Origin of the sequence: Leptospira mtsangambouensis (genome assembly GCF_004770475.1) — a bacterium.
In the GTDB taxonomy this organism is placed as follows: Bacteria; Spirochaetota; Leptospiria; order Leptospirales; family Leptospiraceae; genus Leptospira_A; species Leptospira_A mtsangambouensis.
The window spans coordinates 1,153,430-1,211,100 of record NZ_RQHK01000017.1 but is presented as its reverse complement, the minus strand read 5'-3'; the positions used below and the strand labels follow the sequence as shown (position 1 = coordinate 1,211,100).

52 protein-coding genes (2 of these 52 running past the window's edge) are annotated in these 57,671 nt (G+C 39.0%); 30 read left to right on the top strand and 22 right to left on the bottom strand.

Translation table 11 applies throughout. From position 1 onward, the window contains the following. Together EHR01_RS18220 and EHR01_RS18215 are read left to right on the top strand one after the other, a co-directional pair. Positions 1-828 carry the final stretch of an ABC-F family ATP-binding cassette domain-containing protein gene (locus EHR01_RS18220; protein ID WP_135697000.1) on the top strand. It extends 1,050 nt beyond the left edge of the window, so only the last 828 of its 1,878 coding nucleotides appear in the window; its start codon lies off the left edge, out of view; the stop codon is at positions 826-828. Next, complete coding sequence (locus tag EHR01_RS18215; RefSeq protein ID WP_135696997.1) at positions 825-2,579, top strand: PP2C family protein-serine/threonine phosphatase; 1,755 nt, start codon at positions 825-827, stop codon at positions 2,577-2,579. The genes EHR01_RS18220 and EHR01_RS18215 overlap by 4 nt, the downstream gene beginning before the upstream one ends. 7 nt (positions 2,580-2,586) lie before the next feature. Here EHR01_RS18215 and EHR01_RS18210 read toward each other — a convergent pair whose 3' ends face one another. Genes EHR01_RS18210 through EHR01_RS18195 form a run of 4 tightly spaced genes read right to left on the bottom strand, consistent with a single transcriptional unit; the run spans position 2,587 to position 4,784 of the window. Further along, on the bottom strand, positions 2,587-3,156 hold the full coding sequence (locus tag EHR01_RS18210) for a hypothetical protein (RefSeq protein ID WP_244310182.1): 570 nt from the start codon (positions 3,154-3,156) through the stop codon (positions 2,587-2,589). Next, positions 3,157-3,846, bottom strand: a complete 690-nt coding sequence (locus EHR01_RS18205; RefSeq protein ID WP_135696995.1) for a hypothetical protein — start codon at positions 3,844-3,846, stop codon at positions 3,157-3,159. Positions 3,847-3,853: 7 nt separating this feature from the next. Further along, positions 3,854-4,333, bottom strand: coding sequence for a hypothetical protein (locus EHR01_RS18200; RefSeq protein WP_135696993.1), 480 nt, complete (start codon positions 4,331-4,333; stop codon positions 3,854-3,856). A gap of 43 nt (positions 4,334-4,376) precedes the next feature. Further along, complete coding sequence (locus EHR01_RS18195; RefSeq protein WP_135696991.1) at positions 4,377-4,784, bottom strand: hypothetical protein; 408 nt, start codon at positions 4,782-4,784, stop codon at positions 4,377-4,379. 241 nt (positions 4,785-5,025) lie between these two features. Between EHR01_RS18195 and ilvC the strand changes: the two genes are divergently transcribed. Further along, positions 5,026-6,027 carry a ketol-acid reductoisomerase gene (ilvC, locus tag EHR01_RS18190; protein ID WP_135636650.1) on the top strand — a complete coding sequence of 334 codons (1,002 nt, stop codon included), beginning with the start codon at positions 5,026-5,028 and terminating at the stop codon, positions 6,025-6,027. Positions 6,028-6,078: 51 nt separating this feature from the next. After that, positions 6,079-7,398, top strand: coding sequence for a thiolase family protein (locus tag EHR01_RS18185; protein ID WP_135696989.1), 1,320 nt, complete (start codon positions 6,079-6,081; stop codon positions 7,396-7,398). A gap of 245 nt (positions 7,399-7,643) precedes the next feature. Here EHR01_RS18185 and EHR01_RS18180 read toward each other — a convergent pair whose 3' ends face one another. Further along, on the bottom strand, positions 7,644-8,510 hold the full coding sequence (locus tag EHR01_RS18180; RefSeq protein WP_135696987.1) for a hypothetical protein: 867 nt from the start codon (positions 8,508-8,510) through the stop codon (positions 7,644-7,646). A gap of 121 nt (positions 8,511-8,631) precedes the next feature. Here EHR01_RS18180 and EHR01_RS18175 point away from each other — a divergent pair, with 121 nt between their 5' ends. Further along, the gene (locus tag EHR01_RS18175) at positions 8,632-9,471 is read left to right on the top strand and encodes an SH3 domain-containing protein (RefSeq protein WP_135696985.1); all 840 of its coding nucleotides are present in this window, start codon (positions 8,632-8,634) and stop codon (positions 9,469-9,471) included. A 7-nt stretch (positions 9,472-9,478) separates the two neighbouring features. Further along, positions 9,479-10,732, top strand: a complete 1,254-nt coding sequence (locus EHR01_RS18170) for a phospholipase C/P1 nuclease family protein (protein ID WP_135696983.1) — start codon at positions 9,479-9,481, stop codon at positions 10,730-10,732. Here the strand turns inward: EHR01_RS18170 and EHR01_RS18165 are convergent. The 3 genes from EHR01_RS18165 to EHR01_RS18155 form a co-directional block, all read right to left on the bottom strand. Continuing rightward, positions 10,729-11,109 (bottom strand): DUF2237 family protein, encoded by a 381-nt coding sequence (locus tag EHR01_RS18165; protein ID WP_135696981.1) that lies wholly within the window; start codon positions 11,107-11,109, stop codon positions 10,729-10,731. The two genes, EHR01_RS18170 and EHR01_RS18165, sit on opposite strands and share 4 nt — an antisense overlap. A 155-nt stretch (positions 11,110-11,264) precedes the next feature. Next, positions 11,265-12,473, bottom strand: coding sequence for a M23 family metallopeptidase (locus tag EHR01_RS18160; RefSeq protein WP_135696979.1), 1,209 nt, complete (start codon positions 12,471-12,473; stop codon positions 11,265-11,267). Then, the gene (locus EHR01_RS18155; RefSeq protein WP_135696977.1) at positions 12,470-13,675 is read right to left on the bottom strand and encodes a M23 family metallopeptidase; all 1,206 of its coding nucleotides are present in this window, start codon (positions 13,673-13,675) and stop codon (positions 12,470-12,472) included. The genes EHR01_RS18160 and EHR01_RS18155 overlap by 4 nt, the downstream gene beginning before the upstream one ends. Positions 13,676-13,776: 101 nt before the next feature. On the opposite strand from EHR01_RS18155, the gene EHR01_RS18150 reads away from it, so the two are divergent. Then, positions 13,777-14,514 carry a glutathione S-transferase N-terminal domain-containing protein gene (locus EHR01_RS18150; protein ID WP_135696975.1) on the top strand — a complete coding sequence of 246 codons (738 nt, stop codon included), beginning with the start codon at positions 13,777-13,779 and terminating at the stop codon, positions 14,512-14,514. Here the strand turns inward: EHR01_RS18150 and cutA are convergent. After that, a complete protein-coding gene (cutA, locus tag EHR01_RS18145) occupies positions 14,484-14,807 on the bottom strand; it encodes a divalent-cation tolerance protein CutA (protein ID WP_135696973.1) in 324 nt (107 codons plus the stop codon). The two genes, EHR01_RS18150 and cutA, sit on opposite strands and share 31 nt — an antisense overlap. A 50-nt stretch (positions 14,808-14,857) precedes the next feature. Here cutA and EHR01_RS18140 point away from each other — a divergent pair, with 50 nt between their 5' ends. After that, positions 14,858-15,646 (top strand): NADase-type glycan-binding domain-containing protein, encoded by a 789-nt coding sequence (locus EHR01_RS18140; RefSeq protein ID WP_135696971.1) that lies wholly within the window; start codon positions 14,858-14,860, stop codon positions 15,644-15,646. 21 nt (positions 15,647-15,667) lie between these two features. Here EHR01_RS18140 and EHR01_RS18135 read toward each other — a convergent pair whose 3' ends face one another. Beyond that, positions 15,668-16,711 (bottom strand): hypothetical protein, encoded by a 1,044-nt coding sequence (locus EHR01_RS18135; RefSeq protein ID WP_135696968.1) that lies wholly within the window; start codon positions 16,709-16,711, stop codon positions 15,668-15,670. A gap of 108 nt (positions 16,712-16,819) precedes the next feature. After that, complete coding sequence (locus tag EHR01_RS18130; RefSeq protein WP_135696966.1) at positions 16,820-17,914, bottom strand: DegT/DnrJ/EryC1/StrS family aminotransferase; 1,095 nt, start codon at positions 17,912-17,914, stop codon at positions 16,820-16,822. Positions 17,915-18,056: 142 nt separating this feature from the next. Here EHR01_RS18130 and EHR01_RS18125 point away from each other — a divergent pair, with 142 nt between their 5' ends. From EHR01_RS18125 to EHR01_RS18115, 3 genes are read left to right on the top strand one after another with little or no spacing between them, the layout of a single operon-like run. Then, the gene (locus EHR01_RS18125; protein ID WP_425269995.1) at positions 18,057-19,322 is read left to right on the top strand and encodes a valine--pyruvate transaminase; all 1,266 of its coding nucleotides are present in this window, start codon (positions 18,057-18,059) and stop codon (positions 19,320-19,322) included. Continuing rightward, positions 19,319-21,637: a hypothetical protein gene (locus EHR01_RS18120; RefSeq protein WP_135696962.1), complete on the top strand. Its 2,319-nt coding sequence runs from the start codon at positions 19,319-19,321 to the stop codon at positions 21,635-21,637. Before EHR01_RS18125 ends, EHR01_RS18120 begins: the two co-directional genes overlap by 4 nt. A gap of 48 nt (positions 21,638-21,685) precedes the next feature. Then, positions 21,686-23,950, top strand: a complete 2,265-nt coding sequence (locus tag EHR01_RS18115) for an arginine/lysine/ornithine decarboxylase (RefSeq protein ID WP_135696960.1) — start codon at positions 21,686-21,688, stop codon at positions 23,948-23,950. 52 nt (positions 23,951-24,002) lie between these two features. Here EHR01_RS18115 and EHR01_RS18110 read toward each other — a convergent pair whose 3' ends face one another. Then, positions 24,003-24,644 carry a hypothetical protein gene (locus EHR01_RS18110; protein ID WP_135696958.1) on the bottom strand — a complete coding sequence of 214 codons (642 nt, stop codon included), beginning with the start codon at positions 24,642-24,644 and terminating at the stop codon, positions 24,003-24,005. On the opposite strand from EHR01_RS18110, the gene EHR01_RS18105 reads away from it, so the two are divergent. Continuing rightward, the gene (locus tag EHR01_RS18105) at positions 24,643-25,677 is read left to right on the top strand and encodes a calcium/sodium antiporter (RefSeq protein ID WP_135696957.1); all 1,035 of its coding nucleotides are present in this window, start codon (positions 24,643-24,645) and stop codon (positions 25,675-25,677) included. The genes EHR01_RS18110 and EHR01_RS18105 overlap by 2 nt on opposite strands. Here EHR01_RS18105 and EHR01_RS18100 read toward each other — a convergent pair. Both EHR01_RS18100 and EHR01_RS18095 read right to left on the bottom strand, forming a co-directional pair. Continuing rightward, complete coding sequence (locus EHR01_RS18100; RefSeq protein WP_135696955.1) at positions 25,667-26,593, bottom strand: DNA-processing protein DprA; 927 nt, start codon at positions 26,591-26,593, stop codon at positions 25,667-25,669. The two genes, EHR01_RS18105 and EHR01_RS18100, sit on opposite strands and share 11 nt — an antisense overlap. A gap of 11 nt (positions 26,594-26,604) precedes the next feature. Beyond that, positions 26,605-27,522 (bottom strand): tetratricopeptide repeat protein, encoded by a 918-nt coding sequence (locus EHR01_RS18095; RefSeq protein WP_135696953.1) that lies wholly within the window; start codon positions 27,520-27,522, stop codon positions 26,605-26,607. A 50-nt stretch (positions 27,523-27,572) separates the two neighbouring features. On the opposite strand from EHR01_RS18095, the gene EHR01_RS18090 reads away from it, so the two are divergent. The 4 genes from EHR01_RS18090 to EHR01_RS18075 are packed head-to-tail and all read left to right on the top strand — an operon-like array spanning position 27,573 to position 30,637. After that, on the top strand, positions 27,573-28,001 hold the full coding sequence (locus EHR01_RS18090) for a GNAT family N-acetyltransferase (RefSeq protein ID WP_135696951.1): 429 nt from the start codon (positions 27,573-27,575) through the stop codon (positions 27,999-28,001). Next, on the top strand, positions 27,998-28,771 hold the full coding sequence (locus tag EHR01_RS18085) for an SDR family NAD(P)-dependent oxidoreductase (protein ID WP_135696949.1): 774 nt from the start codon (positions 27,998-28,000) through the stop codon (positions 28,769-28,771). Before EHR01_RS18090 ends, EHR01_RS18085 begins: the two co-directional genes overlap by 4 nt. 1 nt (position 28,772) lies before the next feature. Continuing rightward, positions 28,773-30,116 carry a DUF445 family protein gene (locus tag EHR01_RS18080; RefSeq protein ID WP_135696946.1) on the top strand — a complete coding sequence of 448 codons (1,344 nt, stop codon included), beginning with the start codon at positions 28,773-28,775 and terminating at the stop codon, positions 30,114-30,116. Next, a complete protein-coding gene (locus tag EHR01_RS18075) occupies positions 30,113-30,637 on the top strand; it encodes a hypothetical protein (protein WP_135696944.1) in 525 nt (174 codons plus the stop codon). The genes EHR01_RS18080 and EHR01_RS18075 overlap by 4 nt, the downstream gene beginning before the upstream one ends. Here the strand turns inward: EHR01_RS18075 and EHR01_RS18070 are convergent. The 7 genes from EHR01_RS18070 to EHR01_RS18040 form a co-directional block, all read right to left on the bottom strand. After that, the gene (locus tag EHR01_RS18070) at positions 30,614-31,456 is read right to left on the bottom strand and encodes an alpha/beta hydrolase (RefSeq protein WP_244310181.1); all 843 of its coding nucleotides are present in this window, start codon (positions 31,454-31,456) and stop codon (positions 30,614-30,616) included. The two genes, EHR01_RS18075 and EHR01_RS18070, sit on opposite strands and share 24 nt — an antisense overlap. Further along, on the bottom strand, positions 31,419-33,404 hold the full coding sequence (locus EHR01_RS18065) for an Lnb N-terminal periplasmic domain-containing protein (RefSeq protein WP_135696942.1): 1,986 nt from the start codon (positions 33,402-33,404) through the stop codon (positions 31,419-31,421). The genes EHR01_RS18070 and EHR01_RS18065 overlap by 38 nt, the downstream gene beginning before the upstream one ends. Before the next feature lie 42 nt (positions 33,405-33,446). After that, the gene (locus EHR01_RS18060) at positions 33,447-33,932 is read right to left on the bottom strand and encodes a DUF3015 family protein (RefSeq protein ID WP_004786909.1); all 486 of its coding nucleotides are present in this window, start codon (positions 33,930-33,932) and stop codon (positions 33,447-33,449) included. A gap of 16 nt (positions 33,933-33,948) precedes the next feature. Continuing rightward, on the bottom strand, positions 33,949-34,452 hold the full coding sequence (locus tag EHR01_RS18055) for a DUF3015 domain-containing protein (RefSeq protein WP_135696941.1): 504 nt from the start codon (positions 34,450-34,452) through the stop codon (positions 33,949-33,951). A 222-nt stretch (positions 34,453-34,674) separates the two neighbouring features. Next, positions 34,675-36,576: a serine hydrolase domain-containing protein gene (locus EHR01_RS18050; protein WP_135696939.1), complete on the bottom strand. Its 1,902-nt coding sequence runs from the start codon at positions 36,574-36,576 to the stop codon at positions 34,675-34,677. 169 nt (positions 36,577-36,745) lie between these two features. After that, on the bottom strand, positions 36,746-38,872 hold the full coding sequence (locus EHR01_RS18045; protein WP_135696937.1) for a toprim domain-containing protein: 2,127 nt from the start codon (positions 38,870-38,872) through the stop codon (positions 36,746-36,748). 6 nt (positions 38,873-38,878) lie between these two features. After that, positions 38,879-40,249 (bottom strand): DNA gyrase subunit A, encoded by a 1,371-nt coding sequence (locus EHR01_RS18040; RefSeq protein ID WP_135696934.1) that lies wholly within the window; start codon positions 40,247-40,249, stop codon positions 38,879-38,881. Positions 40,250-40,488: 239 nt separating this feature from the next. Between EHR01_RS18040 and EHR01_RS18035 the strand changes: the two genes are divergently transcribed. From EHR01_RS18035 to EHR01_RS17980, 12 genes are all read left to right on the top strand, one after another. Next, on the top strand, positions 40,489-41,202 hold the full coding sequence (locus EHR01_RS18035; RefSeq protein WP_135696933.1) for a hypothetical protein: 714 nt from the start codon (positions 40,489-40,491) through the stop codon (positions 41,200-41,202). Then, positions 41,199-42,749: a glutamate--tRNA ligase gene (gltX, locus tag EHR01_RS18030; protein ID WP_135696931.1), complete on the top strand. Its 1,551-nt coding sequence runs from the start codon at positions 41,199-41,201 to the stop codon at positions 42,747-42,749. Before EHR01_RS18035 ends, gltX begins: the two co-directional genes overlap by 4 nt. Positions 42,750-42,907: 158 nt before the next feature. Continuing rightward, positions 42,908-43,450: an ATP-binding protein gene (locus tag EHR01_RS18025; RefSeq protein ID WP_135697449.1), complete on the top strand. Its 543-nt coding sequence runs from the start codon at positions 42,908-42,910 to the stop codon at positions 43,448-43,450. Between the two features lies 1 nt (position 43,451). After that, on the top strand, positions 43,452-44,558 hold the full coding sequence (locus EHR01_RS18020; protein ID WP_135696929.1) for a glycosyltransferase: 1,107 nt from the start codon (positions 43,452-43,454) through the stop codon (positions 44,556-44,558). Then, a complete protein-coding gene (gene polA, locus EHR01_RS18015; RefSeq protein ID WP_135696927.1) occupies positions 44,555-47,374 on the top strand; it encodes a DNA polymerase I in 2,820 nt (939 codons plus the stop codon). Before EHR01_RS18020 ends, polA begins: the two co-directional genes overlap by 4 nt. Continuing rightward, entirely contained in the window at positions 47,361-49,061 is a 1,701-nt protein-coding gene (locus EHR01_RS18010; protein ID WP_135696925.1) for a hypothetical protein, read from the top strand. The genes polA and EHR01_RS18010 overlap by 14 nt, the downstream gene beginning before the upstream one ends. A 169-nt stretch (positions 49,062-49,230) precedes the next feature. Next, positions 49,231-49,884 (top strand): SOS response-associated peptidase family protein, encoded by a 654-nt coding sequence (locus EHR01_RS18005; protein ID WP_135696924.1) that lies wholly within the window; start codon positions 49,231-49,233, stop codon positions 49,882-49,884. A 155-nt stretch (positions 49,885-50,039) separates the two neighbouring features. After that, positions 50,040-50,816 (top strand): GNAT family N-acetyltransferase, encoded by a 777-nt coding sequence (locus EHR01_RS18000; protein WP_135696922.1) that lies wholly within the window; start codon positions 50,040-50,042, stop codon positions 50,814-50,816. Continuing rightward, positions 50,813-51,943, top strand: a complete 1,131-nt coding sequence (locus EHR01_RS17995; RefSeq protein WP_135696920.1) for a hypothetical protein — start codon at positions 50,813-50,815, stop codon at positions 51,941-51,943. The genes EHR01_RS18000 and EHR01_RS17995 overlap by 4 nt, the downstream gene beginning before the upstream one ends. A gap of 79 nt (positions 51,944-52,022) precedes the next feature. Beyond that, positions 52,023-52,703 (top strand): biliverdin-producing heme oxygenase, encoded by a 681-nt coding sequence (locus EHR01_RS17990; RefSeq protein WP_135696918.1) that lies wholly within the window; start codon positions 52,023-52,025, stop codon positions 52,701-52,703. Between the two features lie 3 nt (positions 52,704-52,706). Further along, entirely contained in the window at positions 52,707-53,960 is a 1,254-nt protein-coding gene (locus EHR01_RS17985) for an MFS transporter (protein WP_135696916.1), read from the top strand. Between the two features lie 34 nt (positions 53,961-53,994). Beyond that, positions 53,995-54,357, top strand: a complete 363-nt coding sequence (locus EHR01_RS17980; protein WP_135696914.1) for an LIC13410 family lipoprotein — start codon at positions 53,995-53,997, stop codon at positions 54,355-54,357. A gap of 2 nt (positions 54,358-54,359) precedes the next feature. Here the strand turns inward: EHR01_RS17980 and EHR01_RS17975 are convergent, their stop codons facing one another. After that, positions 54,360-55,124 (bottom strand): LIC13411 family adhesin, encoded by a 765-nt coding sequence (locus EHR01_RS17975; protein ID WP_135696912.1) that lies wholly within the window; start codon positions 55,122-55,124, stop codon positions 54,360-54,362. 63 nt (positions 55,125-55,187) lie between these two features. Here EHR01_RS17975 and EHR01_RS17970 point away from each other — a divergent pair, with 63 nt between their 5' ends. Together EHR01_RS17970 and EHR01_RS17965 are read left to right on the top strand one after the other, a co-directional pair. Next, entirely contained in the window at positions 55,188-56,180 is a 993-nt protein-coding gene (locus tag EHR01_RS17970; protein WP_135696910.1) for a helix-turn-helix transcriptional regulator, read from the top strand. Further along, positions 56,173-57,671, top strand: the 5' portion of a protein-coding gene (locus EHR01_RS17965) for a DUF2779 domain-containing protein (RefSeq protein WP_135696908.1). Its footprint extends 7 nt past the window's final position; only the first 1,499 of its 1,506 coding nucleotides appear in the window; its start codon is at positions 56,173-56,175; its stop codon lies beyond the right edge, outside the window. The genes EHR01_RS17970 and EHR01_RS17965 overlap by 8 nt, the downstream gene beginning before the upstream one ends.

Sequence of the window (57,671 nt, the reverse complement as noted above, 5' to 3'; positions counted from 1 at the left end):
GGGCCAAACGGAATTGGAAAATCTACTCTTCTCAACCTAATGTCTGGCCGCATTACACCCGATAGTGGTTATATCAAACCAGGGATCAATACCAAGGTGGGATACTTTGACCAAACTAGTTCCGAACTTCCACTGGAACGAAATGTGCTCGATTATATCAAAGATGTAGCTGGAGAAATGATCGAAACCGAATCTGGTGAAAAAATTTCAGCAGCAAAGATGTTAGAAAGATTTCTTTTTGATGGGAAATTACAATACACTCCCATCGCCAAACTTTCGGGAGGCGAAAGAAGAAGGCTTTTTCTCGTTCAGATCCTGATGACGGGTCCAAACTTTCTCATCTTAGATGAACCAACTAACGATTTGGACATCCAAACACTTTCTGTTTTAGAATCCTTTTTAGATGAATTTCCAGGAACTGTTGTGATTGTTTCCCATGATCGGTATTTCCTAGACCGCACAGCAGAGAGTCTACTTGTCTTTCGAAAAGAAGGTAAGTTGGATCATTTCATCGGAACATTTTCTTCCTTTTTAGAAAATGATTCTTTAGAATTAGAAACTGAACCCAGTTCCCCAAAACCAAAAGAAGTTTTGCCAACTCCCCTTGGATCGGAGAAACCCTCAAAATCCAAACAAGACCAAAAGAAACTTTCTAAATTAGAATCAGAGATTGCCAAACTTGAGTCATCAAAACAAGAATTAGAAAAGAAATTGAGTACATTCGCAAATGATCATACAGAACTTCAAAAAATATCTGAAGAAATCCAAAAGATAGAAACGGAAATTCTTTACAAAATGGAGGAATGGGAAATGCTTCAATCCGAATGAAGACTGTCCTATATACAAGAATTTTTATTTGGACACCCATCATCTTCATTGGGTACTTCATCTCAGCACAGATTGGATTTAAAATTGCCTTTTTAAATAGCCAAGTTTCCCCTGTTTGGCCCCCGGAAGGAGTGGGTCTTGCATCTCTTCTCCTTCTTGGCCCTGTTGCATTGCCTGGAATTTATTTAGGTGCCACTGTTGCCAATTTTTTTAACAATCCGCATCTACAAACAGCATTCCTTATTGGAATCGGAAACACACTCAGTAGTTACATCAATTATCGAATCATCAAACGAGTCACAGAAAAAAGTGATCCAATTTACTCCACAAAGGATTTAATATATTTCTTAAGCATCGGAACATTTCCCGGATCTTTTGTGAGCACCATTATGGGTGTTACGAGTTTATGGTATTGGGATTTTTTATCGAGTGAACTGTATTTCAATGTATTCTTCACTTGGTTTTCGGGAGAAATGCTTGGTTTTCTCATCGTTGCACCATTGCTTTATGTTTGGTTTCATCCCAAAGCAAAATTAAAATTAGAACTTCGCAAACAAATCGAACTTTTACTTTGGATCATTTTAGTTTATATTTCTGGGTCTATTGCTTTTAGCGATGAATGGCCCTTACTCTTTTTGCCCATCCCCTTTGTGATTGTCACAAGCATTCGGTTTCGTCAATTTGGAGCAACACTCTCCACAGTCGTCCTCGCCTTTACAGCCGTTACACTCACCATCGAAGGCAAAGGTGTTTTTGCAAGAAGAGATGCGAGTGGGCTCTCCATCAACGATTCTCTAATTTTTTTGGATGCGTTTTTGTTTTGTATCAGCGGGATTGCTTACTTCCTTGTCACAGCCACAAGGGAAAGAGAAAGGGCACAACTGGCTTCCTTAAAGTCCTTACAGGTTTTAAATGAACTAAAAGAAAAGGCCAATGAAGAATTAGAACAGAAGGTTCTAGAAAGAACCGCTGTGATTGAAGAACAAAGGACAGAAATTGAAAAACAATTGGATATGGCCAAACGCATCCAAGAGTCCCTTTTTCCTCAAAAAGAAATTTTGCCACAAGGTGTTGATATTCTTTTTAAAAATATCCCTATGATGAAAGTGGGTGGGGATTTGTATGATATCGTTTGGAGACCCGAAAGACAAGAGTTAGGTGTTTTTATCTGTGATGTTTCTGGACATGGAATTCCCGCTGCTTTATTAAGTGCACTTGTCAAAACATCACTGGAAAAATGGAAACAAGACCCAGTTGGTCTAAAAGATAATTTAGAATCCATTCGCCACCAAATCATTCCCAACCTACGGGAACATTTTGTCACAGCAAGCCTACTCCACCTTCATACAGATACGGGTTCTCTCACATTTGCAAGGGCTGGACATTTTCCACTTTTTATCATTCGTAAATCGGGTGCTCTTGTAAGTTTAAAACCAATGGGAAGGATCATTACCCCCATTTTCGAAATCCTTGCGGAAGAAGAGAGATTCCAATTGGAAACGGGGGATTTGATTGTAATGCTCACTGACGGACTCACCGAAGCAAGAGAACCCGAATCATTACAGATGTTTGGTGAGGAGAGACTTCTTCACTTAATTCGCGATATACGAAGCCTTCCTCTCTTTGAAATCCAAGACCAAGTTTTCCAATCAGTCATCCAACTTTCTGGAGGAATTGCCGCCATTCAAGATGATTTGACTCTCGGACTCATACGTTATTCGGGGATTACCGAAGAAACATCCAAAGTTTGATTCTGTTTTAGTTCCTGGTCGGTGGCGGTTCTAAAAATTCTTCAATACAGGGAAGAAGAACTTCTGTTCTTTCTTTTTCACTCATGGGGCCTAAGTCTCCACCTTTATTGAACCGACTGAGTGATTTGGTATAGTCTGAATAGTTGATCATAGATGCCATTTCTACGATTTCAATCGTATTCCCTTTGGTTTGTCTGAGATAAGCACTACAAGAAATATAAGAGCCGAGAAAGGTTTTCTCTTTTCGGAAGAATACTATTTTATAAACAGCAGCATAAGGGGAATCGCTTTGTAAATGATTAGGGAATTGTTTCTTTTTTGTATCCATCCAATCATGGATGTCCATTCCTTTTGGCAAGGAGATAGGGTTCTTGGGATACATTCGTCTCTCAGGTGGAAGTAAACTTGCACAACTGACCAAAAAAAATGTGGAGATACAAATCAAAAGACCAAGAGGACCAATTCTAAATCGACCCAATCTCTGTCTCATTTGTTTTCTTATTTTCAATTGAGCCATTTTAGAATCCATTTCTCCTACTATTCCCCCTACAAATTCGTATTTATGGTTTACTTTCATTTAAGGCACACCCTTCGTCTCTTCTACCAATTCGTCCGGCAGATTTAAATAAATCTCATCAATGGCTTCCTGGAAACCTTGTAAGTACAAAGCAGAAACAAGACTGGGTTCATTTGTTAAATTCCCATTATCCCGCATTTGAAAAAGAAAGGGAAATGGAATATACCAAGGGCTTAAATAACTAGTTCCAGAAACTGAGCTTACTTTTTCCGACAATAAGCTGTTCTTATAAAATAACTTTACCTTAACTTCCTGGATGAATTTTTGTTTGCAAGGGATAATACAATGAGTTATCAATTGAAGTACTTGGCTAAACCGTCCTTCTTCCCAATCACTGCGGGGATGACTTGCGGTGACAAAAAAAACATAGTCCGTTTTTACGTCTGTTAGTTGAAAATTATCATCATCAATGTTATGAATGTAAATTTCCTTCCAATGATAACGAGACTGGCCAATTTCTTTTTGTTTTTTGGGAAAGTATTGGTTGGTTGGCTCACCAAATATTGGACCCATTTCTACCCAACCCTTACGCTGTTTACTATGATACATTCGATTTTGATTTAAGATGGTTACAGAATCAGAGATTTTTGTTTTTGAAGATTCCCTAAGAAAAGGTTTTAGATTTCTATCTAAATTAGCAAAGGAACAATGAAAACATAAGATTAAAAAAATTGAAAAAAAATATTTCACAAATCAATCATTCCTTGGGTTGGGGAGGTTCTAAAAATTCTTCGATGCAAGGAAGAAGGATTTCGGTTCTTTCCTTTTCATTCATGGGACCTAAGTCTCCACCTTTTCTCATAAACTTTGTATAGTCTGCATAGTTGACCATTGAAACTAGATTGTATAACTCCAGTTGTTTTAGAGATGAATTGCGAATCATCGCACTGCATGAAACGTAAGAACCAAAGGAGGTTAAGTTTTTTCGGATATAATTGAATTTGTATTCACTTTCTCCAACTTGATCCGACCAAAATCTTTCCAGGTATTGATTCTTTTTTGTTTCTATCCATTGGTGGATGTCCATTCCTTCGGGCAAAGTGACTGGGTTCTTCGGATACACTCTTCTTTCGGGAGGGAGTAGACTCGCACAACCTACCGAAAGAAAAACGAATAGAAGAAACCAATCGGAAGTGGGAACCCGAATTATTCGGACAGAACGTACGGTATTTGTCATTCCCATCCGAAGAAATCGTATTTAAGTTTAAATTTCCCAAGATCTATAACCTCCATTTCCCGGGACTGCCAACATTATGGTATCTTCCAGCAGGAACATGGAAGGGATTATGACCGCCGCCGTGAGATCTCGGGACTTGGAACTGATTTCCTCCCCCATGATAAGGATACGGAACACCATAACCTCCCCTAGACCCTTGGTAGGGATAAGGATATTGGTAGTAGTTGTGACCATTTTGGCTGGGGTGTCTTGAATAGTACGAGTCATGGACGAGGTCAGGAGAAATACAACCGCCTCCCAAGACCGCAAGACCACTTACAAAAAACAAGGAACAAATAAACCTAACGAGTCTTTGTCGGTTTAAGTTTTCAATGGATTCAAAATTGATTCGGTTCATCATAAGTTCAGTATAGGGTGAAAACTCCCGTGCGCCAATGGAGGGTTTCCGCATTTGCGGATATCACCTATGCCGATCGTTTGGACTGGTAAGAGAATTCCTGGCCAAGGGAAAAAAATATTATGTCACTAAGCGCCCTTGATGCGGAGGAGGCGTTAGCCGTCCGAAGGACCGAAGCGAACGCGAAAGTCCGGAGCGAGCAAGGAAAGGCGCCCTAATTCGTTCTTGTTTCCCTCCTTATAGTTAAAAATGATGGAAAAATAAGTTAAATTTTCCGCAGGAAGTGTGCCCATCCATGGCAAATATCTATTACGACGACAGTTGCGATCTAAATCTCCTTAAAGGTAAAACCATTGCAGTGATTGGCTACGGAAGCCAAGGTCACGCCCAAGCTCAAAACATGAAAGATTCTGGTTTGAAAGTCATTATTGGACTTCGCGATGGATCTAAATCAGTAAAAGAAGCCAAAGAAGCTGGCTTTGAAGTGTACAATGTTGCGGAAGCTGCAAAAAAAGCAGACATCATCCAAATCCTTGCTCCAGACACAATCCAAGCTGACATGTATAAGGCGGATATTGAACCAAACCTTACTGAAGGAAAGGCTCTTGTATTCTCTCATGGATTTAACATCCATTACGATCTCATCACTCCTCCTAAAAACGTAGACGTGTATATGGTAGCACCGAAAGGTCCAGGACACTTAGTTCGCCGTGTTTACACAGAAGGTGGTGGAGTTCCTTGTTTAATTGCAATTTACCAAGATGCAACTGGCCAAGCAAAAGCTCGCGCCCTCGCTCACGCAAGTGGAGTAGGCGGAGGAAGAGCTGGAATTTTAGAAACATCTTTCCGTGAAGAAACAGAAACTGACCTTTTTGGGGAACAAGTAGTTCTTTGTGGTGGTGTTGCGAACCTCATTATGAGTGGATTCGAAACACTAACAGAAGCAGGTTACGATCCAGAAATCGCTTACTTCGAATGTTTACATGAAGTGAAACTCATCACTGATTTGATTTACGAAGGTGGACTTGCTCGTATGCGTTATTCCATCTCTGATACTGCCGAGTATGGAGATTATATCAGCGGACCACGTATCATTGATGCTGGAGTCAAAGCTCGTATGAAAGACGTTCTCACTGATATCCAAAAAGATAAAGGTGCAGCGTTCGCTAAACGTTGGATGGCGGATACAAAAGCTGGATACCCAGAATACAAAAAACTCAAAGAAAAAAATGCAGCCCACCCGATCGAAGCAGTAGGAACAAAACTACGTTCGATGATGAAGTGGCTTGCGAAGTAATTTTTAAGGTAACTAAAGTTTTAGTCTAAAGAAAGGAAGAAGGGATTTTATATGAAAGTAACACAAAAGATAGTACTCGCAGCACCTGCACGAACTCCTTTTGCTCAAATTGGAAAGGCGCTCTCAAATTACGCTGGTCACCACCTTGGTAAACTCGTTGGTGAAGAAGTTATGAAACGCAGTGGTTTGAAACCTACTGATATTGACGGTGTGATCGTTGGAGAAGGTTTTTCTAACGCACCTAACTCGGCACGTGTGATTGCAAACTTGCTTGGACTTCCTATGGAAATTCCATGCCTTACAGTAGCAAACAACTGTGTATCTGGTTTGGAAGCAGTTGCGGAAGCAACTCGTCGTATTTCCCTTGGTGAAGGAAAAGTTTTCCTCGTCATTGGTGAAGAGTCACAAACTTCTATGCCATTTGTTGTAAAAAATGCGCGTCTTAACAAAAAAACAAACAGTTTAGATTCACTTGTAAAACTTCTTCCTAATGACCTTCCTGAAGGAGTAGAACTTCGTGATACACTAGAAGACGGACTTGGTGATGGGGAAACTTCTTTCGGTATGCAAGTAACGGCAGAAATTCTCGCACAAAACTACGCACTTCCACGCGAAACACAAGACAAAGTCGCTTACGAATCTTTCAAACGTGCCTTTGATGCCACTCAAGAAGGTCGTTACAAACCATATATTATGGAAGTGAAAGACGATGAAGGAAACATGTTACAAGCTGACGAAGCAGTTCTTCTTCGTGAAGGTCTTGTGAAAAACCCTACTCGTATGGGTCGCGCGATGTTACTCTTTGACAACCCTCAAATGAAATTTGACCAGTTCAAAGAAAAATACAGCAAATACTTAAAGAAATCTCATGGACCAACTCTTTCTATCTTCAATGCAAGCCCACGTTCTGATGGAGCGGCTGGTATCATTGTAGCATCTGAAGATGCGGCTAAAAAATTAGGTCTTACTGCAAAAGCTTATGTGAATGGTTTTAACATGCGTGGTGTGGATCCAAACCTTATGGGTCTTGGCCAAGCCGAAGCAACGATTGCGCTTCTTGGTGAAACTGGTGATAAAATCGAAAACATCGACATCATCGAAATCCACGAAGCATTTGCTGCGACTGCAGTAGCGGCTCTTGAAGAAATCAAATCTAGAACTGGTCTTGACTGGGAAAAGAAATTTGATGAGAAAAAAATCAACCCGAACGGTGGATCTATCTCCATTGGACACCCGTTTGGTGCTACTGGCGTGAGACTCCTTCACAACGCTATCATGGACTTTGAAGAAAACAAAGACGTGAAAAAAGTGCTAGTGACTGCATGTGCACACGGTGGGATCGCAGGATCAATGATCGTAGAAAGAGCTTAAATATCGAATTTAGAATTCAGATAAGTTTCGTTCGAAAGATCGATGGAAAAGCCAAGGGAAACCTTGGCTTTTTTATTTTTTGGGTAGGATCTTTTTTCAGATACGAACTTTGAAAAGATGAACTTATTGGAAAAGAATTTTTGGTTTTTAGAAAGGGATTTGTAAGAAAGGAAAAGATGTGGTAAGAGGTGTGCATTGGGAGGCGGGTCTAGTTCCCCACCCTAATCAGGGCGGGGATATAAGATTCACACCCCAAACCGCGCAAGCATCGGAACAAGTCCTTCTTTTGTTTGTCCCGCCGTATCGTATCCGGGAAAAATCTTAACCAATTTCAAATAAATATGTTTTTCAATTCGTTTGGTTCCATTTGCCGTTTTTTCAAAAATATCTTTAGTATACAGATGAAACTCAAAATATCCTGTTTTAAACTTACCATCAGCGGAGAGACGATTTCCAATCCTGAATCGTATGGGATTTCTTAGATCCAAAGATTCATAACATCGCTCTTCCCCAAAAGATAGTTCTTTAGATAAATGAATTCTTTCGCGGATTCCCATTTCATGAAAATCTCTATCACCTGGGAATTGTAACAAAACCTTCCCTTCTCTTCGAAATTCTAAACTATAAGATAAAATTTCCAAATTAGATACATCAACAGAGTTTATCTCAATCGTTAGGTGGTGATCCAAAACTTCAGTGGATCTAGTGATCACACTACCTTCCCTTTGTCCAATGGTAATGATTTTACTTACATTTAATGGAACCACATACTTAAATACTAATCCTGGATCCGGTAAATCTTTCCCAAATACGGTCATTTCTGTTTGGATCGGGGTTTGTGTGATCGTATGAATGTCTGCAATATTAAATTCGTCCGAAGCTGATAAGTTGTGATTGGATAACGCTGTGATTTCTTTTAGAGATGGTTTTGATTTAAACCCTTCCAAAGTTTTTAATTTTGCAATCGTCAGCCTTTGCATGACAGTGATTAGGACAAGTACGGCAACAAACAAAACCAAAACAAATACCCATGTTTCATAAGTATTCATCTTTTCTTCTAACGAATGAATTTGCTCTATCGAATATGGTTTTAACACTTGTGCGAGTATCATTCACTATCCTTTGAGAGGAAAAAAACCTACACTACCATTATCGACCTATCTTCTTAAGAAAAAAACCATTCCTCCTGAAAAGAGATCGACTCACGAGACTCTGTTCTCTATTTTTTGCACTATGTCGGGTTACAAATATTTACTCTACACTCTACTCGCACTTTTTGTTTCACCCATCTTTTCTGAAAACCATTGGGATCACTACATTCACGAAAAAACTGCCGGCTCCACCTATTTAACATTTGGCGACAATATCAACTTAAGAGAATCAAACAATATAAATGCGAAAGTTTTAAAGAAACTTTCTATTGGGGATTCCGTCAAAATTATCACAAAAACGAACCAAATCCTAGAACAGAATTCAGTAAAAGAATATTGGTACCAAGTCCAATTGGAAAAAGAAATTGGATATGTTTGGGGAGGGTTACTTGCTGATTATTCTTTTGAATGGAATGATAAAACAATATTAGCACGCAACCTAGGCATCCAGGTAGGAAAACTGGAATTAAAACTAATCCAAAAAAATCAATTGTTGGCACAAGGCACTTGGGATGTTGGACCAATGAGCAACGAAGGTTGGGATCATACGATCTACCAACCTTCTTCTTTTTCTCCTGCCCCTGTTGCAATTTTTGGATTAAAGTATCTCGTATTTTCTGAGATAGAATACGGATACACAAACGAACAAATATTTACATTGGACAAAGACTTAAAATTTATTTCACAGTTTTCTTGGAATCCTGGTGCTTGTGACCCACCTTCTTGTGCTGAATCATGGCTCGTACTTCCGACTGAAACTTTACCAGCAGATAAAAAAATTAACCGTAAAGTCACAAAAGGAAAACCCAATACAATCATCGAACTAACTCATAGTTTCGATATCGATGATGAAAGTTCTCATGAATATTACCAATCCGAATACATTTGGAATGGAACCACTTTTCAAAAAAAGGAAAATTAATTAACCAATGAATCGAATCATTACTTTAGTAACAATTGTTGTTTTCACTTTCCCTGCTTTTGCTTGGAATAATCACGCAGGCATCACATATTTAATTCTCAAAGACCACTGGAAAACCGAGCAAACTCCCAAGGTAAAAGTAGAGTCCTTAAAGTCTTTTTTGACAAAAGAAAAAACAACAATCCAAGAAACTTTAGACAAGTCCGAGGAGTGGGCATTAAAAAGACTCCCTCACCTAACAAAAACTGACGAAAGTTTAAAGTTTTCTAAAACAACAAAAGATAAAGACCTTGTTGTTAGTTTTTACAGAGCGCTCCGAGTCAATCCAAACCATAAAGCAGCCTTATACATACAATCTGTCCCAAAAAGGGGAGGTTCAAAACTACCTCTAGACCAACTAACAACGTTAAATGAAAAAGGGAAATTAGCAAACGAAACCTTTTTGTCGTTACAAGAAGGACAAACAATCGGTGCCGATGAAGTTTTAGTATCCGCCACTGATGAACCCGACTATGATTTAGATTTACATTTATTTGAAGATAACGAACACGAGGTGGGAAAAATTTACGGATTTAGTAGCCAACCTTTTGGAAATCCTGCCGTTGAATATTCATCACAAGCACCATTCCATATGGGATTCTTTTATGAACCTGGAATTATTTTTACTCTCGCTGGCTTTTTAAAACGAACTTATCCCGAATACCGAATTCACCAATTCACAGAACTATCAAATCTGGCATTCCGCACAGGTCACCCTTATTGGGGTTATCGATTTGCTGGTTGGGCTTTGCATTATATCCAAGACCTTACACAACCCTATCATTCCTCTGTATTACCCAGAGTGAGCGCAGCAAAACAAATTGGCGTACAACTTGTATCTATTGTAGGTTACCAAACTCCGAAAGATAATATGATTAGTTTTGTTTCAGGAAGACATACTCTCATTGAAGAATACCAATACTATTTAATCAAAAACCTAATTGAAACAAAGAATTGGAACCATCCTGTTGCCACTTCCATCACAGAATTTTCAAAAGATAACCTAGTAACATGGTCGGGAATGGACTCGATAAGAGAAAATGTTTGTCGCGAAGCATACCTGGCAGGGGAACCGACTGATGAACAATTGGAAAACTTAGAAATTCCTAAATACGAGAGATTGTATGAACCAAATCACCCTATCCATAAAATTCTTGGAACGTTACTCCATAACACATCTAAACACACAAGAGCTTACTTAGATGCGTTAAAGACAAACTAGTCAAAATCATCTGCAGCAAATCTTTCTAGAAGCTCCAAAGGGATGATCTCTAACGCACGTTTGTGGGTAGATTCTAAAAACACCTTAGGAGCTACCCCATTGCGATAAGCTTCCAACCACCTAGAAGCACAAAGACACCAACGTTCCCCAGGTTTTACACCAGGGAAAGCATATTGTGGCCAAGGTGTGATGAGATCATTGCCGCTTTGTTTTTGTGACTCTAAAAATTCTTCCGTAGCAAGAACACAAACTGTATGAGAGCCGATGTCATCGTCGGAAGTATTACAGCATCCATCCCGAAAAAATCCAGTAAGCGGCCTTGTGGAGCAAGGAGCGAGAGGTCCGCCCAGCACATTTATTGATTCATCCATATCCATGAGAATCTCAAACTAGGAAAAATACTCAAATCTGGGAAGATGTTTCTGAAAGGAAGAGGGAAAAAAGATGGGGGTTTGCACCCCCAGTAGATCGACCAAATGGTCTTGGAAAGCCTAAAGACAATCTACTAAACATACATTTACTTGTCAAACGATTATGCATTCACTTCAAAAAAAAGAGTCTTTTTTTCTTCTCCGTTGATCCGCACCCGCATCTTCCACTGACCAATGAATTCTACATTTTTAGGAATTACAAAATAACGGCTGTCTGAATCCAAATAGTTTTGGGTTTTCCACTTGTAGTAAAAAGGTTTTACTGAATTTCCATCCTTTGTGATATGAATTTCAATTTCCTGATTTTTAGGTTTTGTAAATTCAAATTCGATCGCATAGTTTTCGCCCAAACGAAATGAAGTATCCCCACATCGAATTTTTTCTCCACGATCATTGTATTTACACAATCGAATGTCCTCATCCAAAATGTCGGTTCGAAGTGGTAAATCACCATCTTTGGGATGCCAATATAAATAATGCTGAGTTAAGGTTTCTCGTTCTGCATTTTGAGTTTTAAAAACCGTGGGTATAGTCATAACATCCAATTGGCGAGTGGGTTTGTGAACTTCAAAATGTAAATGTGGTCCTTGCGTAAAACCAGTGTTACCTGAATACCCAATCATTTGTCCCGCCTCTACAAAATCACCAACCTTTACCAAAACCCCGTCCTTCATTAAATGTGCATAGTTTCCCAAAGTGCCATCATTATGTAAAATGATGATGTAATTGGCTTTGCTCAGTAAATCTTTGCGAATTCCACCTTCACTAAAATTCGACACGACTGCGACCACTTGCCCTTTCCTGGCAGCAAGAATGGGAGTGCCAACTGGTAAAATAAAATCAACAGAGTATTTTAAATTTCCTATATGAGAAAATTTCCCATTATAAGCTTGAGCCACACGAGATCGTATCCCAGCTGGGAATGGCAATAAATAAGTCACAGAATCATCATGTATACTTTCTCTATCTCCAATCATCACATGAACTGCAAAGGATGTGAATGTAGGTTTAGTAATATCTTCTAAAACAAAACTAGATACAAATGCTGATTCGTTTCCTTTTAAGACTAAGAACTGCGGGAAAGTATGTTCAGATTTAAAATTTTTAACAGTGACGTTGACCATCACTGAATTGGTTGGATAAATTATTGGATTTCTATTTTTGATGTATAAGTCAAAACCATTCTCAATATCTTTCACAACAAAACAGACATATTCCGAAATACAATTTTCGGTTTCTGCTGTTTCAGCAAATAAATCAAATCTGAAAAATGAAACGAATAGAATAAAAACAAAAAAAAGATTCTTCACATTACACTCATTATCTGGAACTGCATTTCCTTTTGTATCACACCGTCAATTGAGATCACCGCTGTCCACTCACCTTCTAAAGATTCGGAAGGGTCTTCCAGTTGAACATCTAAAAAAGTATCCCACCATTCAGGATTTGTCTCCCAATTATACAATTTAGAAATAGTCGTGCCATTTTTACGAACGGAAATTTGTATCTTATAACGAGATGGTTTCAAAAGAGGAATATAAAAGTAAAGAGGGGAACTTTTGGAAAATGTTGTGGAATGACAGCCCAATTTTTCTAAACTTTGAACCGATTCGCAAATTTGGATTTCCTCAATGTCGGAGACAGTTTTGACCATTGGTTCGTTTGGTTCCCGCCTCCAATGGAGTTGTCCTTCCGCAAGGACTTCCGAGTCGGAAGATTCTGTCCGAAATTTTGTTGGAATCGTTTTTTTACGTAAGTGGGGCGTTGGTTTATAAACTTCAAAATGAAGGTGAGGCCCGTCGCTAAATCCTGTACTTCCAGCATATCCAAGTGGAGTTCCGGAGGTAACCCTCTGGCCTCGTTTGACAAGAACTCCCATATAACGTAGATGCGCATACTGCCCGATTGTTCCATCGTCATGGAGGATTTTTACGTAATTTGCCGAATGGATGTATTTGATTTCAAATCCTCCTTCGTTATTTTTTTGTTCCGTATCGATCACAATTCCATCTCTGGCGGCCGTGATCAAGTCCCCTTCCTTCAAACCAAAATCAATCGAATAACGGTTATCACCCTGGTGGCTTTTTGTACCCTTATAACCCTGGTAAACTCGAACCTTCATTCCTTTTTCAAAAGGCAAATCATATACTACTTTTGGATTATGGTGGACTGAAAAATTTCCAAGTATCCATTTGAATTTGATTTGGTAAACCCAACGTTTGTTTGGTTTGTTTACACTCAGCCGAAAGAGTTTTTTCCTTTTAGGTCCTTGTATGACTGTCACAAGAGGAAGTTTGACACTGCTTTTCATATTCTTAGAAATTGCGTTCACCGATAAAGTTGTAACAGTTTCCTTGATTGCAATTTTATTCTGAAAGTAAATATCCACCCCTGTTTTATCTTGAATATAAATAACACAAAGTCTGTCCATGGAACAATACTCTGAATGATCTTTGGCAATCAAAAGTCCCGCAGGGAAAATCAAAAATAGAATGAATATGCCAAATCTCATAAAACAGGGAACATATTAATGTGAGGAACGACACACGACAATCTATTTTCCGTTATAAAAACTTGATTGCCTTATGATTTCTTTTCAGTAAATCTCGACACATGAGTCCAACCTTATACACATTTCCCATCTCACATTTTTCTGAAAAAGCTAGATGGGGATTAGACCTCGCCCACTATCCCTATGAACTAAAACCTTTAATCCCCGGACAACACATCCAAACTTTAAAACCTCTTGTCAGTGATTTGTATGTCCCCGTTTTAGAAACCGACACTGGGGTCATCCAAGGTTCTGGCAATATTATTGATTTAGTAGAAGAAAAAGCATTCGGTCACAAAGCTTCTTCGGAAGAAAAACAAATGGAAGAAAAAATAGACTCTCATATTGGAAAGAGCCTACAAACTCTATTGTATCATTTTATCCTGGATTACCCTGAAATTGTTGGGAAATTATTTTTATTAAACCCAAGCAAAGCCAGTGATACAGTCGGACCACCTGAACATTTCGATTTGATTGCATTATCTCTCAAACGAAGATATAAAATCACACCTAAAAACCTAGATGTCGTAAAACAATCGCTAGATGAATGTTCCAAAGAATTAATCGAAATATACAAAACTCGCAAGTTTTTTAATGGAACTTCCTTTGGAAGAGTGGACTTAACCATGGCCAGTCTTATGGGGATGCTTGCAGAACCAAAAGAATCGCCCGCTTACCCTTGGTTTGCTTCTGTACAAATGCCAGAATCTTTTTTCACTTGGAGAAAGGACTTGGGTTATGAATTGTTATTCGATAAAATCGGAGAATTTTATAAAGAGTTTCGAATCCAATCCAAATAGTCTGGATTTCCAGAAACAATTGGCCAAATGACAATGCAGGGAGTATCATAAGAATGTAATTCTTTGATCCTCTGCACCAAAACTTCCGATTTGTCCTTGGTTGTTTTGAATAATCCAACCGTTTCCTCTGATTCTTCTAAAACAGAATTCCAAATGTAAACTGACTGCATGCCTTTGATGATATTGGCACAAGCAGCCAATCGATCTGTAACAACAACCTTAGCAATTTGTTTCGCTTCTTCTTCGGAAGCAAATGTAACATAGACAGTGTAGTATTCCGATGAATCTTCCATTTATTTTTTTTCCTACTTGCCCTTCATTTTAGATACGTATGATCTTGTGTATGCGTAGTCCAAGTCCAAAAACTTATCTTTTAATAATCGCCATTTGTCTGCCCATTTTTGCAGAACCTCTCAATCCTCCAAGCCTCACCTCTTCGAGTCAACTCCTACCAAAAACAAAAAAATACACACCCATCTTTGCTATGGATGGAAAACTCAAAACCAGCTGGGTCGAAGGAGCAAATGGAGAAGGGATTGGGGAAACTTTACAGATCAAATACAAATCACCTATCAATTTTCGTTCCCTTTCCATCTACAATGGGTTTGGTGATCCTAAACTTTGGGCCGCAAACAATCGAATCAAAAAACTAAAAATATCTACCGAAGACGGAAATGAAGAAATCGTAACTTTAAAGGATAGCTTGTCTCTGCAAATGATTGAATTCAAATCGGAACTTCGGGCAAAAGAAATTTCTCTCACCATCCAAGAAGTATATAAAGGAACCAATACAGAAAACACAGCCATTGCCGAACTCACTTTCAATTCAGAACAAGCGGGATCGGCCCTTGTCCCTCCCAAAAATACTTGGGCCATTGGAAAGTGGAAAACCAAATCCAATATTGCAAGGATCCAACTCCATAACGATGGAACTTGTGAAATGGGATACGAAACCGCAAAGATGTTATGTACTTGGACAGAAAAAGGGGATAAGGTCATTGTTAGCCTAGAAGCAACTCTTCCTCTCACTAACACTGATATTTTAGAAATCAAACGCAGAGGAAATCCTTCTGATCCAACTCTCGAGATCAACGGAAAACATGAATTTATTTCTAACAGGGATGGGGTATAAAAAAGAAATTTATAATTAAAATCAATCCGTCCAGGATTGCCAAATGGATTCCACCACGGAAGGTTCCTTTTCTTCCGTGGTTTCAAAATACAAAACTGTATTTTGGTAAGGTTTGCCAGACAGGTCTCTAACAGGCGTTAATAGGATCAATTGAATATCCAATTCTTTTTCCAAACGTTCTATCGTTTTCCATTCATCAAGCGAACCTTGTTTGGGATATGGTAAAATTAAAATTCCTGTCACCACTTCCAATTTCGGGTTTCTTTTTTTTCTTACTTCCCAGAGAATCCGACCAATCGAATAACGAAAGTTAAATTCAGATACAGGTTGGATTTTTATCCGCCCCTCTTCCCGATACAAAAATCCATCGATAGCACAAGGACCTGAATACTCTTTTGGAACTAATCCCTTGGTATCACGAACAAGGTCCATTACAGGTGGAAGAAAAGATTTGGCGTAAGGAAGCTCCGATCCACCAATTCGAATCCCACGAAACACTCCGTCCTTATCAATGAGCATTGCTGTGGAAGTGAGGTAAACGAACTCACCATCACGTACATCCCAAAGAGTAGAAAAATCAAAAAACCTTTCGTCGCCGACCCAGGACTCTGCAAGGATGGGAAAACCAAAAAGTTTTTTATTCACTTGGGACATCTTCCAGGAATCCGATCTGGATTTAAAGATGATATGATTTCTACCAGCAAGCCCAAACTCACTTTTTAGAACAATGGGAAGTTTTGCCTCTTCCAATTCAGCAAACAAGTGTTCTTCGGAAGATATCACCTTGGCCGGCAGAGGAGAATGATGTTTTCGAAAATCCAGTTGGGTGATTTTAGAATTGAGATAACGAGACGTTTCCGTGCGAATGGGATCTTCTAGAAGTTTACCTTCATACCATTCGTTCCGACATCCCCACTCAACAAGAGTGACTTCACCAAGTAAGTCTCCTTCTTGGACCGGCGTTCCTGGAGTTAACCTAACTTCCTTCCAATGCGAATATAGTTCATCACTAGGCAATTCTTCGACTAGAACAAAGTCTTCAGGTCTTGTAATGGGAAAAAACATCTTCTCCAAACAACGATTCCTCCGTTTGAGGGAGGAATCTAAATTCAGAGGTGTTGGATACAATCTATACTCAAATAATGAGTCTAGAGAATAAAGTGCCGGCACCAATCAATAGATGCGTCGGATGGCTGTCGCAATCCGTTGTACATTATCTTTTGTTAGGTTAGGATAAATCGGTATACAATGTCCGCGTTGGAAAAGACGTTCTGCATTGGGGAATTCCAAAGGATTTTCTTCCAACACTCGATGAAGAGGTTCATCTACTGTTCTTTGTGTTCCAATATGAATGGATTTAAAATACCTTTGGATCTCTTCGTAGTTTTGTCCTGAAACAACAATGGGAAATCTTTGGAATGTATCTTCAGTTGGATTTTGAAAATAAGTTTCCAATCTTGAATTTTGAACTGCTTGTAAATACGCAGAAGCAATCTTTTTCTTACGTTCTAAGATAACACCGAGTTTGGAAAGTTGTTCAATTCCAAGTGCGGCTTGGTAATCCACTAAATTGTAATCATACTTAGGTTCACCAAAGTTACGTTTGGCGGATGATCCAGACTTATAAGATTTCACTGCATTCGAAAGAGAAACTTCAGAAGTGATGATCATCGCACCGTTTCCAGTAGTGATGATGTTTTCGGCGCTGAGGCCACAGATTGCGATTTTGGATTGTTTCCCAACAGTAATGGTTTCTGAGGTGGCGCCAATGGCTTCGGTAAAGTCTTCTACCACTTCCAAACCTTCGATGGAATAATCACTGAGACGAATGAGTGATCCAAAACTATGATCAAATAGAGCAAATCTTGCACCCGATTCATTTTTTTTGCGAAGGAATTCTTCTGGGCAAGGATGAAAGGAGTTTCGTTTCAAATCCACAAGCACTGGTTTGGCTTGTAAAAGAAAAATCGCATCTAGTGCCGAAATCGGAGCGTAACTAGAAAGTAAAACGGAGTCTCCTGCTTTTACACCTAACGCAAGTAATGCTAAGTGATATGCCGAAGTGAGGGAATTAGAAGAAATGGCATGTTTGATTTTGAAAGTATGGCAGAAGGTTTTTTCAAATCTTTCTACGATTTCGCCGGTAGAAAGGTGTTCGTCCACGAGACATTCTAAAACACCTTTTAGGTCTTCCCGAGATAGGGTCGGTTTAAAAAATTCGATATCTTTTTCTTTTCGAACGGGTCTTTGTATTGTTTCGGTGCTCATCCAACAGCACTCCTCTATATTATGTCACTTAAATACCCGATTTCTGAATTATGTCACTTCATTTTTCGAAATGAGAACATAATTTTAGAATTTCATTGGAAAAATGGTTCAGGAAGGAGAATGCCTCAGAAATATGACCCCCATGCCGAATCCTACCCTTTCCCTTTGGGCTAGTCGCCTCCGCCAAAACCAAGGAATCCGTTCCCTAATGGAAGATTTGGGCCAGGTGACGGGCCATCCCGATGAAATTCTCTTGGGAGGGGGAAATCCGGCCCATATCCCGGAAGCCGAAGAAATTTTTGCCGAAGCCTTTCAGACTCTCGCAAAAGATCCTAAACTTGGGGCCTTACTCGGAGACTACCAAGCTCCGATCGGGAATGATCGTTTTCGTTCCCTTGCTGCCGAGTATCTCTCACCTCATTTAGGTTATGATCTAAGGAAAGGCAATATTGCCTTTTTTAACGGCAGTCAAAATGCTTACTCCTATTTACTCAACATTCATTCAGGAAAGATGTTGGATGGTATTTTTAAAAAAATTCTTTTACCGATCGTTCCAGAATACATCGGTTATGCGGACCAATCCATCGAAGCAGATGCATTTTTGGCTACCGATCCAGAAGTGATTCCGACAGGAAATCATAGGTTTCGATACGGTTTAAACAAAACAGAGTTTGATCTTTCCAAGGTTGGTTGTGTGGCCTTGTCTCGCCCCACAAATCCCACGGGAAATATTTTATCAAACAAAGACATTGAATGGATGGAAGAAAGAACCAAAAAACAAAATCTTCCCCTCCTGATTGATTTAGCTTATGGGAATCCATTCCCAAATTTAATTGGATCGGAAGAACCAATTCATTACCGGGAAGGGAGAACTCTCTCCCTTAGTTTTTCTAAAATTGGACTCCCAGGGGTTCGTTTGGGGATGATTGTTTCCGATCCTGATACCATAGAGACCCTTTCCTCTTACGCTGCTGTAGGGAATCTTGCTGTGGGAAATTTAGGTGTTTATCTGATGGATATCCTATTTCGTAAAGACATCCTCACCAACCTTTCAAAAAACATCTTACGTCCGTTTTATGACCAAAAAAGAGAACTGGCACTCTCCATTTTCGAATCGGAATTCAAAAAACATGGAGTCGAGTATGAAATCCATGATCCTTTGGGTGGATTTTTTCTTTGGATTCGATTCCCCAACATGTCAGTCAACAACCATAAACTTTACCACCTTTGTAAAGATAAACGGCTCTTCATTGTTTCAGGACATTATTTCTTTCCAGGTTTAAACTCAGATTTTTCGCATACTCAAGATTGCATACGTTTGACATATTGTCGTCCAGAAGAAGAATTAGCCAGGGGAGCCCATATCCTTGCGGAAATTGTGGCCTCTCACCAGACGAAATCCGAATGAGTGAAGACAGCATTGATCTATCAGACACAGTCTTAGAGAATCCTTCGTCCAAAGACGAAAGTTCTAATGATAGACCTTCTGCGCAGTCTTACATTTTTTTGTCTGACTCGGTGGGAAGTCTTACACCCACAGCACGTTGTATCTTAGATGAACTAAAAGATTGGCATAAACGTGTAGAAAAACACGGCTCTAAAGAAAAACACGCATCCTATCTGATGACGGTGGATAAACTCCCCGAAGCATTAGGAAAGTATACAAACCTTGGTGCCCAAGGTCGTTCCGAAAGTTCTATCTTCCATGCTCTTAGACAGATTTTAGACATTGACCATCGTGGCCAAAACCGTGCTGCTTATGCTTATCCTTATCTCATTCGTACGGGCAGCAAAATCTCTTCCAAAATTGCACTCGTTGCACCGCAAAACGAAAATAAAACGGACACCCAACCATATCGATTGGCTTGTTTTCGTTTTTCGCAAGAACTCATCAAAGTATTACTTGAGAACCGCGCAAAAAAAGGAAGGAACTGGGATGATGAAAATCCGGGAACTCTTCTTTTACAAAAGAACAAAGAAGGGAACACCTGGCTCTATCCAAAACTTGGATCTCTTGAAGCAGAAGTTTCCTCATTGGTTCGAAAGGGATTTGGAAATTTACCTTATATCCCCATGCCAGACTTTCTCCAAGACTTCACTGTTTTTGCAAGAGAACAAAATCTTGCACTTCCCATTCTTGCCGATTACCATATTGTCATTGATGAACTGAACATCTTACCTGACGGAAGTTTCAAACGATTGCCAGAAGTGGTGAACCAAATCCTTGCCCATATGAATGGATTGGAACATTTCACAAAAGACCAACTCACCAAACTTGCAAAAGACGCAAAGTATGAGTCCTTTCTTGCAACTTTCAGTGATTATATTTCCAAACCAAAATTTTCTTCTTTAGAATCTAAAATGAATCCAGAAGAAGAGGTGAAAAAGTTTTTATCTATCATCGAAAACTTTCCTTATCCCACAGAAAAAGCTAACAAGTCTCTTTCCATCAAAGAAACAATCGATCTCAGTGTAAAAATTTTAAAAAGACTCTCAGAAGAAAAGGGATCAGTTCTCACTCGTAAAGACGATAGCATTTACGGAACTGTTAAAAATGCAGTCATTGCAAAAATTCCAGAACATACAAAAAATCACAATACCCTGCTTAGGATTGATTTTGAAGATGAGGTTGCAAAAGCGGGAATCACTTCAGAAGAAAAAGCAAACGAATACATCAAACGTTTGAAAGACGATGTATTTTCCGACCATTCTTATTATGAAGAAAAACTTCCTGATGGTAGAACTGTGTATTATGTAGTGGATCATGGTTATATGGCCGCAGTCATCCACAAACTAGCGTTTGAAGGCAGAACCAATCCAGAATACAAAAAGCAGTTGGGTTATGCAAAAATCATCAATCACAAACTTTCTAATCCCAAACACCCTGAACTCAACAACAAACTAAAACCTGAGTTAATTGCAAAACTCAATGCTGATGTCAAAAACATGGAAGTGGAAGAATTGGAGCGGGAACGTTCCAATGAAATTCGTTCTAGGTTCAATGCTGTTCCGGGGATATTGACATTTGTAGTCAGCACACTTATCTTTATCACCGGGGCTTATTACCTTCGTTCGGCGATGCCGATCTTTTTTGGTGTGCCTTTCTCAGTGGTCCTTGGATTTATGGCAGCAATTTACTTCCGAGAAAAATCCACAGAAGAGATTCGAGAAGATATCAAAAATTCGGGTAAGTTTTCTGGGATTGGGGATTGGGGGAAACCAACTTACAATTCTGGCTCCACTTCTTCCTATGAAGACGAAGCAGAGACATCCAAAAAAGAAGAAAAACTTTCTCATATCTACAAAGCCGCAGATAACTTCGTATTTCCAAAACGATTCAATAAAATCACAGATAAAGTTTTGGATCCAAAATCCTTACGTTCTCGGATTTACGAAAACTTGGACAATATCAAACGCAACAACATGACTCTCGGCAAAGAAAAAGATGACGATAAAGTGGCTTCTACTGTGGAATATGCGGTCTTACAATCGGTTTCTACCATTCTCATTCCCGATGATGTTGCCATTCGAGATCTTCCGAGCACCATTCTGATCAATCGTAACGATATGAAATCAGCACTCTTTCGTGGCCAACTTGCCGACTTCTACAGAGAAGAGATGAACAAAAAGAAATTCGATAAAAAACTAGTTAAGTACTACACCTACCTCATCAATACGGTTGAGATGGAGTATTATAAATACCTTCCGAAAAAACGAGTCTAAAAACTAAAATCATTTGATTCCCTACGGGTCACTCCTCCTATGGAGTTGATGTATCAAAACGGTATCGTACAATTTCCTATCATCATCATTGATGAAGATTTTCGTTCCGAAAATGCCAGTGGTCTTGGCATTCGAGCAATTGCAAAGGCCCTAGAAGGCGAAGGGATTGAAGTTCTGGGTGTGACCAGTTACGGAGATTTGACGAGTTTTGTGCAACAACAGAGCCGCGCTTGTGGATTCATCCTCTCCATTGACGATGAAGAATTCACACCTGAAACAGAAGGTGAAGTTCCCGATGCTCTACGCCAACTCAAAGATTTTGTGACGCAAGTGCGTCATAGAAATGCCGACATACCATTGTTTCTTTACGGAGAAACAAGAACCAGTCGCCATATTCCCAATAGTATATTAAAAGAATTACATGGCTTCATCCATATGTTTGAAGACACACCAGAGTTTATGGCAAGAGCCATTCACAGGGAAGTAAAATCATATTTAGATAGTTTGCCTCCTCCTTTTTTTCGTGCCTTAACACAATACGCACATGATGGAAGTTATAGTTGGCACTGCCCTGGTCACTCGGGTGGAGTTGCTTTTCTAAAAAGCCCCGTCGGTCAAATGTTCCACCAATTTTTTGGTGAGAATATGTTACGAGCTGACGTTTGTAATGCGGTAGATGAACTAGGTCAACTTTTGGATCACACAGGTCCCATCTCTGCCAGTGAAAGAAACGCCGCACGAATTTTCCAATGTGATAGTTTGTATTTTGTAACCAATGGAACTTCTACTTCCAATAAAATTGTTTGGCATAGTACAGTAGCACCAGGAGACGTTGTGATTGTTGACCGGAACTGTCACAAAAGTATCCTTCATGCCATTACGATGACGGGTGCTATTCCTGTTTTTTTAATGCCGACAAGAAACCATTTTGGAATCATCGGTCCTATTCCCAAATCTGAATTCAAATGGGAAAACATTCAGAAAAAAATTGCAGAACATCCTTTTGCCAAAGATGTAAAAGGAAACCCAAGAATTCTTACCATCACCCAAAGTACTTATGATGGAATTTTATACAACGTAGAAGACATCAAATCAGAGTTAGATGGTAAAATTTCAACATTACACTTTGATGAAGCTTGGTTGCCACATGCATCCTTTCACAGGTTCTACACTGGGATGCATGCCATTGGATCGGACAGACCAAGACCAAAAGAAAGTATGATCTTTGCCACACAGTCCACACACAAACTTCTAGCTGGTCTTTCCCAAGCAAGCCAGATCCTTGTGCAAAATAGTGAAAAAGAATCTTTAGATAGAAACTTATTCAACGAAGCATTTTTAATGCATACAAGTACCAGTCCGCAGTATGCCATCATTGCTTCTTGCGATGTGGCCGCCGCCATGATGGAATCTCCCGGTGGAAACGCCCTTGTGGAAGAATCCATTGAAGAGGCTCTCGATTTCCGACGAGCCATGCGCAAAGTGGATTTAGAACTCGAAGAAGATTGGTGGTTTAGTGTTTGGGGGCCAGAAGCTCTTGTCGAAGAAGGTGCAGGAGAAAGGGACGAATGGATCCTCAAAGCCAATGACCGTTGGCACGGGTTTGGTGATATTGCAGAGGGATTCAATATGCTCGATCCCATCAAAGCAACTGTCATCACTCCTGGAATGAGTGTGGAAGGAGAATTTGCTGATTGGGGAATCCCTGCTCTCATTCTCACTAAATACTTAGCAGAACACGGGATCATCGTAGAAAAAACAGGACTTTATAGTTTCTTTATCATGTTCACCATCGGGATTACAAAAGGTCGATGGAACACAATGGTGACCGAATTACAACAGTTCAAAGATGATTATGATTCGAACCAACCACTCTGGCGTGTGATGCCAAAATTTACGGCAGCTTATCCCAAGTATGATCGGATTGGGTTACGTGACCTTTGCCAATCCATGCATGAAGTTTACAGAGCAAATAATATCTCTCACCTAACAACTGAGATGTATTTGAGCCCTATGATTCCTGCGATGAAACCTTCGGAAGCATTTTCAAAAATGGCACACCGTGACATTGAAAGGGTTCCGATTGATGAATTGGAAGGTCGAATCACGTCAGTCCTACTCACACCTTATCCTCCGGGGATCCCACTTCTCATCCCAGGAGAAAAGTTCAACATGACCATCATTCGTTACTTACAATTTGCACGGGAGTTTAACTCAAAGTTCCCAGGTTTTGAAACTGATATCCACGGCCTTGTGGAAGAAAAGTCAGAATCAGGCCATGTGACGTACTATGTGGATTGTGTATCCGAATAAAAAAGATAAAGATCCAATTCCAGACCAAAGAAAACTCTAGTCTGGGATTGGTTCATTCCCATTCAATCATTTTCACCACATCTTTCAAACAATCTTCCCTAAATTCTTGATTTGGTTTCAAAGTAGGCAATCCAGAATACCATTTCCCATCAGGATATTTTAAATCGACCCAAAAGGAAAAGAGAGTGGTTTCTCCATTATTGTTTTTAATTTCAATGTTTAGAAGTTTTAAATCAGAAACACCCGTTTCTTTATAAAACACTTCTCCATTCCGGGTGCGGATCCGAATTTTTTTGGGAACTACTTCATAGGTGATCCCTTTTTTTTCTTCTCGTTTTTGTTTTAGTTCCCAAGAGTCAATTCGCAACGAGTCCAGTTCGTTCGTATTCAATTTCTTTTTATAAAGGATTCCATCTTTTGAATGTTCAAATGACATCGACTGACTGCCGCTAGATGATTCTCCACGAACCGTCCGTCCATCACAAAGGGTAAGGTTTAAAACCTTGGGTTCGGAATTGTCTTTGTCTCCACGAGCATTTCTTGGTTCTTTGGATTCTTCCTGAGGGAGGGAAGGAAGGTTTGGTTCCTTGGGCAATCGTGGTTCTCCGAGTACCGGAGAAAAAAATCCGAGGGTCCCTACCCAAAGAAAGAGTCGCAGTCGGATGAAGTTTTCCATATTCTGACCTTTATCCATGGATGCATTTCTTACTGCAACTTTTCAAACCCTTCCCTTGCCAGTTCTTTTACTCGTCATCATCGGCTCCATCCTTGTTTTAGGCAAAGCTGCTGACGTACTTGTCGATGAGGCAGTTTCCCTTTCCACAAGATGGGGAGTTCCCAAAATGATCATTGGGGCCACCATCGTGAGTTTGGGTACAACCCTTCCCGAAGTTTCTGTTTCGGTTCTTTCCGCCCTAGAGGGAAATCCAGGAATCGCACTCGGAAATGCCGTAGGTTCTATCATCTGCGATACGGGATTAATTTTAGGAATCGCCATTCTTATTTCCCCACCTGACATTGACAAACGACTTGTCAATCGCCAAGGTTGGATCCAAGTCCTTTCTGGATTTTTACTTGTGTTCGCTGCCCTACCTTGGGCCAACTTGTCTTCTGTTTTTTCCACTGGAGGAAGGATCGACCAAGGAACCGGTTTTGTATTTTTGGTTCTCCTTGCTGTTTATATTTATTTCAGCATTCGTTGGTCTCGTTCCAAACCAGGAGAAGTCGAAGCAGGGATTGATGCTACAACCGAATATGATGAATCCCCATTTTGGATTGTCCTTTTAAAACTGGTAGTGGCCATCACTCTTGTGATTTTATCATCCAAGGTTCTGATTCCTTCTGTCCAAGAAACAGCGGTTCGGTTGTCCATCCCTGATTCCATCATTGGAGCCACACTCGTTGCCTTTGGAACTTCTCTTCCGGAACTTGTCACCGCCATCCAAGCTTCTCGTCGTGGGCACTCCGAACTTGCTGTGGGAAATATCATTGGTGCGGATATTTTGAATGTTCTTTTTGTTTCCGGGGCTGCTGCTGCTGTGACTAAAAACGGGCTCGAAGCTCCTGTAAGTTTTTTTACATTCTACTTTCCATCCATGCTCATCGTTCTTGTGCTCTTTCGTTTAGGAATTGTTTTTTCAAAAGACAAAATCAAACGACCGTTCGGTGTATTTTTACTTTTTATCTATGTTCTTGCCACAGTCGCCGGATTTGTATTTAAAGGGTAAAGTCTAGGTCCCATCCACCATCTCTTCGTAATTTAGAAGGGATGGTTCGTTTGTTTCTCCACTCTTCATAACTTATCTCTTTACTTTCTAAAACCATTTCTTCTGTTGGAATTTTTTTCTCCCCAAATATCCTTTGTGCACCTTGCCGGAGGAGTAACCTTCCGCCTTCGTTATCAAATTGTTTGGGGTGATCAAACACAAAGATCTCTCGGTTTTGTTCCATTGCACTGTAGGCTGTAGATATGGTTCCTGATTTTCGACCGGATTCCATAATGTACACTTTGTCCGCAAGACCGGAGATAACACGATTTCGTTTGGGGAATGTCCATTTGGCAGGTTCTGTTTTGAGTAAAAATTCAGTGATGAGAAGTTGGTTTGGGTCTTCTTTGATTCGTTTGTAAAGATCCCGGTTCCCGGGTGGATATTCCATCCCTAAAGTGGTTCCAAGCACTCCTATCACCGGAAGTCCAAATTCTAATGCCGAAAGAAAGGCTTCCCGGTCAATCCCGAGTGCCATTCCCGATACAACCGCAAAATATTTGTTTGTCGATAATAATTCCACAAGTTTCCTAGTGGCAGAAAGAGATACTGGCGAAGATTTTCTTGTCCCAACAATCGCCGCCAACTGAAACTGCAAAACCTGAAGATTTCCCAAACAGGCAAAAACAAAAGGAGGATCATAAATTTCCTTTAAAGGTTTTGGATATTCTGGGTCATAAAAACTGACCAGTTTCCAATGAGGATCTTTTGATTTTTCCCATTGGATACATTCTGCCAAACATTGGTTCCAAAACTCTTCCTCAAAATAGTGAGGAAGAGCCAGGTATAAATCTGAAAAATTGGTAAACTGACGCCAAAGTTTTGTTCTACGAAGAAAAGAAGAAATTCGCGGATGGCCTAAAATCGAAACTACCACAAAGAGAGTGGTCAGTTAGATTTGTTTTGGGCCCCCAATTGGTTTAAGTTTTTAATGACATTGCGGTAAGAAGAATTCTCTTCTAATGGTTCCCGGATGTTTCCTTTTTCTTTCATCTCTTCCAGTATGGACTTGATCCGAGTGTATTCATCATATGCTAAATTTGATTTTCCTATCTGGTATAAAAAATTAGCCTTTGCAAACCGTGTTGGAACATTGTATGGTTCTTTGCGTAAAATTTGGTCGAGAAGGGAAAAGGCTGTTTCCACTTCATCATACCCATTCGAAAGTTTTCCATTCCAAGCTTCATCCTTCAATGAAGAATCGAAATACACAAGTGCCAATTGAAAAGGAAACCGAGAATCCTCTTTGTCTAGTTTCGAAAGTTGTTTAAAAAGTCCAATGGCACGATTTCGTCTGACAGGCTCCCATCCCATATCTTTGGATGCATTGGCATAAGCCACAGCAGTTTCATATAACAACTGCTTGTCTAACTTCCCTGTCTGGATGGCTTTTTCAAAATAAGGCAATGCAGACTCGTAAGAATGGATTTCAAATCCACCTTGTTTGGCATTCGGTAAGGATTCACCCATAGCTTCTTCATAATACCTGGCTCCTAAATCAGAAGAACCAGCCCGCATATAGGCCCTGGCAATTTTCCAGGAAAGGGCAGCGGCTTGGTTGGACTTTTGGACCATTTTCCGAATCCGTTTGTCCATCTCTTCGATTTCGGCCTCTTCCAAAGCCAACTTCTCTTTCCAATTCACGATGTCTTTTTCGGAAGGAAGCTCCCCTCCAATCCGTTTGCGGTATTTGGATTCGGTCAGCGATTTGAGATAGTCACAACCAACCAAACTAAAGCCAAGCAGGAGGAAAAGAAAACCTAATGGCAAGGAAACCAAAGAAAACCTGCTGTTTTTTGTGCCCATCAGTTCGATTTTAGTTTCTTTCTTTTGGATGAAAAGAAAAAAATGTGATTATGTCTCATAGTTTTCGAAGGCTGGGTGAAGCCGATCTTTCCCTTCTCCTCCAATGGGAATCTCTCTGTTTTCCAGGAGAGGAATGGACAGAAAAAATGATCCAAACCCATTTAGAATTCCATGTGGCTTTTGGTTTGGGAGATCCAGAAACAAAGTGTTATGCGCTTGTTTGTGAAACTCCTTGGGAGATCGAAATCTTTCGGATCGCAACACTCCCCAACTATCGAAAGTTAGGTTTAGCAAAAGAACTTTTGATGGCACTATTCCAAGAATTTCCTAAAAAAGAATTCTTTTTGGAAGTGAAGGAATCAAACATTGCCGCCATTGGTCTTTACCAATCCGTCGGTTTTATTGAATTAGAAAGACGTAAAAAATACTATCCGGACGGATCCACAGCTGTCCTGATGAAAAGGAATCCATCAGAATGAAAAATGCATATGTCACAGGCGCATCCCAAGGAATTGGAAAAGAATTTGTTCGTGCTCTTGCGAAAGACTATAATGTCTTTTTAATTTCCCGAACGGAATCCGATTTAAAAAAAGTAATTTTAGAACTAGAACCAAAATCCAGAGGGATTTTAAAATATTTTGCACTGGACCTTACCAAAAAAAAAGATGTGGAAGAACTCGCTGAGATCATCGCAAAAGACAAAGAAGCCGAACTTCTAGTCAACAACGCAGGATTTGGAACTGTCGGTGAGTTTGCCGCCCTCCCACTCGACAAAGAGTTAGATGAAGTCAATCTCAATGTCAAAACTTTAGTACACTTAAGTCACGTAGCACTAAACCGATTTAAAAAAAATAAAAAAGGTTATTTGATCAATGTGGCGTCTATCGCTGGTTATTTGCCAGCACCGGGAAGTGCCATTTACGCTGCCACCAAAGCATTCGTAAAATCTTTCACAGAGTCCATTCATGAAGAAGCAAAACTTCATGGGATTTTTGTCCAAGCACTTTGTCCTGGACTCACTCATTCCGATTTTCACCAAAGAGCAGGGATTAACAAATCTAAATATCCATCTTTTATGTGGCAAGATGCAGATGTAGTAGTAGAAGAATCGTTAAATGCCCTTCATTCTAATCAAGCGGTGTGTATTACTGGTTCTTTCAATCAAGGAGCAGTCACTGTATCCGAGTTAATCCCACGCGGTTTCCTGCGTAGGTTAAGTGGGAAGTATCTCAAACTAGAAGAGGAATAGGATGGATGTTGCAAAATTAGACGCCTGGTATCGCAGGTTACTTGTTATTTTCTCCATCATTGGTGGAGGGTTCCAACTTTATTATGAAGGAAATATTTGGGTTAATGCTGTCTTTGTCGTACTTATGGCAGGGATGGTAGGATATTTTACAAATTTCCTAGCGATCAAAATGTTATTCCAACCTAAACATGGTAAGGTGCTTGGTTGGTCAGGACTTGTTCCCAAAAACAAATCCAAAATTGCAAAATCACTCGGAGAAAGTATTCAAAGTAACCTCCTTCATCCCGATATTATTTTAACTTATATCTATGAACGTAACTTGGTTGAAACAGGAATTCAAAAAATCGTCAAAGAAATTGATGAGGCCATCCATAATGTAGAAATCCGAACCATGCTTGTCACCAAAATCATTTCGATGTTAAAGGAAAGAGGACCAGAAATTTTAGAAGTCATCTTTGATTTTTCAGAAGAAACAATGAAAAAAATGGCTGAACGTCCGGAAGAAGTGCAAAAACTTTGGGACTACACAAAGAACCGCCTAACATACTATCTAACAGAAGAAACAAATCGCGAAGAGTTGGGAAAACAACTTAGGGTGATTCTTTTAGAAGAAATGCCGAAACTCGCAAATTTACTCAACGAAGGATTGGAAGAGTATTTAAAAACAAGAAGTACACTTGGGAAAATTGGAATTGGAGTGAAAAAGATTTTTTCTTTTAACGAAGATGCCATTCGCGAACTTTTAGAACGTTTTGTGAAAGATCCAGAAACTTCAGACCAGTTTATGAAGATGATGGATGAGATGATGGCAGGTCTCCAAGAAAGATTAAACTCCAAAGAAACACAAGAATTCATTACTGGAAAAATTTCCAATTGGTTGGAAGCAAGTGGTGATTATGCCAGACAAAACCTTTTGCCATCGGGAATTGAAAGATTACAATCTTACTTAGATGATCCAAACAACTGGGAAGAAATAGAAAAGAATTTTTTCCGTGCTGTGGATTGGGTTAAAAAACGACTTCTTGAATTTATGAATAGTGAAGAAGGAAAAGCTTATCTCAAAACCAATATAGAAAAATTTGTCCACAATATCAATGTCACTGCCCTTGTCGAAGAACGAGTGATGGCACTTGACACAGACGATTTGGAAAAAATGATTTTGGATAATACTGGCGGAAACCTTGTCGTCATACAATTCCTCGGCGGAATTTTAGGGATGATTGCAGGACTCATCCAAGTCCATATCTATTTTGCGGTTCCAGTGGGATCATTAGTGCTCATCACATACATTGCCCATTATAGAAACCAGAAGCGGATCCTAGCGGAATCAGCACGAACAATATGAGTGCGAAAGAAGAAAACCATCTCCCTTATTTTGCCATTTTATTTTTTTTAACATGCATCGTAGGATTTACGATGCAGTGTGCTTCGAAAAAAAGTTTTGTTAAATTGGTAACAAAAGAAAAAGAAACAGGACTTTTGTATTTAGTTCGCCCAGATCATACTTCCCTTTCCATTTGGGACTACGAATGTTTGATTTCTCGTTATCCAGACAAATTTTCTTCGTCAATCAAACCCACTCCCATTTTTAAAATTGAACTTGAGAATGCCTCACTAGGTTATATTCGGTTACCGGAAGGAACATACCGATTGGATGTCATCGGAAAAGAAGATACAACAAAAGTATTCCAAATCAAAAATGGAGAAGAAAAATATTTTGAACTAAAAATATTCAGTGAAACAAAATTAAGTAGGAGCGAACTCACCTTTAAAGAATTCAATAAAGAGTCAGCTCTAACAGAAATTCTTTCAACACCAACCTTCACCGAATCTCGTTTTGAATCAGTACAAATGCCGATTGAGTAGAACCAAAAAATCTTTTGCAAATTTTGATCGACCGAGATTCATCCAGTCGACATGTCCCCCACCACGTATTTCCCAAAACACTTTCGGTTCCTTTGCTAAACCAAAAATCCGTTTTCCATTTTCAAAAAATACAACCGTATCTTCTGTTCCATGAATGATTAAAAGCGGAATGGGAGAAAGACTTGCAATGGATTCACCTGGACTTGTTTGGTCATGGAATACCCAAGAAAATAAATTCCCCATCGGAGGAAAGATCACATGATTCATTGTTTGTTTAGCAACTTCCCGATAAGAAGGAAAGGAACCATCAATACAAAGTAAAACAACTTCGTTCTTATCTTTCCAATCGGCGACAGACCGCATCGCAATGGCACCACCTAAACTTTGGCCATAAACAATTAACTTGGAACCTCTTTCCCTTGTTTCTTGTAATGCATAATCTAAAACTAGTTTGCTATCATCCACAATATCTTCGGGATCGGGATCTCCTTCCGATTCACCATAACCTCTATAGTCAAATACGATGAGTTCATATCCATGGTTCACAAGCCAAACAAGAGATAAAAAATGAGCACTCATGTTTTGACCATTCCCATGAAATTGCAAAATGACAGCTTTGGGTGTTTCATGTTGTTTCGAATAAATCCGCCAAACATTTAACTTCACCCCATCCTTTGTTGTTAAAAAAGTAGGAGTATACGAAAAACCCATTTGTTTAGGCGTAAAATAAGTTTCTTTTGTTGGATGATAATACAAAGACGAACAATTAAAAAAAAGAAAATTAAAACAAATAATGATAAGATATAAGTGCTTCTTCATAAAACCTCTCTCCATTAACTTCTAATCGTATTTCATGTATATTTGAAATTGCATAGCGAACATTAAAGGTAACGTAATAAGAATTCAAATTATGGCTTAGTTGGTAATTTTGGGCAGTGGCACCTGTATAAATTTTCCATGCACCCCACTCATTTTGGTAAAGTAAACTAAGGTTTCCACCATAACGAATTCCATTTTCAAACATTCGTCCATTTTGAGCTTTCACTCCCCCAAGAATACTCAATACCCCCAAACTCATCGGTGTCTTTCCAAATTCATTGGAAAAAGAATAACCCATACGAAGATCAAAGTTACCAACTTGTTTTCTAAGAGTTTCGTTGTTATTTTGATAAACTGCTGTTTGGATACCTGTATCAAAATAATAGGAAAAATCTTTTGAAATTCCATTGTATGGATTTAAAGAAGATACTTTGATTGCACTTACAGAAGTTAGTTCTGGTTTTTGATTCTCATACGTCCGAACCGTTGTGTCAAAAAATGCCAATTCCGAATTAGGGGCATGGCCTTTACTCACATTCAAAAGGTCGTGGTATGCAATTCTATATTTAAACTCTGCAAAATTTCCTAAAGAAGACACACCAAAAGATGTGGCAACTCGGCTCAAAGGATGCGAGGCTTCCGGCGGTGTAGACAGAGGAACTTGTTCTTTTGGAGTATATTCATCATTTTGTTTACTTCGAAATACAAGCAACTTATCGTAATAATCTTTGTGTTGTTTCGGGATCTCCGCATTACTTGAATACCGATAACGATATGTATCAAGGACAGCATCAGTAACCAAAGACATTCGAAAGTTTTCTTTTGGTTCTGGTAGGAATGCATTTTCAAAACGAATCATATCAAAGTAAGTGGTTTTTTCATCCTCAGTCATATCATAAAGTTTATATTTAATTTTGGAATACAAAGATGGGCGATATTTCTTTGAAATCACAAAATCATCTTCAGCTAAGTAAAGTTTTATGGAATCACTAGGTGCAACAATCCAACCAGTTTTGTTACTGATATTTAATTCAGGAATAGAAACTTCTAAAAATTCCATTAAATGATAAGAACAGTTTTCATTGATAAAAAAATAATCAAAGTCCGCCCTTCCCATTTCCCAAAGATGCCGGATCAATCGATCTCTTTCTTCAGGTTTTAACTTTAGTTTATATTCCCAAAGGTCCCGACTTTCCATATCATTGTATTCATTTACTTTTAGATAATAAGGAAAGATGGCAAAGGTACCGGGATATCCACCTGTTAATCCTTTCACTGCATATGCAAATCCATTCATTTCCCCTGGATTGGCAGCATAATTGACTCCATAATCTAATAACTCAGAGTTTTCATTTACCTTATTATTGAGTTTGATTAGCGTATGTCCAAACATAGAAGCTGGTGCTTGCATATAGTAAGATGAAAACACAATAGATATCGAATCGGGAGTAAGAGTTTCTTTCCAAACTTCAAAACGTGGACATTGGACCTCGTTCATTCGATTTAAATCAAATTTAAGTTTTCCTTTCAACCAATGATAACGTTCGGGATAAGCACATTGAGGATGTTGTAATCCTTCAGGAATTGGTTCTTCTGTAAAAAAACTATGAAGGGTTGCGATTAACTCTTTTTCTGGATCGTATTTTCCCTCATCCGAAAGAAAATAACGTTTGTTATCGACTTCACTTTCCCAAAATCCCCATCTAGTCTTTTTAAATCTAAGCAAACGATACCAATGGGTTTCTTCGGCAAGATGTTTTTCTTTCGATTCACTGATCAGTTCTTCGAGGTATTGTTTGCTTTTGGGAGATTTTGGAATTTCTTTCCCTTGTTTTCGTGCCGTTAAAAAATCTAATTCAAGTATGTTTTGTTCGCCGGTGGGTTCGATGGCCCCAAGCGATGTTGTAAAGAGGATGAAAAGAAAAGTAAGTAGGTACAGAGGAAACACCAGAGCATCCAATGGTTGGATACTCTGATTTTTTACAAAGGTTTAGATTTTGCAGTAATTTTTTACTGTTTGGTCTTTTTCCAAAGTTTCGTGAAGGTTTGACAACATCAAACTAGGGTTTGCTTTTGATTCTTCAGTGAAGATTCTAGAGTAGTTTTCTTTCACTACTTCGCTGAATCGAGCACCAGATTTACATTCAAAAAGAGTGGCTAGGTTAGAAAGTTTTTCCCCTTTACCTGCTGCCATTTCTTGTTCCAAACTATCAAAGTTCATGTGCACATAGATTTCACGTGCATGTTCTTTTTGGGCAACGCCATCTGCTGTACAGTTAGATGTTCCAGATGTGATTCCAAACGTTTGGCTTCCCCCTGTGGCATTTGTTGTAGCAACAAAAATTTGGTTACCACCAGGCATTACAAGAGTTCCAAGTCCGCATCCTGCCATACCGTATTTAGGTGCAGCAGACATTTGAGACGCAAGTAGAACCATAGAGATTCCGATTGTGGAGATGAGTGTTAACTTTTTCATTTTATTTCATATCTCCTTAGATTTGTGAACAAGACTTAGCGAGGATTTTATCGCTTTTAACTTCTGATTTAACTGCTGAAAGTAAACTTGCAGGTGTTGAATCTTCAGTGATGAGTTTAGCATAGTTTTCTTTCGTCACTTGGCCAAAACGGGAAATAGAATCATTAGAACAACCAAGAAGGTTTCCAAGAGACTCTAATTTTTCACCTTTCCCAGAAGCCATTTCTTGGCCTAGAGAATCGTAGTTCATTGTTACGAACAACTCTTGTACTTTGTCTTGTTTTACAACACCATCAGCAGTACAATTGGAAGTTCCCGTTGTAATACCAAGTGTTTGGTTGTATGCAGTACCATTTGTTGTAGTAGCAAAGATCTGCATTTTGTCGTTGGTTTGGATCACCTGTGATCCAAGTCCACAACCAGCCATACCATATTTTTTTGCTTCTACAGAAGTAGATGTCATAGAGACAGCTACAACGGCAGCAGACAAAAATAGGATTGAGGTAATTCTTTTTCCCATTTCGAATTCTCCTTTTGAAACTTTCGAATCAAATTCCGACGAAATGTACTCGATCTTTTAGATTCGTCAAAAACTTTTTCGAAAGGATCGATAATTTCTTTCCTAGGGTCTTCGATAAAACAAAAATTTAGAATCAAATTAACTTGCAGAAAAGGAGCGTATAACGCGAATTTCGTCATACTCGGGAGAAAATGCCGACTGAATTTGATTCAGGATTGAACCCTATTCCGCCAAAAACTGAATCCCTGAATATACGAGAACTGGTTTCCCATCCACTTTTTTCAGATCCATCCTCTCCCCTAAATTACGACCAAATCCCAAAACACGAAGAGAGGATTCTTGTTCCCATTGGCAAGGGAATTGGTTAGAATTTTCCATTCCACCTAACGAATAATAAACAGTGGCGATCATAAATCCACGTTTGTCTTCTTTCAGTTCCACTCGTGAGATCAGTGAATACGGGTCTTTCGTATGATAGGTTGTCAAAAATGATTTTTCAGGCAACCGGTAGTCAGGTTTTACCATAACTCCAAAACCCCAACTTCCTTTGGATGCATTCAATGAATACATGGTAAAAATAGGAGTCCCTTCCCAGGGTTCAAATTCGATCCGCATGGATTCCAAGTTTTTTTCTTTTATTGGGATTAATCCAAAAAACAAACGTAAGTTGGTTCCAAATCGATTGTCCTTTTCTACTAAATCAAAGTCAAAACCCATTATTTCTATTTTAGGTGGATTTCCTGGTTTTACTTCATGAATTCCCAAAGGAGAAACATAGAAGCCATAAAAACCATCTAACCTATTTTGTTTTTTTCGTTCAGACAAAGGTAGGTCTTCCAATTTTAATCCCGTTTTGTATTCGTAAGTTATATCCAAAATATTTTTGTTTGCTGGTCGAATCGAAGCAGTTGCAAAACTCAGCGTGTTTCCCACAAGGAAACTAGCGGTTTCTGATTCTGGATCATAAATCAAATCTGCAAAAAACGGAGGTAGTGATCCCGAATGCCCTGAAATCCAAATACTTTTGTCACCACTCTTCCTTTCTTCCATCAAAACGGGAAGGCCTAACTTCATTTGAAAATTTGAACTAGGTCCTTCTTGTATGCGATGGAATTCGAAAAAACTGGATGGGGAAAGAAGACCATTCCCTCTTTTACTTTGAAAGAATGTCTTCATAAAAAGACCCATATCTTCTCCGGTTGTCGAAAGAGAACCAGCCGTCAAATCACGGATCACCGGCCGAAGGGTTTCTGTTTTCCAAAACAAACCCGAATATCCAGTCACTAATTCCGAACCTTCATTTAACTCTAACAAGGTGGAGTGTTTCATTCCTGCTTTGGAAAATAGATTCTTTTGGAAATACTCTTCTATCCCAATGCCAGAGGTTCGTTCTATGACGATTCCAAGTAACCCAAACCCAAAATTGGAATAGGAATGTGCTTTGCCTGGTTCGTTTCTTTCCATCTGCGAAAGTGTTTGGGGAAGAGAACGAAAGGCAGCTAAAATCTCAGGATCCTTAGTAATTGGAGATAGAAAAAAACCAGAAGCCCTATCTGAAGGAAATCCTGATTGGTGGGTTAAAATGTCTCGAATGGTGATTTCACGATACTTTTGTCCCCGAGAAGACATCCCAACTACTTCGGGAAGGTATTTGGAAACAGGATCATCTAACTTTAGTTTGCCTTTTTCTTGTAATTGCAAAAGAGCAATCCCAGTAAATAATTTTGTGATACTTCCTATTTTAAATCTTTGTATCTGGCCTTTTTTGTCCACACCAAGAGAACCTGAATGCACCACACCATCACCTAACAAATACATATACGATAGTGATTTGATTCCTGAGTTTTTTACTTCCTCTATTTTGGACAACACCGCTTTCTCCGTAACGGTTAAGTCTTTATGATATACCTCTTTTGGTTTTTCTTGCAGAGAGGAACATTGTAGGAAAATAAAAATGTTTAAAATCAAAAAAAAGGATTTTGATTTACGATTTAGAGAAGCCGGAAGAGGAAAAGATAATGGCAGGGGATGAAAGGGAAGAAGAGATTCTTCTTTTTCCTTGTTTTTGTTCTTAACAGAGGACTTAAGCGAAGACTGAGTGTTTTTTGGGGAACGAGGCTTCATTCTCCTAAAAATCAAAAACCAGCAACCGATCGCAAGTCCATAAAACGAAGAACCCCTAAGACCTATGGATTCAGGAGTGATCGCTATGCCAAACGGAAAGAACTACAAAAGTTCTCTTCGTTTGGGTTTTGTTTGTTGGTAAGAAGATTGTTAGATTCGGTAAAAAATCTTAGTCTTCGATCACACTCATGGAGTATTCAGAAATTGCTTCCCGGCGTTTTTCTGCATAGTCTTTGTGAAACCAAAGGTCTTGTGTATTTTTAGCGGTCTTTTTGTTTCCCACGGTGATAGTCGTCATACAATGATCCACAGCGTATTTCATTGCCTCTTTTCCCGTTTCCCCAAGACCCTTATTCCGTTTTTTACGAGTGATTTCGGCACCTTGTTTGTTGACACGAGCAACTAACTTGTCGTAGTCGGAATCATCAATACAGAATACAGTTTCTTTTTTTGCATCTTTCCACTTCACATCCACTTCGTAAAGTGGTGCCGCAGAAATATTGATAAAACCTAAATCAAAAAGTTCCGGCCAATACTCATAGAAAAAAGACAACATGAGAGACCGAATGGCATACCCATCAAAATCCGCATCCGTGATGATGCTGATGCGATCGTAGTGAAGTTCATCAATGGACTTCACTTTTTGGTCGAGAGGAAGGCCCACGATGGCTACGATGTTTTTCATTTCTTCGTTTTGCATGGCTTTGGCAAGAGACATCCCCTTACAGTTGAGCGGTTTTCCCCGGAGAGGGAAAAGTCCATGTAACTTTGGATTTCTTGCCGGACGTAAACCCGCAATCGCAGAGTCCCCTTCCGCTACAAAAAGAATTCTTCCTGGATCGTTTGGTTTGCCCGTCGGTGGCATAAGCTTAGGGATATTGTTCCGAGACGCCTTACGGAGGCCTTTCTGCGCATCCTCGAGCTGTTTCATCTGGGTTCTGCGTTCCATCACCATCTTAATTTCTTCGATGAGGCCCGTTTTTTTCAAAAGTTTGTCAAGATGTTTGTCCACAGATTTTCGAATGTCTTCATTCAAATCATTGATGAGATAAGACTTATCTTGGGACTTAAACCGTGGATTGAGGATCCGAAGGTTCACATACATATGAAAACAACTTCTGACGTCGTTACGTGTACATTGTGTGTTGAGTTTCTTTTCTAAACTTACAATTTGTGATTTTTTACGAACTTCATCACAAAGTCTGTTTTCTAAGTACTCAATCGCAGATCCACCTTGTGGACAAAAAATCGAGTTCACCCAAGTGAGAGTTTTGTTTTGTCCCACAACCACATAAGTATCCATATGGATTTGGGAAGAGGAAGCTTTATCCGCATAATCTAACTTATAGTAAACCATCTCGGAGTTACTAAAAATCTCATCAAAACCTTTTTTGAATTTATACTTTTCTTTCCCAGTTTTGTGAATAAAAACCACTTCAAGACCAGGATTCGACATCGCAATGTCTTGCAAGTATTGCTTCACCAAATTAATGTTAAAAGAAGTGTCTAGGTTGTTAAAATAAGCTGGATTGAGTTCAAACTCAACTGTTGTTCCATGGTCTTCTTTTTTAGCAGTTTCTGTAACAGCTGTCATCCCTGTTTTATCACAAGGAGCTTTTAGTTGTTTGATTTGGTCTGCTGACAAAAGAGGACAATCGGTAAAGGTTCCATGTTCGTCATAGTATAAATGAACTCGTTCTGTATCTTCTTTAGAAAGTTTAAAACCACGAATGGCTTTTTTTACATCATCGTGGATGCTAAACATTTTTTTGTAAGCTTTTCCACCATTGATGGTCTTCACTCTAAAGAAAGAAGAAACCATACGCACAAGAGAAATCCCCACACCGTTCTGTCCGGCAACATGGTCTTCTTTGACTTTATCATCAAAGTTTTCTCCATACATCAAATGGAGGTAAACTCCTTCGGCATTGTCTGCAGGAATTCCACGACCGTTATCTTGGATGGTAACACGTTTGCGGTCTGTTGACAATTGGATGATGAGTTTGTTCATCTTGTCTTTTTCTGGAATGGACTTGTCGTTTAAGTTCTTTCTGTACTCATCCACACAGTTCATACAAGCTTCATCCAAACATTTCAGTTTGGCTGGAATGTCGGAAAGTTCTTCGTGAACGATATCGTATTTTCCAGAATTATCTTTGGTAAAAAAGTGTTGTTCAAAAGTGGAAAGGGAGTTTTGACCAAGCCACATTCCTGTCCGCATACGAACGTGTTCTACGTTTGATAATTTCTTAAAATTTCGCGAATTTCCTGAGGTTTTTTCAGTTTTTTGAGCCATAATTATCTATTTCGGATCCCATTTTTTCTTCAGTTCATCAAGTTCATCGGTCATAAAACCGGTGAGTTTTTTATCATCTTTTTGTAGTGTTGTATACTCAGTGTATTTTGTTTTCGCTTCTACAATGGCATCTTCACATTTACGAACTTCTTCCAAAGTCATCCGATACACAGGAATGGAACTCAACCATTCGAAATAAACAAACTTCGCTGCTTTCAATTTGTCTTCGAAATCTTTTTTAGATTTAATCCCTGTTACTTTTTCGTTCCACTTTTCTTTGATGAAGCGAATGAGTTCTGAGTTACGATCAATCTTTTCTTTTTCGAGTCCAGCGAGTCGTTTGAAACGACGGATGAGATGGGTTTTACGGAAGTCACAGAATCGTTTGATGATTTCTTCTGGATTAAAGTTACGAAGTTTTCCTTCGTGAGTGATGACGTTGATTGTTAAAACTTCATTGTTCTCTTTGGAAAAAAGTTCTTTGATTTCTTTTTCCGAAGGTTCTTCGCCTTTTTTAGCAACAAGTTCAATTTTGAAGGTTTGGCTGGAATGATCCACATAGTCCTTTAACCAGTTGTCCTTCTTTTCGATAAGGTCATCCAAATAATTCACAACCTTTTCGCGGTTCCAGTTCATAGGAGAGTCGACAAGAAACAATTTTCCGTCTTCTTTTTTGAAACCAAACGTAGTGGACATCACTGTGCTACCGTTGTCGTTTTTGGACAACTTTACTTCTCCACCGTACCCTTTGTACCAAGGTGTGATCTTTTTTGGTTTCCCAGTTTTTAAATAGGTGACTTGTGATTCGATGACATCACTCAGTTTGTGTGCAGGAATAAAACAACGAAACCCCGTTGCAATCCCTTGGATGTTATTTAAGAGGACAACTGGAACCTTTCCCACAAAATGAATGGGTTCATCTTCTGTTTCATCATAGTTTTTGACATAATCAATGTCCGGTAAACTTTCAAAGAATCCTAAATCCTTAGCAAAGTCAGAAAGTTTAACTTCCGTATAACGAGGAGAAGCAATTGCATTGGGATCTAAAACATCCCCAAAGGTTCCTTCCCCATGCACTAAAGGATAGTTATTAGCAAAAGCAAAGTCTTGTGCCATTTGCGAAAGTGCATCTTGGATGGAACGATCTCCATGCGGATGGTATCCCATCGCAAGCCCCGCTACTTTTACGGTTTTGGTATGGCGGTTACGAGCGTCAGAGTTCCACATCGCCCATAAAATCCTTCGTTGAACAGGCTTTAGACCATCAATTTCTTGCGGAATGGCTCTCGAATCGCATACATAGCGAGAGTATTTCCTTTGGTCATCATTCACTTGGTCTTCAAAGGGGCGTTTTGGATACTGTTCTTCGTTCTTCATGGTTCCAAATGACACAGGGATGGGGTGAATTGACTTGTCAAGCGGTTTTCCCTTTTTAGACTGGCGATACGCACCGGTCTATGTCCCCAGAAACTCAAGTATACTCCCGATTCTATTGGCTTTTATGTACCTTGATATTTTTTTCTGGATCGAACTGCCAGAACCTGAAATCACTCTTCACGAGAGAGCCAATTGCAGAAATTCCCGCTTCCGTTTTGTACATCAAATCACCCAGAAAAATGAACTTATCTTTCTTTCGGGAAGGTTCTTCTCACTTCCGATTCATCGAGTGGGAACCAGGAAAAACGATGGGATATGCTGAGAAAATTGAGCTCAGTTTCCTTGCTTACGAAAACAATTTTTTATCAAAAGTTAAATCTGAATTTGGAAATGTACCATTTGAAGCTTATAAAATAGTTTGGAACAAGAAGGTAGGAAAATTTAGAAAAGAAGAATCCGAAAATCGAATTTTCTTTTCTTATACCAACTCTTACATTTCAGAAACAAAGGGTGCAACACTTACTTCTCTTTTGGAAAACAAATCCAATTCCATAGAAACAAAAACTCCCATCGAGGAGTTCGAAATATTTGAATTAGGTGGAGACACAGGCCAACTCATTGAAGAAGGAGTTCGTTCTGAATTGGGCGGCGATAGTCGTTGGTCGCATAGTTTGGGAAGTATGGAATTTTTCCCAAACTCAACAGTATTCACCAAACAAGATACTGGTACAATCAAATCGGAACATGTGTCCCATCATTATGATTATTTACAACTTCGTTATGAATGGGACAAAACAGAAGTCGATAAATTATTCTTTAAACTTATCTATAAAGAAAATGCTACACAAATTTTCTTTGTTCCGCCATACACCAATGGACTCGGTTCAAAAACAAATGAACCAATTGGATACAAGCGGATCGGAGACTTTTTACTCAAAGAGGAAATGAAATGACAGAAGTTCGCACTCGTTTTGCACCATCCCCATCTGGATTTCTCCACGTAGGAGGAGCAAGGACTGCTTTATTCAATTATTTGTATGCGAAAGCAAAAAAAGGAAAATTTTTACTACGCATCGAAGACACAGACCAAGACCGTTCGACAGAAGCCTCTTTCAAAATCATTTTGGAATCTTTAAAGTGGCTTGGAATGGAATGGGACGAAGGTCCTGGTGTGGGAGGTCCGAATGGCCCGTACACTCAGTCCGAAAGAATTCATATTTATAAAGAATACACAGACAAACTAATCTCTGAAAAAAAAGCCTATCGTTGTTTTTGTTCCGCAGAAGAATTGGAAGGCAAAAAAAAACAAGCCGATGCAATGGGAATTCCATACATCTATGATGGTAAATGTTCAGATCTAACTGACGCAGAAATCCAATCTCAAATTGAAAATAAAATTCCTTTTACCGTAAGATTCAAAACTCCACATAAAATTGTGATCGTAGATGATATGATCCAAGGAAAAGTAAAGTTTGAATCCAAACTCATTGGTGATTTTATCATTGTAAAGTCTGACGGGTTCCCTTCGTATAACTATGCCGTGGTGATTGATGATGCACTTATGAAAATCACACATGTGATTCGCGGAGTGGGACATCTTTCCAACACTCCTCGCCAAATATTGATTTTTGAAGCCTTTGGATTTCCACTTCCGAGATTTGCTCATGCCAGCGAAATTGTAGGAACCGATGGAAAAAAACTTTCCAAACGTGCGGGTGCGACATCTGTACTTGCTTTCCGCGACTTAGGTTATTCTAGCGATACCATGCGTAACTACATGGCACTCCTTGGTTGGACTTCTCCTGATGGTAAAGAATATATGAGCGATGAAGAGCTTTGTTCTGTCTTTGATGTGGAACGCTGCTCTAAATCACCTGCTACCTTTGATGTATTCAAAAAACTAAAAGAAGAAGAAAAGGAAACTGTTGATTTCAATAAGTTATCCCTTCTAGGTCTTGCAGAATATCTAAACCCAAAATCAAAACTCAATTGGATGTCGAATAAATACATTCGTGATGTAAAGATTGAAACCTTAGGGAAGGAACTGGAACCATTTCTCAAAGATTGTCAAATCCCAGAAGAATACAAAAAAGGAACCAATCCACAATTACTTTCAATCTTAGATTCTGTACGTGTGTATTTGGATCGCCTCATCCAAGCCCCACCTTACATCGAAGAATTCTTTTTGGAGAATCTCCAATTTGAAAATGAAGAAGCCAAACAACTGATTTTGGAAGGAAACGGAAAAGCAGTCGTTTCTGCTTTTTACCAAGCGGTAAAAGCCAAACCACTCACCACTCCCGATGAATACAAAGAAGCAATGGCAAAGGCAGGAGAAACCACGGGGGAAAAAGGAAGGACTCTCTTTATGCCGATTCGAGCCATCACTACGGGCAAATCCCACGGATTAGAACTCCCCATCCTCTTTAGCCTTCTTGGCCAAGAGAAGCTTGTCAAACGGATGGAACAGCTTGCCGGGGCTCTAGGCCTCTCGATTTAGGAAATTTTTTCCCCTAGTGTTTGCTTTTAGGGGATTTTTGACTTTTTTTCTCCCTCTTGTTCGTGTAATATGAGTAAGAGAGGGGGAAAAAGCGGCAGTTGACAGCACCATCCGAAGTTTTACCGTATTTGCTATGCCCCTCGCCTGGGTCGTATGCGATGTTTTTGCCTCCTGATATGTCTTCTGTCAAACATTTCAGAAAAGACCTAAGACGAACCCTAGAAGACAATGGGTTTAGTGCCGACCATATCATGAACATTGAGCTCGCAGCTGATGAGGCACTAACTAATGCAGTCTCTGCCAATGTTACCTGTCACTGTGACGAAACCATCATCTGTCGTTGGAGGATTGATTCTTCCAAATTTACACTTTATATTTTGGATTATGGGTCAGGACTTTCCGGGGAAGGTTCCGTTCCCGATACAGACAAAGAACTTCTGAGATCCAACCAATCACAATGTTTTAGTACCTTCCTTGATCATATCAAAAATCACCAAAGTAAAAAACCGGATACCCTTCCTTATAATGGTTTTGGCCAAAAACATAAGAACATGGGAAAAGGATTGAAAATTATCAATGCCATGATGGACTCCGTTAAAGTAATGTTTCACGGAGAAGGAATGGTAGACGAAGCACCGGCGGGATTCAAAGTTATGGGTTCCATCATCGCTCTCGAATACGACCGTTCCAAACACTTATAATTTGATCCTTCATATCAATACTTCCCGCGAATGGCGCGGCGGAGAACAGCAGCTTTTTTATTTAGTCCAAGGACTAACCAATTTCAAAATCCCACAAATCGTTGTCGGCCAACCAGGTTCTCCTTTAGAAACAAAATGCAAAGAAAACGGTTATGAATTTGTCCCGATTGAAATGCGTGGAGAATGGGATAGAAAAGCATATAAGAATATTCGATCTCTTTGTATTTCCAAAAATGTAAAACTCATTCATACTCATACAGCACACGCCCATACACTTGGATTACTTGCCAAACGAAATCATTTAAACAATCCTTTGATTGTTTCGAGAAGAGTTGATTTTAAACCAAAATCAAGTTTTTTCTCTAGATGGAAATACCAACACCCAGCTAACGATTATTATCTGCCAGTTTCCCAAAAAATCAAAGAAGTAATGATTTCAAGTAAAATTGCTCCAGAAAGAATCATTACAGTGTATTCGGGGATTGATTTGAAACGTTTTTCAAAATCAGCACCACACGAATACTTAAGAGAAGAATTTCATATTCCTAAAAAATGTATTGTGATTGGAAACGTAGCAGCCCTTGTCGATCACAAAGACCAAGAAACCTTACTCAATGCGATCTCAAAAATGAGAACAACAGTAGACTTCCGCCTAATGATCGTAGGTGATGGGAAACTAGAAAATAAATTAAAATCACAAGCAGAACAATTGGGAATTAAGGATAAAGTCATTTTTACTGGATACAGAAAAGATATCCCTGCTCTTCTTTCTTTATTTGATATTTTTACACTCACCTCCAAAGAAGAAGGCCTTGGAACTTCTGTTTTGGATGCAATGGCATCGGCTCTTCCTATTGTTGCCACGAATGGCGGTGGGATTGGTGAAATGTTGGATCATAATGAAGGAGCTTACGTTTGTTCGGTGGGTGATTCAGAAAGTATTGCCCAAGGTTTGGACAAACTCGTTGGATCCGAAGATTTGCGAACCAAGTTCGGTGCTTTCAACAAAACTTCAGTAAAACGTTTTTCCGTTACCAAAACAGTTGAAAAAACAAAACTCATCTATTATTCCTTTTTAGGAGATACTTTGTACGGAGAAGGAACATGAGCGGAAGACTTCTTATCATTGATGGCCATGCTTTGGCATTCCGAGCCTATTTTGCTTTTGCAGCTTCTAACCTTACTAATTCCAAAACAGGACTACCTAGCGGTGCAGTTTTTGGTTTTTGGAGGATGTTATTCAAACTCCTACAAGATGAAAAAGTAACCCATATTGCCTTTACCTTTGATCCTGGAACAAGACTCGAAAGAAACGATTTGTATGAGGACTACAAAGCACATAGAAAACCAATGCCAGAGGATCTAAAACCTCAAATCCATACAATCTATGAAATGTTGAAAGCTTTGGAATTTCCTATGTACAAAATGGATGGGATTGAAGCTGACGATATCATTGGCTCTTTATGCAAAAAATTTGGAAAAGAATTTGAAGAAATAGTCATTCTTTCCAGTGATAAAGATTTATACCAAGTCCTTGATAAAAACATACACATGTTACGTGGGAAACGCGGTGTTTCTGAATTTGAAAAAATCGATCCCAAATGGGTAGAAACCAATATTGGAATTACCAAAGAACAAGTTCCTGATTATATGGGACTACTCGGAGATGCTTCTGATAACATTCCTGGCGTCAAAGGTGTGGGAGAAAAAGGAGCCGCTAAACTCATCCAAGAATTTGGAAACCTAGAAACCATTTATAAAAAATTAGATCAGGTAAAAAACAAATCACTCATTGATAAGTTAGCAGCCGACAAAGAGAACGCATTTTTATCGAGAAAACTAGCAACCATTGTTACCAACCTCAAACTCGATATCAAAAAGAATGATCTCAAACTTCCGAACTACCATGAACCAGCCAAGGTTCAATATTTTAAAGATGAAGGATACAATGTCCTCCACCGCGATCTTGCCAAACAAGCAGGAATTCCGATTGTAAGTGATGGAGATTCCAAAGATAAAGTTTCTGAACCAAAAGAGACCAAAAAAGGCAAAAAAGCAACAAACGATATTGCGGATACTGAGATTGAAAAAAAACCAAACAAAGGTTCAGCGGTAGCAAAAAAGAACTACAAACGAATCCAAACCTTGGATGAATTAAAAAAAATTGTCGCAAAACTCGATCCCAAAAAACCAATTTCTGTGGATACAGAAACCACTTCGCAAGATCCAATGCTTGCTGAGTTACTTGGTGTATCCTTTTCCCAGGAACCTGGCGTTGGTTATTACATCGCTTTTTCACATCCTGAGTCCATTTATAGCCACCTACTCCCAACACCCGAAGAAGGACTTGCAGTTTTAAAACCAATGTTTACCGATCCCAAATGGAAAAAAGTGGGACAAAACATCAAATATGATTTATTAGTACTTCGCAATTATGGTGTTGAGCTTTCTGGAATTCATTTTGATACCATGCTTGCATCTTATCTTTTAAATCCAGGGGAACGACGCCATAATATGGATGATATGGCCGTTGACTACTTAAATTATAAAACAATCACCTACGATGAATTAGTTGGCACTGGAAAGAAAAAACAAAACTTATACGATATAGATCCTGAACGAGTATCCGAGTATGCTTGTGAAGATGCCGACATCACTTTTCAACTTCACAATGTACTTTCTCCTAAAATGGAGGAAGGAATTCACAAAAAACTTTTTTATGAGATTGAGATGCCAGTGCTTCTCACTTTGGCTGATATGGAATTTGAAGGAATCAGTGTGGAAAAGGGATATTTCGAATCTCTATCCAAAACCTTCGAAACAAAAATCAAAGAACATGAAAAGAACATTCACTTTTATGCGGGAAGAACATTTAACATCAACTCGACGAAAGAATTACAAACCGTTTTATTCGAAGATTTGCGCCTCCCCGCAGAGAAAAAAACACAAACTGGATATTCCACCGACCATTCCGTTTTGGAATCTTTGCAAGGAACCCATCCCATCATTGATGATTTATTGGAAATCCGAAAATTTTCAAAATTAAAATCCACTTATACGGACACTCTACCAACACTCATCAATCCCAAAACGGGACGTATCCATACAAGTTATAACCAAACCATTGCTGCGACAGGAAGGTTATCTTCTACAAATCCAAACTTACAAAACATCCCCATCAAAGATGAAGAAGGGCGACTGCTTAGAAAGGGTTTTATCGCTAAAAAAGGATATGAAATATTATCTCTCGACTATAGCCAAATTGAACTTCGCATTATGGCCCACTTTGCCAATGACCCACAAATGATGGATGCTTATCAATCAGGAGTTGATATTCACAAAAGAACTGCAGCTGGTATCTTTGGAGTTTCCGAAGACAAGGTAACGCCCGATATGCGAAATAAAGCGAAAGTGGTAAACTTTTCAGTCATCTACGGAGTTACATCTTTTGGTCTTTCCAATAATTTAAGGATCAGTCGAAAAGAAGCAAAAGAGTTTATAGAAAAATACTTTGCTACATATAAAGGCGTCCAAACTTATATGGAAGAGATTGTAGAGTTTTGTAAAGAACATGGGTATGTGGAAACACTACTGGGTCGCAGACGTTATCTTCCAGACATTCACTCCAAACACAAAATGGCAAGTGAAGCAGCCAAACGTGTGGCCATCAACTCTCCCATCCAAGGTACATCTGCTGATATGATTAAGTTAGCGATGATCCAGATTCATGACAAAATTAAAAAGAATGGTTATCGCTCCAAACTCCTACTACAAGTTCATGATGAACTTGTCTTCGAGGTAGATCCAAAAGAAAAAAAAGAATTCTACCAAATGGCAAAGGACGAAATGGAATCTGCAATGAAACTAAAAGTTCCCATTGTCGCCCAAGGGAAGTTTGGCGGTAACTGGGATGAAGCGCATTAGGCCATTTGCCTTAGTTCTCCTTTTTTTTACATTCTATCTCTGGGATACAAAAGTCCTATTCGAAACAAACAACCTCTATGGTCGTTTCGATTGGGATATGTATAGTTTCCATACAGAATTTTTAAGAAAATCTTTTTTAGAATTTGGAACCATTCCATTGTGGAATCCATACTACGGAGCCGGGTTTCCAGTTTGGGAAAACCCAACAAGTAAGATAGGAAGCCTAACTCACCTACTTGTTCTTTTTTTGCCTACGCTCATTGCGTTAAAAATAAGTTTTCTCATTTATTTTGTCCTATCAGGAATACTTAACTTTCATTCCTTTCGGCTCTATACAAAGTCTACCAACTTACCATCGTTACTATTCGTATTCCTTTTCCAATTTTCCGGATTTGTATTTCAAAAATTCTATGCTGGCCACTTAAACCAAATTCCTGCTTTATTTTTACCAGCACTTGTTTTTTATACTTTGTATTTCATCCAAAAAAAAAATTGGGGCGTTGGGGTATCTATTACTTTAATCACCTACATACTGTTATCTGAAGGCAGCATTTACCCACTTACCCAGTCACTATTTCTTCTATTTTTTTTAGTAATCAGGGAAATTTGTTTTTCCGATTCACCCAAAAAAAGGATTCTAAATTTTACAAAACTAGCCATCTTTGTTTTTGTTTTACTCGCTTTTAAGTGGGTTCCAGTTTACCAATTCATTCATTCAGTCGGTAGGCACTTTGTTGCAGACCAGTTTCCACTTTCCTTAAACGATATTTACCTTATTTTTTTTGGCTCCTCCCAACACCCACTGCTTGCAAACTCTCTTTCCCAAATGCAATACCGGTATTGGGAGTATGGAAATTATCTTGGACAATTCCCCCTTTATCTTTTCCCCCTCTTATTCTTCACAAAGAAAAGAATGTTACCAGTGGTACTTCTTCTTGGGCTGGTTATATGGATGATGATGGGTAAAATTTCTTCTTATGCACCAACAAACCTTTTAGAACTTTTGCCCATTTATTCCTGGGAACGAGTGTATCCTCGTTGGAGTCTGAGTGTGGTTTTTTTATATGTTTGGTGTTTGGCGATTGGATTTCAAAACCTTTCTAACTTAGTCCCGTTTCGATTTCAAAAATATTTAGGAATTTTTTTCATCCTTTGTTTTTTCTTCCATACCCAAGATACAAAACGAATGAACACAAAAATTCTACCGGAGATTTTTGTTCTTCCATTGCCTAACATAAATATCAAAAATCCAAATACCTATCCGATCACAGTTTCCACTGTTCCTGATTATGGCTCCGACTCACGAATGTTACCCGCCATTCTCTCCAACTTATCAACCAATGATATTTATGAAAATTTAACCTTCTATTTTACAAATCAGACCATTTCTGATAAAAATTACAAAGGTGAGTATTATTTCCTACCGAATAGGGAAAAGACCAATCCCATTTCCTGGGAACCAGACAAGTATCAATTTGGTCCGATCAAAAAGGGAGAAACTTTGATTCTCAATCAGAAGTATCATCCCGGATTTATGACTGCCTCTTCAAAGTTAGTGCCTTGTTCGTATGATGGATACCTTGCGATTCAGCCAACAAAGGATATACCAAATGTTACGATCTTTTATTCTTTTGTTCGGAGTGTTTGGTATTTCAGAGAACCTTGGCCAAATTGTAAAATATTCTGAAATAAAAAAAGGTTTCAAAAACCAACCGCCGAAATATTTTATCTGTCATCAGGAAAGAAATCAAATTGTTGATAGAAACATTCCGATACAATTTCTTTCAGACTTTCTCATTTCGAGCCAGGTTTAAACTATTTGACACAGATTGATTTCTGATTCAAATTATAGCACCATGTGTAACTTGTTATCTTGGAGACTCGTCTTAGAGGGTGAAAATCAATCCGATTGGTTTCATCGACTTTCCCAAGATACAATCAATAGACACATCAAAGCAAACTCCCCCCTTTTTGAAATCAAACATCCTAAAAGCAAAATTCAATCTTTCCAATTGTCGGGGGAATTGATACTTTCAGAAACAAGTGTCTGGGGAACCAAACCGTCCTGGTGCCCTGACTTTCTCACCAATACAAAATCGGAAAAATTAGTTTCCTCTCCGTATTGGAGTCAGTATATGCAGAACCGTATCCTTGTGCCCGTTCATTCTTTTTTTGAATGGCAAACCCAAAGGACAGGCAAAAAACATAAATATGAAATTACATTCAAAAATCCTAATTCCTATTTTGCAGGATTATGGGGGGAAGAAAATGGAACTAGGTGGATTACCATTCTGACTGGTGAAGCAAATGAAAAAATGAAAACCATCCATAACGATGGAGAAAACAAACATCGTCAACCGATTGTTATGCCAACGAAAAATCAAAACCATTGGTTGGATCATTCTGTCACAAATCCAAAAGACATTACGGACTTGTTATATAGGTTCACTCCAGATGATACAACGGAAGTCGATCTGAACAAGGAAGTAACTCTATTTGACGAAATATAAAACTTAAATATTTTTAAATCACCTAAACATTTTATCTGTCACCAATTTGTAACATCGCAACATATCCTCCGATTCACTGATTTTCACCTTTTTGTCACATTGTCGTAACGGATCCATTTTACCTTATCCTTAGATAAACAAGAGGATATATTCCGATGAAACCAAATACAATTAACAAAACAGAACGAATCCTAGAAGTTCGTTTGGCTGAAAACCAACTAGAAATTGAAAGAGCACTCGCACTACGATATGAAGTGTTCAACTTAGAAATGGGAGAAGGTCTGCCACAATCTTCTGCAACCAGAAAAGACCGTGATGAGTACGATTTGTACTGCCACCACTTAATCGTTATCGATAAATCAACAGATGACAAAAAAATTGTAGGAACTTACCGAATTTTAACACGCCAAAATGCAAAAAACGGAATTGGTTTTTACAGTGAAAACGAATTTGATATTACTTCTATTTATAACCTTCCAGATGAAATCGCAGAGGTAGGACGTTCCTGCGTTCACCCTGACTACAGAGATGGTTCGGTGATCTCTTTACTCTGGCAAGGTCTTGCTGAGTTTATGAACAAACATAACGTTCGTTACCTGATGGGTTGTGGATCCATCCATTCTACCGATGCGGGAGTTGCTTCACAATCTTATGGATTTTTGAAAGCAAAAGACGCCATTGCTCCGGAAGAATTTCGCGTGTATCCAAACCCTGACTTTGTTCTCCCTGGGTTTGATGCCAATTTTCAAGTAGAAGATCCAAAATCGATCTCCAAAAATATCCCTCCACTTTTGAAAGGATACCTCCGGGTGGGTGCTAAAATCTGTGGAATTCCTGCACTGGATTCTGTTTTTGGTACTACAGATGTGTTTATTCTTTTCGACCGCAAGGAAATCACGGAGAGATATGCGAAACACTATATGAATGCATGAGCCTTAACCAGGAAATAGATTACCAGCACCCAACAAAACAGGATCAAATTCGATTTTTCGTTTTTACCCTTTTTTTAGTTCTTACGATCTGTGCCGGTTATTTCCTGGGTCTTCCTCGGTATTATCTCGGATGGTTTTCTTTTGCGATTGCATCGTTCTCTGTGGCCGGAAACGATGCAGTCCAAACCATCGGAACCTTTATCGAGAGTAAAAAATCAGTTCACTGGCTCCAAAAGATTCTCGTTTTTGGTGGTCTTTTATTTTTTGTTCATTTGATCGCTTGGTTTTTACACGGCGGTGAAATCCATTTCCACAGATTAGATTCTATCCCTGAAACAAAAGACTTCAACCTCCTCCAACTTTTAGCACCTGTATTACTTGTCGTCATAACAAGGCTCCGAGCTCCTGTATCCACTACCTTTCTCGTCTTAGGTTTGTTTGGTGGCAAAAGCATAGACCAAATGTTAACCAAATCCTTTTTCGGGTATGGGCTCGCTTTCCTTGTGGCCATCGTGGTTTGGGCCATCCTTGTCAAAGTAGACCCTCATGAATACCATGAAGTCCACACCCCAGACCCTGTTTCCGAAAGGAGATGGTCGAGGTTACAATGGCTTTCTACAATGTATCTTTGGGTGGCTTGGTTATTACAAGACACAGCCAACATTGCAGTATTTTTACCTCGGCAGCTAGGAATCATCGAATTCTTAACGGCAGCATTCATTCTCATCGCGGCCTTACTCATCATCATCCGCACCAATGGCGGAACCATCCAAAGAGTGGTTTCTGAAAAATCGGACATCCAATGGGCAAAAGCAGCCACCATTGTGGATTTGGTTTATGGAAGTTTACTCTTCTTTTTCCAATACATCAGCAATATCCCCATGTCCACCACCTGGGCTTTCCTTGGCCTCCTTGCCGGTAGAGAAATCATCTTGAATGTCATCACCTACAAGGACCTCCCGTACCTAGACACATTCCGAAAAGTGGGAAAGGATGTGGTTCTTGCCACCATAGGAATCCTTGTTTCCATTTTGGTTTTCTTTCTTTCCTACTTCCTCTACCCCGAACAAAGGGCCAATACCCCTCTGGAATTTTGGAAAACACCCGTCCAGGAAGATTCCCTATAATTTTCTTTGACATTCCCTGCAATTGTCAGGGTAGTGTCATATATGAGATTGATTCTCACATAGACAACCAGGAGCCATTATGTCCATAGCAATGATGTTACGAGAAGGTACTGCCGATAAACACCAAGAAACCGAAAAGGTTCCTTACATTCGGGCCATTTTTAGAGGCGGACTCGACGCCCAAACGTATACTTACCAATTGGAAAGCCTTCATGCAGTTTATGCAGTGATGGAAGAGCTCTACCGCCAAAACAAAGATAACCCTATCCTTGCGAAACTTTACTTTCCGGCTCTTTTTCGTGAAAATTCTTTGAAAGAAGACATTGTTAGTTTTCAAAAAAAATTCGGAACCAAACTTCGCGGTTCCATCTCCAAAGCCACTCAAAACTACATTGACCATATCAAAAATACGGCAAAAACCAAACCAGAACTTCTAGTAGCACAAGCTTACGTCCGTTACTTGGGAGATCTTTCTGGTGGTCAGTCGATCAAAAAAGTAGTAGCAAAAACTTTTGAACTAGAAGGAAATGAAGGAACTGCTTTTTATGAATTTCCTGAAATCGAAGACCTTATGGCATTCAAAGGAATCTATCGTCAAAACTTGGATACTCTCCCATTGAACGATTCACAAAAAGCAGAACTATTAGCAGAAGCAAATGCGACTTTTGATTTGAATAAGTTTTTGTTTATTGAACTCGACTCCGATCTAAAAGAAAATATTGGAATGGATCGTTACCAAACTCTTCTACCAGCAGGTTAATTTTTGGGATTCCCGTATACATTAGTTACTTTAGTTTTTTTATCCATGTTACCGGTCACAATGATTGTACCGGTAGTTAAGGATGTTGTAAAGGATCGGATGCTAGGATCCAATTGGGAAGTTGCTTATTTTACAAGTATTCCCATGTTGGGTTCCTTTCTTTTTGCGCCGGTTGCGGGAATCATCTCAGATCGTTTCAAAAACAGAAAATACTTCATTAGTTTTTTCTGTTTTTTAGATGCTGGACTTTTTTATTTACTCACCATCGTCACTGACATGGGACTCTTTCTGTTTTTAAGATTCCTTGAAGGTGCCTCTCATATTTTTATCATTGGACTTCTGCTAAGTTCTGCTGCCGACAGGGAAAATGATCCAGAGAACAAACGTTATTATGGGAAAGGAATTCTTATGGGCATCACGGGGATGTTTTTATCCCTAGGTGGTGCCTTTGGAATGCCACTCGGGATTCTCGGAAGGAAAAATCCTCTTTTGCCATTTTACGTTGGTTCAGGAATTTTAATCTTTGTTGGTTTATTTAGTCTGCTTATGTTAAAAGACAAAGGGATTCATAAAGCAAAAGATTTTAAGTTCAGTGACTTGAAAGTTGCCATTTTCGAAAATCCATTTTTATTTGTTCCGTTTTTATTCAACTTTATCGACCGTTTTACTGTTGGTTTTATTATTTCTTCCTTTAATATACACTTACGAGAAACACTCGCCTTCCATCCCGGAATGCTCGGTGTTTTTTTAGGACTTGTTCTTTTTCCAATGAGTTTACTTTCTTATCCATCAGCTCTCCTCTCTCGCAAAACAGGTGTTTTGCCACTTGTGCTTGTTGGATCTACGATTTACGGAATTTTTTTAGGTCTTTCAGGAACTACCAATGAGTATTGGTATCTTTTTACATTTTTACTGATCTGCGGGATTGGGGCCGGTGTGATGTTTGTACCATCCATGATGCTTGCAAGTAAAATGTCAAAACCAGGACTTACTGCCACTACCATGTCTGCCTTCACTGGAGTGGGTTCTCTTGGATTTATGTTAGGGCCTGTTGTTTCAGTACAAATGCAACTGGTCTTTGAATCAATTTTACCTCCGGCATATAGTTTTTCTGCACTTTCTTTCTTTTTTGGATTTTTGGAGATTGGACTCGTATTTTTAACCATTCCATTTTTCAAAAAGATTTTGGGAAAAATGAACCGAATCGATGAGGAAAGAGAAAAGATATCACTTGCCAACCCTGATCCTATCCTGTAGAATCTTTCCTTAGTCCATCTTAAGGTAAGGGTTTATGATCAAAAAACTTTTGATACTCAGCACACTCGCGTCTGTTTTGTTTTTAGTGTCCTGTTCATCGGGAAACAAAGTACAAGCAGGAAGCACTAAAGTTCATCCACACACAGCACTTCGCAAATTAGAAATTGATATGATCAAAGTGGGGGATGGTCTCGTAAAAACAGAAGCTGTCCTTGGCAAATCTACCGAAAAATCATCTGATCCTAGCGGAACAGTGATGGTATGGTATTTTGCAGAAGACCGTGATGTCCCAGAACAGTATTACACTTTAAAAGAAAAACCAGATACAGTAGAAAAGTTTTTGAAGCTCACATTTGATGCTAAGAACAAAATTACTGCAAAAGATTTTAAACTATAAAATCATTCTACCGATTCGGAATCAGTTTCTGCTTCGGTTGGAGCGGGGAAAGGAAAACCAGGGAAACTTGGTTTAACTTTTCCTTCCACATCATCATCTAACAAATCAACGGTGGTAAATCCCAATAAAAAATCAAAAGCCTCCGCTACATTAAATCCAAGTCTAGCCCCACCGTAAACACCAGCAGTGACCTCGACATTCCATGAATATCCGGGAGGATATCCAAATGGTTTTAAATCTTCTTCAGGTAAGTAGACTAAAAATTCCTTTTGGCCCGTGGATGCCACAATGTCTTTTGTTAACTCACGACGGAAATGTTCCTTTTTTCTTCTCTTACGATCTTTGACAGGATCATAAATATAAGAGTAATAACGCATTTTATAACTTTTTACATTGGCACGTTCATCGCTCGTGAGAGGGATTCCTTTTTTATCCACAAGCCAATTCCCTTTGGCATCCAAAAGAGGTAATCCAGAATGAAAACTTTCACCACCTAATATACCAAAGACGAGCTGTTGAGAATGGTAAGTGCCAAATTGCCCGCCCCGAAGCCCTAATCCACGACCCAAATCTTTTTTCCCCATCTCAGATTCTCCACCTTGGAAAACAAATCCAATGGGCAAAGGTCCTACTTTCAATGCAGCTCCATACATGGGAGTTTCCGCGCCAACGGTTACAATGTCTTGGAAATCATTTTTACGATTTTTCCAATATGTGGCACATTGTAGAAAAAAAGAGAGGCTAATGAGGAGTCCTATAGTTCGCATTCTTTTCCAGTTTTTTTCATTTTCTACTTTTCGGAATCAAAAAAACAAACAATTTGGGAAGATATGACTTCTTTTGAAGACTTTCCAATGATCGAAGTGAAAAAAATGAATGAGACGGAAGTTCGTCTCTTCGCTTTGCTTTTCAATCTACTCCGTGAACCCAAAGGAATCAGTTTCCAAAAATTTCGTAATATTATGCCTCGGTTCTACAAAAATGAGGACATTGAATCAGACCGTAAAAAACTTTACAGAGATTTAAACCAACTAAAGACCCTTGGATTCAATATCAAAGTGGCTCAGTTTGGTTACCAATCAGAAGACTATTTTCCTTATTATTTAGAAAAAGAATCCATTGACCGCACACTAAAGTTCACCAAAGAAGAGTTAGAATATCTTTCTAGGGTTTTGTTTGCAACAGAACCTAGTCAAGAAGGGATTAGCCTTTCTCAAAAGTTATTTTCCCATCATTTGGATCTCATTCCTAAATTTGCAAAACAGCCAAAAGAAAATATAGAAACAGAAGTTACGCCAGACTCATCACATACAGAAAAAATCTTACAAGCAATCAAAGACAAAAGAGCGCTCACCATCCAATACGGTTTTGAGGAAAAAGAAAGAACCATAGAACCTTACAGGCTCGTTCGAAAAAATACAACCGACTTCTACTTACTTGCTTATGATCGTGGAAAAAAATCCTTACGAAGATTCATTCTTCCCAAAATCACAGTCAAAAAAGAATCCAAAGAAGAATTCCATTCCAATCTTAAAATCACAAAAGAAGATTTAAATTTTCATCCTTTGTTACTTTCCAAACATCCAGAAATTGAAATCCCCATACAAATCCATCCTGAATATGAAGATCGTTGGAAGTTGTTTTTAGAAGGGGCAAATTTTGAAAAAGTAGAAAACGAATACCGAGTCAAAACCACAAATCAAAATGCTTTGTTCCAATTTTTTGTCCTTTCTCCAGAAGCTCTTGTTGTTACTTCAGAAGATTGGAAAAAAACCTTCCAATCTTACACAAAACATTGGGAAGATTTGTATCAGTTTGTTTGATCAAAAGTCGAACTCCATCACCAAATCTCAGTATTTACAATACTTAAGATGCAACAATGCTTTCCATTTGGTAAAAGATGGAATTGTTCCAAAACCTTCCTCGGCATCTTACGGCGGTTATTTGGAATGGAACGATTTTTTAAAACTTTGTAGAGACCAGTTTAGCAATGTAACTTCTATCGATAAAACACTAGAGAAAGAAGAAAGTTTCCAAAAAACTGAAAAACTAATTTTGGAAAAAAAATCAATTTTCCATGCCCATCTTCGATTTAAGGAATTTGTATCCACCGTTGAATATTTAGAATACGACAACGAACGAGAGGGATGGATCCTTTGGGATTTCCGACCCATCGGTTCGATCAAACAAGACGTTATGCGGTCTTTGTATTTCCACAGACAAGTGGCCGAAGGAATGTCTTTAAACATTTTGGGATACAAACTGATTCGCATCCAAACCAAATACATGTATCCAGGTGGTCCAATCCAACCGGAAGACTACTTACTCATAGAAGACATAACTCCAAGGATGGAATCAGAACTTGGAACGAGGGCTGACGAATGGAACCAGTTTCAAGAAGAATTGGAGCGAACCAAAGGACAAACTGTACCGTATTCGTTTTTAGATTCCAAACCCAGTTGTCGATCACTCAAAACTTGTTTGTCTCCCGCCCATTGTGCAAAAGGAAAAGAAAACGCCAAAGAAATCTTTGATTTTCGCGATAGTTCCGAATTAGCAAAACAATGGTTTGCTTTAGGGTACGAATCGTACGAATCCGTTCCCGATTCGGAACTTACTCACATCCAAAAAATACAAAAACAAGCCCATATCACGGGAAATACTTACTTTGATCGGAAATCATTCGAAACCTATTTATCTAATGTGACAGAATCTGTTGCTTTTTTAGATTTTGAATCAATCAACCCTTATCTCCCTCTGTATCCACAAACGAGACCCTTTCAACACGTGCCTTATCTCTATTCTTTGCATATTTGGGATAGAGAAAACGATACATTAATCCATAAAACCTATCTACACGAAGATTTAGAAACAGATCCCCGCGTTCCTGTAATGGCCCAATTGCAAAAAGACTTACCTCCAGGGATCACCGTCTTTTCGTTTAACGATTTCTTTGAAAAACTCATCATTCAGGAGGCTGCAGAAGCCTATCCTGAGTTTTTAGAATTCTGGGATAGAGTCAAATCGATGTTTATCGACCTTGCGATGCCCTTTAAAAAACTCTGGATCTACCATCCGGGTCAAAATGGGAAAGCATCCTTAAAGGAAATACTGCCTTGTTTTAGTTCAGAAAGTCACGGAGGCCTTTCCATTCGAGAGGGGCAAGATGCGAATTACCAATATTTAAGATTGATAAAAAAGCAGGTGACAGCCGAAGAAAAAAAACGTGTTCTGGAGGATTTGATAGCTTATTGCAAACTTGATAGTTATGGTTTGTTTTTAATCTATAGAATGTTACAAGAAAGATTATCGGT

Excerpts from the sequence above, each read along its gene's own strand:
- EHR01_RS18215 (WP_135696997.1), top strand. The coding sequence starts at position 825 with ATGAAGACTGTCCTATATACAAGAATTTTTATTTGGACACCCATCATC.
- EHR01_RS18210 (WP_244310182.1), bottom strand. The coding sequence starts at position 3,156 with ATGAAAGTAAACCATAAATACGAATTTGTAGGGGGAATAGTAGGAGAA.
- EHR01_RS18200 (WP_135696993.1), bottom strand. The coding sequence starts at position 4,333 with ATGACAAATACCGTACGTTCTGTCCGAATAATTCGGGTTCCCACTTCC.
- EHR01_RS18195 (WP_135696991.1), bottom strand. The coding sequence starts at position 4,784 with ATGCGGAAACCCTCCATTGGCGCACGGGAGTTTTCACCCTATACTGAA.
- ilvC (WP_135636650.1), top strand. The coding sequence starts at position 5,026 with ATGGCAAATATCTATTACGACGACAGTTGCGATCTAAATCTCCTTAAA.
- EHR01_RS18185 (WP_135696989.1), top strand. The coding sequence starts at position 6,079 with ATGAAAGTAACACAAAAGATAGTACTCGCAGCACCTGCACGAACTCCT.
- EHR01_RS18180 (WP_135696987.1), bottom strand. The coding sequence starts at position 8,510 with ATGATACTCGCACAAGTGTTAAAACCATATTCGATAGAGCAAATTCAT.
- EHR01_RS18175 (WP_135696985.1), top strand. The coding sequence starts at position 8,632 with ATGTCGGGTTACAAATATTTACTCTACACTCTACTCGCACTTTTTGTT.
- EHR01_RS18170 (WP_135696983.1), top strand. The coding sequence starts at position 9,479 with ATGAATCGAATCATTACTTTAGTAACAATTGTTGTTTTCACTTTCCCT.
- EHR01_RS18165 (WP_135696981.1), bottom strand. The coding sequence starts at position 11,109 with ATGGATATGGATGAATCAATAAATGTGCTGGGCGGACCTCTCGCTCCT.
- EHR01_RS18155 (WP_135696977.1), bottom strand. The coding sequence starts at position 13,675 with ATGAGATTTGGCATATTCATTCTATTTTTGATTTTCCCTGCGGGACTT.
- EHR01_RS18150 (WP_135696975.1), top strand. The coding sequence starts at position 13,777 with ATGAGTCCAACCTTATACACATTTCCCATCTCACATTTTTCTGAAAAA.
- cutA (WP_135696973.1), bottom strand. The coding sequence starts at position 14,807 with ATGGAAGATTCATCGGAATACTACACTGTCTATGTTACATTTGCTTCC.
- EHR01_RS18140 (WP_135696971.1), top strand. The coding sequence starts at position 14,858 with ATGCGTAGTCCAAGTCCAAAAACTTATCTTTTAATAATCGCCATTTGT.
- EHR01_RS18135 (WP_135696968.1), bottom strand. The coding sequence starts at position 16,711 with ATGTTTTTTCCCATTACAAGACCTGAAGACTTTGTTCTAGTCGAAGAA.
- EHR01_RS18130 (WP_135696966.1), bottom strand. The coding sequence starts at position 17,914 with ATGAGCACCGAAACAATACAAAGACCCGTTCGAAAAGAAAAAGATATC.
- EHR01_RS18125 (WP_425269995.1), top strand. The coding sequence starts at position 18,057 with ATGCCGAATCCTACCCTTTCCCTTTGGGCTAGTCGCCTCCGCCAAAAC.
- EHR01_RS18120 (WP_135696962.1), top strand. The coding sequence starts at position 19,319 with ATGAGTGAAGACAGCATTGATCTATCAGACACAGTCTTAGAGAATCCT.
- EHR01_RS18115 (WP_135696960.1), top strand. The coding sequence starts at position 21,686 with ATGTATCAAAACGGTATCGTACAATTTCCTATCATCATCATTGATGAA.
- EHR01_RS18105 (WP_135696957.1), top strand. The coding sequence starts at position 24,643 with ATGGATGCATTTCTTACTGCAACTTTTCAAACCCTTCCCTTGCCAGTT.
- EHR01_RS18110 (WP_135696958.1), bottom strand. The coding sequence starts at position 24,644 with ATGGATAAAGGTCAGAATATGGAAAACTTCATCCGACTGCGACTCTTT.
- EHR01_RS18095 (WP_135696953.1), bottom strand. The coding sequence starts at position 27,522 with ATGGGCACAAAAAACAGCAGGTTTTCTTTGGTTTCCTTGCCATTAGGT.
- EHR01_RS18090 (WP_135696951.1), top strand. The coding sequence starts at position 27,573 with ATGTCTCATAGTTTTCGAAGGCTGGGTGAAGCCGATCTTTCCCTTCTC.
- EHR01_RS18085 (WP_135696949.1), top strand. The coding sequence starts at position 27,998 with ATGAAAAATGCATATGTCACAGGCGCATCCCAAGGAATTGGAAAAGAA.
- EHR01_RS18080 (WP_135696946.1), top strand. The coding sequence starts at position 28,773 with ATGGATGTTGCAAAATTAGACGCCTGGTATCGCAGGTTACTTGTTATT.
- EHR01_RS18075 (WP_135696944.1), top strand. The coding sequence starts at position 30,113 with ATGAGTGCGAAAGAAGAAAACCATCTCCCTTATTTTGCCATTTTATTT.
- EHR01_RS18070 (WP_244310181.1), bottom strand. The coding sequence starts at position 31,456 with ATGAAGAAGCACTTATATCTTATCATTATTTGTTTTAATTTTCTTTTT.
- EHR01_RS18060 (WP_004786909.1), bottom strand. The coding sequence starts at position 33,932 with ATGAAAAAGTTAACACTCATCTCCACAATCGGAATCTCTATGGTTCTA.
- EHR01_RS18055 (WP_135696941.1), bottom strand. The coding sequence starts at position 34,452 with ATGGGAAAAAGAATTACCTCAATCCTATTTTTGTCTGCTGCCGTTGTA.
- EHR01_RS18050 (WP_135696939.1), bottom strand. The coding sequence starts at position 36,576 with ATGAAGCCTCGTTCCCCAAAAAACACTCAGTCTTCGCTTAAGTCCTCT.
- EHR01_RS18045 (WP_135696937.1), bottom strand. The coding sequence starts at position 38,872 with ATGGCTCAAAAAACTGAAAAAACCTCAGGAAATTCGCGAAATTTTAAG.
- EHR01_RS18040 (WP_135696934.1), bottom strand. The coding sequence starts at position 40,249 with ATGAAGAACGAAGAACAGTATCCAAAACGCCCCTTTGAAGACCAAGTG.
- EHR01_RS18035 (WP_135696933.1), top strand. The coding sequence starts at position 40,489 with ATGAACTTATCTTTCTTTCGGGAAGGTTCTTCTCACTTCCGATTCATC.
- gltX (WP_135696931.1), top strand. The coding sequence starts at position 41,199 with ATGACAGAAGTTCGCACTCGTTTTGCACCATCCCCATCTGGATTTCTC.
- EHR01_RS18025 (WP_135697449.1), top strand. The coding sequence starts at position 42,908 with ATGTTTTTGCCTCCTGATATGTCTTCTGTCAAACATTTCAGAAAAGAC.
- polA (WP_135696927.1), top strand. The coding sequence starts at position 44,555 with ATGAGCGGAAGACTTCTTATCATTGATGGCCATGCTTTGGCATTCCGA.
- EHR01_RS18010 (WP_135696925.1), top strand. The coding sequence starts at position 47,361 with ATGAAGCGCATTAGGCCATTTGCCTTAGTTCTCCTTTTTTTTACATTC.
- EHR01_RS18005 (WP_135696924.1), top strand. The coding sequence starts at position 49,231 with ATGTGTAACTTGTTATCTTGGAGACTCGTCTTAGAGGGTGAAAATCAA.
- EHR01_RS18000 (WP_135696922.1), top strand. The coding sequence starts at position 50,040 with ATGAAACCAAATACAATTAACAAAACAGAACGAATCCTAGAAGTTCGT.
- EHR01_RS17995 (WP_135696920.1), top strand. The coding sequence starts at position 50,813 with ATGAGCCTTAACCAGGAAATAGATTACCAGCACCCAACAAAACAGGAT.
- EHR01_RS17990 (WP_135696918.1), top strand. The coding sequence starts at position 52,023 with ATGTCCATAGCAATGATGTTACGAGAAGGTACTGCCGATAAACACCAA.
- EHR01_RS17980 (WP_135696914.1), top strand. The coding sequence starts at position 53,995 with ATGATCAAAAAACTTTTGATACTCAGCACACTCGCGTCTGTTTTGTTT.
- EHR01_RS17975 (WP_135696912.1), bottom strand. The coding sequence starts at position 55,124 with ATGCGAACTATAGGACTCCTCATTAGCCTCTCTTTTTTTCTACAATGT.
- EHR01_RS17970 (WP_135696910.1), top strand. The coding sequence starts at position 55,188 with ATGACTTCTTTTGAAGACTTTCCAATGATCGAAGTGAAAAAAATGAAT.